This window comes from Streptomyces sp. NPDC104202 (assembly GCF_055584185.1).
This window is the reverse complement of record NZ_JBVJMN010000021.1, coordinates 1-56,804: the sequence shown is the minus strand read 5'-3', so window position 1 is coordinate 56,804 and position 56,804 is coordinate 1. Positions and strand designations below refer to the sequence as shown.

Genomic DNA, 56,804 nt, shown 5'->3' with positions numbered 1-56,804 from the left:
TCTGACTGTCCGTCAGATTCAGGACCGCTGTCAAGCACGGCGGCGCGCGAACAGCCCGACGGCCCGCACGCCGGTACCGAAGTACCGCCGCGCGGGCCGTCGTTCACACCGCGGTCACGCCCCCCGTCGGGCCGGCTGCCGTGCCGGACTCACCACCACGGGTGGAAGTTGACCACCGCGTTGGCCTGGTTGATGTGGGTGAGGGCGGAGCCGTTCACGCTCGCGGTGTTGTTCTGGTTGGAGGCACCGGAACCGGTCGCCACCTGCTGCGTCGTGGTCGAGTTGCCGTGGTTGTCGCCACCGACGCCGCTGCCGATGATCGTGGCGACGCTCGTGTTCGATCCGTCGTCCGCGAATCCTCCGTTGTCGGCCTGGGCCACTCCGCCGAAGAGCGCGGCGGCGAGGGGCAGGGCGGCGGCAGCGGCGAGGACGCGGGCGGTGCGGATGCTTGCCATGATGTGTTCCTCCGGGAACTGAAATCTGGTGCTGTGCACGGAACCGCTCAGAAGCGGTCGGAAATGCTGTGAAGTACGGTCATGTCCAAGGCAGTCGGCCTGCCGCCCCGGTCGTTTTCTGCTCGACGTCGCGACTCCAGAGTTGCCCAGCACATCCCGGCGAACCACCCCGGAGCTGCCTATTCCCCCGCAAGCGTGAGGACAAGCAGATAAACCCCGGCACTCCGAGGAAAGCCGCAGCTCATCGGGGTACGGCGGAACCCACGTCGGCACGACCGGTGCGCCGCAAGAGAGGAAGCGTTCCGGCAGCCCCGACGCCGGACCCGCTCCCGGACCGTTCGCTCCGGCGCGTCTCCCGTGCGGGGAATTCGAGCACGCTCACCGAAAGGAAGCGGATGTTCGGTGACAGGCCCTAGCGGTCTCCCAGCGCCGTCTCGAAAGCCGCGTACGCGTGCGCGTCGAAGAGCACGAAACGCACCTCCTCCACCTCGGTACGGGCCGCCCGCACCGTCTCCACGGCGATCCGGGCACCGTCCTCCATCGGCCAGCCGTAGACGCCGGTGGAGATCGCCGGGAACGCGACCGTGCGGTCCCCCAGTTCGTCCGCCGCCCGCAGCGACGCGCGGTAGCACGAGGCCAGCAGCTCCGAGCGGTCCTCGTCCCGCGACCAGACCGGCCCCACCGTGTGGATCACGTGCCGCGCCGGCAGCCGGCCCGCCGTGGTCGCCACCGCCCGACCGGTCGGCAGCCCCTTGCCGTAGTGCGAGCGCCGCAGGTCCTGGCAGGCGGCGAGGATCTCCGGGCCGCCCTTGCGGTGGATGGCCCCGTCGACTCCGCCACCGCCGAGCAGCGAGGAGTTGGCGGCGTTCACCACCGCGTCCACCGCCTCCGCCGTGATGTCCCCCCGCACGAGCACGATGCGCACCACGCCCGACCCCTTCCTCCGCCCGCTTCCCGCCGCATTCAACAACGCCGGGCCCTCGCCCGCCGGCGGATTACCGCGCGGGACGGCGAGAGGGGCGCCCCGGACCGTCCCGGGGCGCCCCTTCGGCATCACCGGCCCGCGTCGGCGGGCACGGCGCGGTCCTACTGCTGGGGAGGGGACTCCGGACCCTGGCCCGTGCCTCCCAGCTGCTCCTTGAGCTTGTCCTGGGCGGTGTCGACCTGACTGCTGTACTTGCCCTGGGTCTTCCCGTCGACGGCGTCGCCGGCCTTGTCGATGCCCTTCGAGGCCTGGTCCTCGTGGCCCTTCAGCATCCCCTTGAGCTTGTCCAACACAGACATCCTGGTCCTCCTAGCGCGATAACCAGCCCCTCCAGCATCCCGGCACCCCGCACGCACCGCATCTCGGAGAGCCCGGGGGACGGCCGGGCCGGAGTCCCGGTCAGAACTCCAGCACCTCGCGGTCGAGCGGGTACCGCGCGCGGTGCGGGCCGTCGTAGGGCGAGGGCGTGATCGGCAGGACGCCGGTGGGCTGCAGGCCCAGGTTGTCGTCCCAGATCCGGGGGACGACGTGGCCGACGACGCGGAACTGCCGGAAGGTGAACGGCGGGCTGTCGGTCGGGAAGAACTCGGGCGTCGTGGTCACCTGGAAGTGCAGGTGCGGCGTGGTGGAGTTCCCGCTGTTGCCGATCCGCCCGAGGATCCGGCCGCTCTCGACCCGGTCGCCCTCCCGGACCCTGAGCGAACCCGCCTTCAGGTGGGCGTAGAGCAGATAGCGGCCCGGCGCGACCTCCAGCGTGACGTGGTTGCCGACGGTGTCCTCGATCGGCGGGACCGGCGGCGCGTGCGGAGGCTGCTGGTCCGGGAGCCCGTCCTGGACCTCCACCACCCGGCCGCCGGCGGAGGCGACGACGGGCTGGAGGTAGCTCAGGTAGCTGGTGAGCCGCGCGGGATCGCCCTCCCAGGTCTGTCCCCGCGCGCCGACCCGGTACCAGTCGATCGCGAACCGCTGCGGCACGTCGAAGCGGCCGTTGATCGGAGCGAGGCCGCGCCGGTGGTGGGTGTTGCCGCAGCACGACTCACTGGAGTACCAGGTGCCGGGCCGGACCGGCGGGCGCAGGTTCAGCGGCGGGGTGTCGTCGGTCCGGGTCGTCTGCACCGTCTCCTCGAAGGGCGAGGCGCCGGCGGGGGTCAGGACCGCTCCCGAGAGATGGTGTTCGAGCACCTCGGGCGCCCGCCGACCGCGGTCGAGGACCAGGTCGAGCCAGACGACCCACTGCTGTGACCCCTGGATGACGGTCGGCGTCGGCGCCGGGGGCGGCGGGGTGTACCCGTCCGCGCCCGGCAGGGGGTCCCCCACCGGATTCGCGGCCCGGGCCAGGGCCTGCCCGGTCAGGGAGCCGACGACCCGGTGCGTGCGGGCGTCCCGGACGTCGACGCGGTCGAGCCGCACCGGCGTGGAGCCGGACAGCGCGCTCGTGGCGAGCAGTTCGTACGAGAGGTGCGTCCTGCCGTCCGTGGCGACGAACGGCGTCGGCTCCGTCATCACGGCCGCCGTCAACGGCGTGAACTGCGCACGGGGCGCCGGCGCGGGGCCGCCGGTCCCGTATCCGGGGGCCGCCGCGGTCACCAGCATGCCGGCCACGAGCACGGCGGCGGCGAGCCCACGACGTAGGGGGTGGCGGCCGGTCCGGTGGCGAGGGTCGCGCTCTGCCATGGGGCTCTTTCGTTCGTCGGACCCGGGCCCCGGGGGGCGCCGGCACGCCCCGCGCAGAGGCGCAGGCCCATGTAATCCGCCGGAACGCCCCACCGGACGGAGGGCGCCGGAGGCGGGCGCCGAACTCCACCCGTCCAGCCGCGCCGGCCACCGCTGCCTCGTCCTCGGGCAGACCCGGGCGCCCGGGACACCTCCGGACCCCACCGGGCCGGACGCACGCGCCGGACCGGGTGCACGGCGAAGGGCGGACCCCGGAATCCGGGGCCCGCCCTCTGACCTGCTACTTCTCTGACCTGCAAGCGGTGGGTGTGGGATTTGAACCCACGGTGACTCGCGCCACGACGGTTTTCAAGACCGTTCCCTTAGGCCGCTCGGGCAACCCACCCTCGCTCCGGCCCACCCGGGGAGGAGCGGGCTACAGCGTACCGGCTGAGGAGGTGCCGCGGTGAGGGCTGGTGGCGCGGGCGGGGTCGCACGGAGGGCGAAGTCCCCTTCGCCCGCCCGTGATCGTCCCGGGTCAGCTGTCGCCGGTGCGCTCGCCGAGGGTGACGGTGGCCGTGGCCGTCCTGCCGTCGCGCTCGTAGGTCACCTTCACGGCGTCCCCGGGCTTGTGGGTCCAGATCTCGCTGATGAGGGTGGGGCCGCTGTCGATCTGGTGGCCGTCGAAGCCGGTGATGACGTCGCCCGCCTTCAGACCCGCCTTGGCCGCGGGGCCGTCGGGGGTGACGGGGGCGGTGCCGCCGGCGCCCTGGGAGGCGATGGTGGCGCCGGTGCCCTTGCCGTTCATGTTCACGGTGGCACCGATCACCGGGTAGACCGGCTTGCCGGTCCTGATCAGCTGCTGGGCCACGTTCTTGGCCTGGTTGACCGGGATCGCGAAGCCGAGGCCGATCGAGCCCGCCTGGGACTGGCCGAAGCCGCTTCCGGTCGACTGGATGGCCGAGTTGATGCCGATCACGGCGCCGCTCGCGTCGAGCAGGGGGCCGCCGGAGTTGCCGGGGTTGATCGAGGCGTCGGTCTGCAGGGCGCTCATGTACGAGTTGCCGCCGCCGGCGCCGTCGCCCGAGGCGACCGGGCGGTTCTTGGCGCTGATGATGCCCGTGGTCACCGTGTTCGACAGGCCGAAGGGCGCGCCGATCGCGATCGTCGAGTCGCCCACGGCGACCTTGTCGGAGTCGCCCAGCGGCAGCGGCGTCAGTCCCTTGGGGGCGTCCTTCAGCTTGAGGACGGCCACGTCGTAGCCCTCGGCCCGGCCGACGACCTCCGCGTCGTAGGACTTGCCGTCGGAGAAGGTCACGGACAGCGTGCCGCCGTCCGCCGCCGACGCCACCACGTGGTTGTTGGTGACGATGTGGCCTTCCTGGTCGTAGACGAAGCCGGTGCCGGTGCCGCCCTCGCCCTCGGCGCCGCCGGACTTCGCCTGGATGGTGACGACGCTCGGCAGCGCCTTCGCCGCCACCGCGGCGACGGTGCCGGGCTCGCGCTTGAAGGAGGCCGGGGCCTCGCCCGAGGAGACCGTGGTGGAGCCGAAGGCGTGGTCGTCGCCGCGCTCGGCGGCCCAGTAGCCGATGCCGCCGCCGATGCCGCCGGCGACGAGCGCCGCCACCAGGACGGCCGCCACGACGCCACCGGTCCGCTTGCGGCCCGAGGGGGCGGCGGGCGGGGGCGGGGCGCCCCAGGCGGGGACGGCGGGCGGGGGAGGCGGCCAGCCACCGGCGCCCGCCGCCGCGGGGGCGGGGGCGGGGGTGTGGGCCTGGGCGTGGGCGTGCGCCTCGGGGTGTGCGGGGGCGTGCGTCGGGTCGGAGGCGTACGCCGGGGTCGGCTCGGGGGCGTGCGCCGGTGCCGCGCCCGGGGCCGGGGTGTGCGGCAGCGTCTGCGTCGGGGCCGGCTCGGACTCCGCGGGGGCAGGAGACGGGGCCGGAGCCGGTGCGGGAGTGCCGGCGGCAGCCGTCTCGGGCGTCGCCGGCGGGGTCGTCGGAGGTACGGGAGGCGTGGGAGGGGCGGACGGGGCAGCCGGGTCCGCCGGAACCGCCGTGCCCTCGTTCTCGGTGCTCACAGCTCGCTCTCCTCGTTCACTGCGCGGGGATGGTCCTACGGGTCACTACTGGTCACTACGGGTTCCAGGGTGCTGCACCAGCTTTTCCCACCGGACGTCAGGCCACGGTAAGGCGGAGCTGTGCATTCACCCCCCTTCCTTTATATAGGGCAGAACGGACATGCTCCGGTGTGCCCCGGGCCATCCGCCAATGGCACCATGACGCGGTGACTCACGCACGGCAGCACCCGAACAGCGTCCCCCTCCAGGTCGTCGCCCACCGTGGAGCATCCGAGGACGCACCGGAACACACCCTGGCCGCCTATGTGAAGGCCATCGAGGACGGCGCCGACGCCCTGGAGTGCGACGTCCGGCTCACGGCCGACGGCCATCTCGTCTGCGTCCACGACCGCCGCGTCGACCGCACCTCCAACGGCCGGGGCGCGGTGTCCGCGCTGGAGCTGGCCGATCTCGCGGCCCTGGACTTCGGCACCTGGAAGGGACGGGAGGAGTCCCGCGAGAGCCCCGACACGAGCGATCCCGGCTCCACGTCCGTCCTCACCCTGGAACGCCTCCTGGAGCTGGTCTCCGACGCCGGGCGCCGGGTCGAGCTGGCCATCGAGACCAAGCACCCGACCCGCTGGGCGGGCCAGGTCGAGGAGCGCCTGCTCCAGCTCCTGAAGCGGTTCGGCCTGGACGAGCCGGCCTCCCCGGAGGAGTCCCCGGTGCGGATCATGAGCTTCTCGGCCCGTTCGCTGCACCGGATCGCCGCGGCCTCGCCGACGCTGCCCACGGTCTCGCTCGCCCAGTTCGTCACGCCCCGCCTGCGCGACGGGCGCCTCCCCGCGGGCGCGCGCATCGCCGGTCCGTCGATCCGGATCGTCCGCCACCACCCGGCGGTCATCCTCCGGCTCCAGAAGGCCGGCCACCGGGTCCACGTCTGGACGGTGGACGAGGCGGAGGACGTCGAGCTCTGCGAGCGGCTGGGCGTGGACGCGATCATCACCAACCGCCCCAAGCAGGTGCTGGCACAGCTGGGCCGCGACTGACGCGGGACACCGCCGCCTACACCGGCCGTCCCGCCGGCCACCAGCCCCGCGCCGCCCGGGTGGCGACATCGGGGACGCCGGGTGACGACCTTCGGGGCGACATGGGTCACGTGGCCTTCACGGTGTGACCGTGGCGATGTCCGTACTTCTCCCCGTTCGTTCTCCTGAACTTTCCCACCCGTCACAGGACACACCAGGACGTACGGGGAGTGCACCGGCGCGTTCCGTGTGTACGCGATCGTCACGAGTGCCTCATCGAACGCGGATTGGCCGGTTTCCGGTCCAGGCCATTGGGGCATCCACACGGTGGCGTGGGGCAAAGGAGGTCTCGGGGGTGGCGTTGGTGGTGGCACAAGAGGTGCCCACTTCGTCGAGCATGGCCGTTCCCCATGGCCCTGCCGGCGTAGGTGAGGCACGACACCGGATGAGGGCCGAGCTGTACCGCAGCGGGGTGTCCGACTCGGTCGTCGACGACGCGGTGCTGATCCTGTCCGAGCTGCTCAGCAACGCCTGCCGGTACGGCAGGCCGCTGGGATGCGCGGAGCGGGGCGAGGGCGACGTGCGGGCGGCCTGGCGGGTCGACCCGGCGGGCGGGCTCAGGGTCGAGGTCACGGACGGCGGTGGTCCCACACGCCCCGTCCCATCGACGCCCTCGGTCACCGCACGCGGCGGCCGCGGGCTGAACATCATCGGCGCGCTGGCCCAGGACTGGGGCGTGCGCGACAGCGCGTCCGGCGAGGTCACCGTCTGGGTGGTCGTCACCGAGGGACACCGCCGCGAGGACTTCGCGACGCGGGTCGGCGGCGGCTCCGGCCTCGACTTCCTCGACGCGTACGACGATCTGGACTGATCCCGCGGCGGGGTCGCGGCCCGGGACCGGCGCCGGGCCGGGACCGGCGTGATCCCCGGGCCGGCAGCGCCCCGCCTGAGGGGCACCCGCGCCCGGTGCGGCTAGGCTCGCGCCCGATACAGCACGCACAGAGCGCACACAGCGCACAGCACGCCGCGATCGGGAGAAAGCCACACCATGGCCAAGAAGCGCCCCCAGACGAAGGCCGGCAAGACCGGTCAGGCACAGGTCACGAGCGGGGAGATCCCGGTCGTCGGTGCCCGCGAGCCGTGTCCGTGCGGTTCGGGCCGCCGCTACAAGGCGTGCCACGGCCGGGCGGCCGCGCACGCCGTGACCGAGCTCGTCCAGCGCCCCTTCGAGGGACTGACCGGCGAGTGCGACTGGGTCGCGCTGCGCGAGCTGGTGCCCGCCGCCACCGTGCCGCTCACGCTGAAGGGCGGACTGCCCGAGGGCGTGCCCTCCGTGACGCTGGCGACCGTGCTGCCGATGGCGTGGCCGGCGCTCCGCCGCGACGACGGCTCGGTCCTGCTGGCCCTGCAGAACGACTCCACCTCCGGCGACCTCGCGCGCGACCTCGCCGACACCCTCCAGCGCGCGCTGGAGGCCGAGCCGGGCACCCCGGTCCCCGCGCGCCGCGTGCCGGCCGAGGGCCCGCGCCTCCAGGACCTGCTCGACGCGGACGCCGCGTTCGCGCCCGAGGTCCACACCGGCTTCGAGTTCTGGATCCCGCAGTCCGCGGACGGCGCCGACCCGGAGGTCGCCGCCTCCCTGGAGCGGGCGAACGCCGCCGCGATCCCGACCGTCAAGCTGACGAGCGTGGACTCGGCCTACTGGTGCGAGACCCCGGACAAGAACCACCTCCGCTGGGTCATGCCGTACCCGGAGGAGAAGCTCCTCGACGCGCTCGCCCGCCTCCAGGCCGGCGAGGGCACCTCGCTCGGCCAGGACACCCGGCTCGTCGGCTCGTTCCGCGCGCACGGCCTGATGGTGCCGGTGTGGGACCTGCCGACGTCGATGACCGCCGAGCAGTGCGAGAAGCCCGCCGCCGAGTTCGCCGAGCGACTGTCGGCGGCGCTCGCCTCGGACGCCCCGCTCACGGCGGAGGAGCGCCGGGCGCGCGGTGGCCTCACGAACCGTCAGGTCACTCTCAGCTGATACCCCAGGTGGTATCGGTGACTGACAGACCGACCAGTCGGTGACTTCCGCCACAAGCGGGTCCGCGGACAGGTAAATCCCTGTCCGAATAACCGAGATCGAATTTGCGAACAGCAGATCTCTTGTTACCGTTCTGGAAGCCCGGTCGCTGGTGCATCCCCCGTCGCCAGCGATCGGGCCTTTCCATGTCCGCTCCCGGCAGGGCCGGAGCGTCGACTCTCAACTTCCTTCGGCATCCGCCGTGTTGCTGCCCGACCGCAGCAGCAGTGGAGTGCTGCCCCCTTCGCCGGCACCCGCGAATTCCGCCACCGCCGTATGCTCCGCGGCCGCTCCCCGGCCGCGCTCCCGGGGCGTTTCACAGGTCCCCGGTTCGTCCTGCGCGGGAACGGCGCAGCGCACTTGAACGGTCCGCCCGCCGGGGGCCATGAGGGTCAGAAACGCGTCGAGTTCCTGCCCCGCGGCGTTCCGGTAGTACGTACGCGCCCACACGTCCGGCCCTTCGGACAGGACACAGGTCTGCGCCTCGACCCCGTCGGGGGAGGCGAGTTCCGGGCCGCACCGCGTGAGGCGCCTGTCGGCCGCCGCCGCGGCCGCTCCGGCCGCGGCGGTCCGCGGGCCGGCGGCGGACGGGGGAGCGGCGGCGTCCCCGGCGGGAGGGGTGCGGGGGCGGGAGCCCAGACCGAGGTCCCTCAGCAGCTCCCCCGGCTTCGCGTCGGCCGGACGCGCGGGCTCCCCGGTCGGTCCCGCCACGGCGACGAGCGGCAGCAGGACGGCCACCGTGACGGCGGCACCGAGTCCGACCACCCGGAGGTTCACCCGACCCATGGAACCCACCTGCTCCTGCTCGGCTGGAGATCTTGAACGGTGGGGCGAACATAGCGGCGGCCGACGGGGCCCGGTCCGCCGCGCGCGCGTTTCCCCTGGAAGTCGGCCCAGGACACACCCGTTCGGGTGAAGGGCCGAACGCCGCCGCGGCCCCGCACCCGGTCCGGCCCCGCGCCCCGGCCCCGAAGCCGCCCGGTCCGGCCCCGCGCCAGGCCGCCCGGCGCGGGCCCGGCCTCAGTAGGTGAGCCGGCTGCCGCCGCCGGGGGTGCTGGTGCTCGCCTCGACGAGGGCGTCGACGACCGCCTCGACGTCGGGCAGCCACGGGCGGGCCGAGCCCGCGAGCGGCGCCCGCTCCCACCGCACCGGGCCGCTGCCGGTGACGGAGGGCGGCAGCAGGAGGTAGCCGCCCTCGCCGTGGAACCGGAGGGAGCTGGGCACGCTGTCCTTCGCGTACAGCAGCTCGCCCAGCCGTTCGAGGCCGTACGGGGCGACGAGGATCGACCACCGCGTCGGGGTCGCCACGACCGGGCCGAGCCGCATGCCCGACGCGTCGAGCGCCGCCAGGGCCCGCGCGCCCGCCACCGCGGGCAGGCTGACGGCGCAGGGCGCGCCCCCTCCGGTCGCCAGCACCACCGGGGCGTCCGGGCGCCTGGCCCACCACCAGCGGACCATGCGCTCGTCCGTGGTGGCCGCGAGCAGTCCGGGGTCGTACGGGTGCGCCCCGGGCACCGCGCAGTCGGGGTCGGGGCAGGCGCAGGCGGTGCCCGCGGCCGTGCGGGTCGTCGTTCTCAGGCCCGCTCCCGGCAGGACGGGCCAGCCCCACTCGACGGCGAAGGTGACCGCCGCGTCGAGCCGGGCGGCCCTCGCCTTGCGCCGGGACCTGAGCCTGCGTCGCCTTCCGAGGATCTCGCGCATGAGCGCTCGTTCCTTTCCGTTGAACGCCGAATCCACATGACAACCTGTGCAGAACACTTCACCGTGCGTATCAGCGCGTACCGGGTCGGCGGGACCGCGCGCCCCGCGTCCGGGCGGGGCGTGTCCGGGCCGGGACCAGGGGGAACCGGGTCGGAACCAGGTGGGACCGGGTGGAACCAGGTGGAGCCAGGTCAGAACCAGAGGGAGCCGGGTGGTCTCCGGGGCGTCGGAACACGTTCCCCGCCACGCGGGGAGGGGGTGCGGCCTGCGGCATGAAAGACGCCGGGGTCCCGCGTCACGTTCCAGGGCAGCTCCAACTGCCCCTGCCTGTCACCGATTACGTACCCAGCACGCTCGGAATGACGCGCCTTCAAACGACGCCAGTCGACCGCAAAAGGTGCACACCGGGGACAATTTTCGGCCAACTTCCCGCGCACTTCAACCCTCTCGCGCGACCTCTCGGGACACCACAAGTCCCGTGGGGACAATGCTGGACATCGTTCCTCTGGTGCGTGTACATGTGGAGACATCGAGCGGCTCTGAATGACATGGGGGTTTGCGATGCCATGGCGTCAAACGCACCGGTCGGAAAGCCGACTGACATGAGTGCCCCGCACCTGCCGAAAGTGGCTGGAATCGATGCCACGACTCCCGGGCCCCCGCACACTACGGCGCCCCTCACGGGAGTCCCCTCGGCGGCGTCACCCTCCGACGCGGTCCCGCCACCCGGAGCGCTGATCCAGGACCGGCTGGCCGCCTGGGTCTCCGACCTCACCACCCTCCACGAACTCACCGAGCGCCTCATCCGGACGTCCTCCCTCGACGAGGCCCTCCGCGAGGTGCTCCGCGCGGGCGCCGCCCTCGTCGGCGCCGGCCGCGGCATGGCCGTGCTCGAACCGGCCGACGGCCTCGGCCCCGCCCAGACCATCGGCCTGGGCCTCGCCCACGCCGACCTCGGCACCATCGAGACCGTCCCGCGCGGCTCCGGAAGCTACCGCCGCCTCCTCGACGGCCTCCCCGACCCGGTCCACCCCGAGCGCGTCCCCGACCCCATCGCCATCCGCGACGTGCGCACCGAGGAGGGCCTCGACCCCCGCCACCGCGAGGTCGCCGCCCGCCTCGGCTACGCCGCCAGCTACGCCCTCCCCCTCGCCACCGAGGAGGCCGGCCGGCTCGGCGCGGCCGTCTGGCTCTACGACGAGCCCGCCGAACCCTCCGCCCGCCAGCGCCACCTCATCGGGCTCTACGGCCGCTTCGCCACCGAACACCTCGCCCGCCTCCTCCAGGTCGAGCGCGCCCGCGTCCAGGTCGCCACCGTCGCCGAGGAGCTGCTCCCCAGCCGCCTCCCCCGCGTCCCCGGCGTCCAGCTCGCCGCCCGCCACCGCACCGGCCCCCTGGGCGGCGGCGACTGGTACGACGCGCTGCCGCTGCCCGACGGCGCCCTGGGACTCGCCGTCGGCTCCGTCTCCGGGACCGGGCCGAGCGCCCTGGCCGCGATGGGCCGGCTGCGCGCCTCCCTGCGGGCGTACGCCGTGATGGAGGGCGAGGACCCGGTCGCCGTCCTCTCCGACCTGGAGCTGCTGCTCCGGGTGACCGAGCCGGCCCGCTCGGCGACGGCCCTCTTCGCCTACGCCGAGCCCGCGCAGCGCCGCCTCGTCCTCGCCGGCGCGGGACACGCCCCGCCGCTGGTCGTCGGCGACCGGCGGACCGAGTTCGTCGAGACCTCGCTGTCGGCCCCGCTCGGGATGCTCTCCTGCTGGGAGGCGCCGAGCGTGGAGCTGTCCCCCGCACCCGGAGAAACGGTGCTTCTCTACACCGACGGGCTGCTCCGCCGAACCGGCGACACCATGGACCGCGCCTTCGCCCGGCTCCACGCCGCCGCGTCGAGCGTGCCGAGGGCGGACCGGGACGACCCGGGCGCCGTCGCCGACCACGTGCTGCGGACCCTGCTGCCCGAGGGCCTCGACCCGGCCGTGGACGGGGCGGACGTGGTCCTGCTCGCCGCGCGCTTCGCGTGAGATTCCCGTGCGATCCGTGTAAGCGGAACGTGACTCTTCGGTAATGGGCCTTCCGGCCCTGGGCCCCCTTCCGCACGACCGTACGATGGTGGGGGTTCAGTGTCGTACCAAGAGGAGGCAGACCCGTGGCCGAGGAGCTCACGCCGGAGACCCCGGAAGAGTCGACCGAAGAGCAGGCGATCAAGCAGCGGAAGAACGGCCTCTACCCGGGCGTCTCCGACGAGCTGGCCGAGAGCATGAAGTCCGGCTGGGCCGACACCGAGCTGCACGACCTGGCGCCGATCGCCCAGGCCGAGCACACCGCCGCACGCCGCGCCGCGGTCTCCGCCCGCTTCCCGGGCGAGCGCCTGGTGATCCCCGCCGGAAACCTGAAGACCCGGTCGAACGACACCGAGTACGCCTTCCGCGCCTCCACCGAGTACGCGTACCTCACCGGTGACCAGACGCAGGACGGCGTCCTCGTCCTGGAGCCGACGAAGGACGGCCACGAGGCCACGATCTACCTGCTGCCGCGCTCCGACCGCGAGAACGGCGAGTTCTGGCTCGACGGCCAGGGCGAGCTGTGGGTCGGCCGCCGCCACTCCCTCGCCGAGGCCGAGCAGCTCCTCGGCATCCCCGCGAAGGACGTCCGCGAGCTCGCCGGCGCCCTCCGCGAGGCCACCGGCCCCGTCCGCGCCGTACGCGGCCACGACGCCGGCATCGAGGCCGCCCTGACCGACAAGGTCACCGCCGAGCGCGACGAGGAACTCCGCGTCCACCTCTCCGAGGCCCGCCTGGTCAAGGACGCCTTCGAGGTCTCCGAGCTGGAGAAGGCCTGCGCCTCCACCGCCCGCGGCTTCGAGGACGTCGTCAAGGTCCTCGACAAGGCCGAGGCCACCAGCGAGCGCTACATCGAGGGCACGTTCTTCCTGCGCGCCCGCGTCGAGGGCAACGACATCGGCTACGGCTCGATCTGCGCCGCCGGCCCCCACGCCACCACCCTGCACTGGGTCCGCAACGACGGCGACGTCCGCTCCGGCGACCTGCTGCTGCTCGACGCCGGCGTGGAGACCACCGAGCTCTACACCGCGGACATCACCCGCACCCTGCCGATCAACGGTCGGTACACCGACCTCCAGCGCAAGATCTACGACGCCGTGTACGAGGCGCAGGAGGCCGGCATCGCCGCGGTGAAGCCCGGCGCCGCCTACCGCGACTTCCATGACGCGGCCCAGCGGGTCCTCGCCGAGAAGCTCGTCGAGTGGGGCCTCGTCGAGGGCCCGGTCGAGCGCGTCCTGGAGCTCGGCCTCCAGCGCCGCTGGACCCTCCACGGCACCGGCCACATGCTCGGCATGGACGTCCACGACTGCGCCGCCGCGCGCACCGAGGCCTACGTCGACACCACCCTCGCGCCGGGCATGTGCCTGACCGTCGAGCCCGGGCTGTACTTCCAGGCCGACGACCTGACCGTGCCGGAGGAGTACCGCGGCATCGGCGTCCGGATCGAGGACGACATCCTCGTCACCGAGGACGGCAACCGGAACCTGTCGGACGCGCTGCCGCGCCGCTCCGACGAGGTCGAGGCGTGGATGGCCGCGCTGAAGGGCTGACCTCCGCGTAGTTTGGTACCGAAGGGCCCCCGCCGACCGACCGGCGGGGGCCCTTCCCCGTGCTCCCGGTGCGACCGGTGCCCGCCGCGGCGCTCAGGCCAGCAGGAGGGACGGGCTGTCCCGCCACTTCAGGATCTTGTCGAAGCTGACGACCGCACCGCCCCGGCCCGAGCGGTTGCCGAACTGGACGTGGTCGGCCAGCTCCTCGATCAGCCGCAGCCCCCGGCCGTTCTCCGCGTCGTCCGACGGCGTCCGCGGCACCCCGGTGCCCGGGAAGCCCGGCCCCGCGTCGGCCACCTCGATGCGGCAGGTCTCGCCGTCCAGGTACGCCGTCACCCGGTACGCCCCCGAGTGCGCCCCGCCCGGCGTGCCGCTCCCGGCGCCGCCGCCGTGCTCCACCGCGTTCGCGCACGCCTCGGTCAGGGCCACGGACAGGTCGTAGGACACGTCCGGATCGACTCCCGCCGTCTCCATCGTGCCCAGCAGGAGCCGCCTCGCCAGCGGCACGCTCGCAGCCTCGCGCCGCAGATGCAGTGACCACCAGATGCTCATGCTCCAGCCTCCCGGCAGCGGCTCGACATACCGATACCTATTGCCGGACGGGACGCTTCGTAAGCGCGGGAACGCGCCAAGAGCGCTCGTTCGGCGGATGCGACCGGCCGGTGCGCCGGTGTATGCCCGGCCCCCGAGCGCCCCGCGTCACCCCGAAGTGGCTCCATGTCACCCCGAAGACCCTCAAGAACGACCTTCCGGACCTGCCTCATGGCGGCCCGGTCCCTGGTGCGATGATGGGGCCGCCATGACTGCCCCCGCGCTCGCTCCACGGCTGCTGAGGGCCGCGGTGTTCACCGCGGTCTGCGTCGTGCTGTCCGCGCTGGGCCACGCCCTCGCCGCCTGCGCGGGGATCGCCCCGTGGACCCTCCTCGCCGGATTCCTCGGCGTCTTCGGGATCACCGTCCTCTTCACCGGACGCGAGCGCTCCCTCGGCTTCGTCGTCGGCGCGCTCGCCGGCGGGCAGCTCGGCCTGCACGTCCTCTTCGGCCTCGGACAGCGCCGGCTCACGCTGGGCCCCGAGGCCGACGACGCCCTCGTACGGATGGCCGCCCGCCTGGTCTGCGGCGCCGGCAGCGGGGCGATCGCCCCCGCCGACGCCGCCCGGATCGTCCGCGACGCCGGCATCGACCCGGCGACGGCCCACGCCCACGGCGGACACACCGTCGCCGCGGCCGCCTCCGCCGAGCTGCTGCCCGGCCTGCCCATGCTCCTCGGCCACCTGCTCGCCGCGCTCGCCACGGGGTGGCTGCTGCGACGCGGCGACCGCGCCCTGAGCCGGCTCGTCGACCTCTCCGGGCCGGGCGCCACGGAACTGGCCGAGGCCGCGCTCGTCCGCTCGCTGCGGGCCGCGCTCCGCCTCGTACGGGCCCTGCTCGCCGGACTGCCGACGGACCCGCGCACGGGCCCCCGTCCGGCCGTCCGCACCGCGGGCGACTCCTCGCTGCCCCCCGCGGCCGAGGCCCTCAGGAACACGGTGATCAGGCGCGGCCCGCCGGCCGTCGACTGCGTTCTCGCAGCCTGACGCGGACCCCTCACCAGGAGCGGGGCCGCGCCCGTCCGCACGCCTGCGCGGGGCCCCGCCCCGCCGTGCCGGACTTCCCCGTCCTCCTCCGAGCTGGAGTGTCCACCGCCATGACCGTTTCCCGTCTCTCCGCCGCCACCCGTGTCGCCCTCGCCGGCGGCGTCGCCCTCTCCTCCGTGGTCCTCCTCGCGGGCACGGCCTCCGCGCACGTCAGCGTGCAGCCGCAGGGCGAGGCCGCCAAGGGCGGCTACGCGACCGTCAACATCAAGGTCCCCAACGAGCGCGACAACGCCTCCACCGTGAAGGTCGAGGTCAACTTCCCGCTGGACCACCCGCTGGCCTCGGTCATGCCGCAGCCCCTCCCCGGCTGGAAGGCCGAGGTGACCAAGAGCAAGCTGAGCAAGCCGCTGGAGCTGCACGGCAAGAAGATCAACGAGGCCGTCTCCAAGGTGACCTGGACCGCCGACGGCTCGAAGATCGGCCCCGGCCAGTTCCAGCAGTTCCCGCTCTCGCTCGGCCAGCTGCCCGAGGACACCGACCAGCTCGTCCTCAAGGCGATCCAGACGTACGACAACAAGGAGGTCGTGCGCTGGATCGAGGAGTCGAAGGAGGGCGCGGACGAGCCGCAGAACCCGGCTCCCGTCCTGAAGCTCTCCGCCGCCTCCGCCGACCACCACGGCGGCTCCGCCCCGTCGGCCTCGGCCTCCGCGCCGTCCGACGAGAAGGCCGGCCACGACGACAAGGCCGGCGGGCACGAGGAGACCGCCGCGGCCACGTCCACCGACACGACCGCCCGTGTCCTCGGCGTCATCGGCATCCTCGTCGGCGTCGCCGGCGTCGCCTTCGGCGTCCTCGCCGGCCGCCGCCGCTCGGCCTGACGGCCGCACGCCCCCCCAGAACCGGAAAGAACCACCATGTCTGAAGAGAAGACGCCCGCGGCGGGCACCCCCCGCCCCGGGCGCCGGGCGCCGCTGGTCATCGCCGCGGTCGCCATCGCGGCGGCGATCGGCCTCACCGCGGCCGTCGGCCTCGGCGGAAAGGACGACAAGCCCTCCGGGTCCGTCGCCGAGGTCTCCGGCGGCAGCGACTCCACCCGGGCCGCCACCGTCCTCGACCGCCCCTTCGCCAAGCCCTCGCTCGTCCTCACCGACACCAAGGGCCAGAAGTACGACCTGCGGGAGCGCACCAAGGGCAAGCCGACCCTCGTCTACTTCGGCTACACCCACTGCCCCGACGTCTGCCCCCTGACGATGAGCAACATCGCCATCGCCAGGAAGCAGCTGCCCAAGGCCGACCAGGACAAGCTCCAGGTCGTCTTCGTCACCACCGACCCCCAGCGGGACACCGCCGCCGAGCTGGCCAAGTGGCTGCCCGCCGCCGGCGACCCCTCCTTCACCGGCCTCACCGGCGACTTCGCCGCCATCCAGGCCGGCGCCAAGTCGATGGGCATCGGCATCGACCCGCCGAAGGTGGAGGACGGCAAGGTCGTCTCCATGCACGGAGCCCAGGTGATCGCCTTCTCGCCCGCCACCGACCAGGGCTACGTCCTGTACGGCGAGGACACCTCCGTCGACGACTACGCCAAGGACCTGCCGAAGATCATCAAGGGGGAGAACCCGTGAACCGCCGCACCACCGCCCTGTCCGCCGCCGTGGCCCTGGCCGCCTCGCTCGCGCTGACCGGGTGCTCGTCCTCGTCCGGAGACGGCAAGCCCGAGCTCCGGGTCAGCGGCGCGTTCATGCCGCAGCCGGTGATGGACATGGCCGGCGGCTTCCTCACCATCGCCAACGGCGGGGACACGGCGGACAAGCTCACCTCCGTCACGAGCCCGCTCTCGGACGACATCACGATGCACGAGACGAAGGACCAGAAGATGCGGGAGGTGACGTCGTTCGACATCCCCGCGAACGGCGAGCTCTCCCTCTCCCGTGGTGGCAACCACATCATGTTCATGGAGCTGAAGCAGAAGCCCAAGCAGGGCGAGAAGGTCAGCATCGAGCTCCACTTCGAGAAGTCCGGCCCCATCGAGGTCGAGCTTCCCGTCGAGGCCGCCAACCACAACCCGCAGCAGCACTGAGCGCGTTGACGGATCAACCCTGAGTTGACGGAGTGACCCAGCGATGACAACCACCGCCCCGCGCCTCGGTACCGCCCTGGCCCGGCTGCTCATACTCGCGGCCGCGCTGCTCGGCACGCTCCTCGCCGGCGCCGCACCCGCCTCCGCGCACGCGGCGCTGACCGGAAGCGATCCCAAGGACGGGGCGGTGGTCGCCACCGCCCCCAAGGAGGTCAACCTCACCTTCTCCGAACAGGTGGCCATGAGCGCCGACTCCATCCGGGTCCTCGACCCGGCGGGACGGCGGGCCGACACCGGGGAGATCCGGGACCTGTGCAGCGGATCCGTCGTCCGCTACGGGGTGGCCCTCCGCGCCGGACTGCCCGACGGCACCTACACCGTCGCCTGGCAGACCGTCTCGGCCGACAGCCACCCCATCGCCGGCGCCTTCACCTTCTCCATCGGCGCCCCCTCCACCACGTCCGTCGCCCTGCCCGACCAGGCACCCGGCGGCGGTCTCGTCGGCACCCTCTACGGGGTCGCGCGCTACCTCTCCTACGGCGGCTTCGCCGTCCTCGTCGGCGGCGGCGCCTTCGTCCTGGTCTGCTGGCCGCGCGGCGCGAGCGTCCGCCCCGTCCAGCAGACCGTCGTCCGCGGCTGGCTCACCCTCACCGGCGCCACCCTGGCCCTGCTGCTCCTCCGCAACCCGTACACCGGTTCCGGCGAGCTCTCCGACGCCTTCGACCTCGCCGGCCTGAAGGCCGTCCTGGAGACCAAGACCGGCGCCGCGCTCACCTCCCGGCTGCTGCTGCTCGGCGCCGCCGCGCTCTTCGTGGCCGTCCTCTTCGGCGCGTACGCCCGGCGCACCGACCCGAAGGAGAAGAAGGACCTCGCCTTCGGCCTCGGTCTCGGCGGCACCGTCATCGCCGCCGGCATCGCCGGTACGTGGGCCCTCGCCGAGCACGCCTCGACCGGCATCCAGCCCGGCATCGCCATGCCCGTCGACATCCTCCACCTCCTCGCCGTCGCCGCCTGGCTCGGCGGACTCACCGTGCTGCTCGTCGCCCTCTACCGGGCGCCGTCCGTCGACCGCGACGCCGTCCGGCGCTTCTCCACGGTGGCCCTCGGCTCCGTGAGCGTCCTCGCCGCCACCGGGCTCTACCAGGCCTGGCGCCAGGTCGGCTCCTGGTCGGCGCTCACCGGCACCCGCTACGGCCAGCTCCTCCTCGTCAAGATCGGCCTCCTCGCCGTACTCGTCGGCATCGCCTGGATCTCCCGCCGCTGGACCCAGCGCCTCGCGGACCCGTCCTCCGCCGCGGTCGGGAGCCCGGCGGAGGACGGGGGCTCCACCTCCGGCGGGTCCGCCGCGTCCGCCGCCTCCGCGGACGGCCCGGACCCGGACCCGGACTCGGACTCGGACTCGGACCCGGATGAGGACGCCGAGAAGGACGACGAGGAGGAGGCGGAGGACGAGGACACGGCCTCCGGCGGGGCCCCCGCGTCCGACGAGACCGCCGTCGACCCCGAGCGGGCGGCTCAGCTGGAGCGGCAGCGGGCGGCCGTCGCCACCGCGCGGCGGAAGCGGGAACGGGACGCCGACCCCGAGCGGGCCGGTCTGCGCCGCTCGGTGCTGACCGAGGCCGCCGTCGCGGTCGTGCTGCTCGCCGTCACCACGATCCTCACCTCGACCGAGCCCGGTCGTACCGAGGAGGAGGCGGGGCGCGCGGGCGTGACCTCCGGTCCGGCCGCCGTGCCCGACCGGCCCGTGGACATCCGGATGCCCTTCGACACCGGCGGCGTCGACGGCAAGGGCGTCGTCCGGCTGAGCCTCGACCCCGGCCGCACCGGGGCCAACGGACTCCACATCTTCGTCGAGCGTCCCAACGGGAAGCCGCTGGACGTCCCGGAGGTCAAGGTGGCCCTCACCCTGGAGGCCAAGGACGTCGGCCCGCTGCCCGTCGCTCCCGACCGCATCCAGACCGGACACTGGAGCGCGAGCGGCGTCCAGATCCCGATGCCGGGCGAGTGGAAGATCCAGGTCACCGTCCGTACCTCCGACATCGACCAGACCACCATCGACAAGAACGTGAAGATCGGCTGAGCCACGTGACCGACAGCGACAACCTCGAGATCTCCCGGCGGCGGCTGCTGGGCACCGTCGGCGCGGCCGGCGCGGCCGGGCTCGTCATCGGCGCCGCCGGTGGCGTCGGCGTCTCCACCGCCGTCTCCGGCGACGGCGGCACCGGGAACTCCGGGTCCGGCGGCTCTCCCGCCCTCACCTCGGTCGGCGCGACCGAGGTGATGTTTCACGGGAAACATCAGGCCGGCATCACCACCCCCCTCCAGTCGCGCGGCCACCTGGTCGCCTTCGACCTCGCTCCGGGCGCCGGCCGCAAGGAGGCCGCCGCCCTGCTGCGGCGCTGGTCGGTCACGGCGAAGGCGCTGATGGCCGGTAAGGCGCCGGCCGGGGACACGGGGATCGCGCTCGACGCGGGCCCCTCCTCCCTGTCGGTCACCTTCGGTTTCGGCCGCACCTTCTTCGACCGGACCGGGCTCACCGCGCGCCGCCCCTCGGCGCTCGACCCGCTGCCCGCCTTCTCGTCCGACACGCTGGACCCGAAGCGCTCGGAGGGCGATCTCTGGGTGCAGATCGGGGCCGACGACGCCCTCGTCGCCTTCCATGCCCTGCGCGCCCTCCAGAAGGACGCGGGTGACGCGGCCCGGGTCCGCTGGCAGATGAACGGCTTCAACCGCTCGGCCGGCGCCACCGCGAAGCCGATGACGGCCCGCAACCTCATGGGGCAGGTCGACGGCACCGGGAACCCGCGGCCCACCGACCCGGACTTCGACCGGCGGATCTTCGTCCCGGCCGGGGCCTCCGGCGCCGAGGCGTGGATGGCCGGTGGCTCGTACGCGGTGGTCCGCCGGATCCGGATGCTGCTCGACGACTGGGAGAAGCTGTCCCTGGACGGGCAGGAGAAGGTGATCGGGCGCCGGAAGTCCGACGGCGCCCCGCTGAGCGGCGGCACCGAGACCACCGAGCCCGACCTGGACAAGCGCGGTCCGGACGGGAAGACGGTGATCCCCGACAACGCCCACTCCCGGATCTCCGCCCCCGAACAGAACGGCGGGGCCGCGATGCTGCGCAGGCCCTTCTCCTTCCACGACGGGATCGGCCCCGACGGGACGCCGGACGCCGGGCTCCTCTTCGTCTGCTGGCAGGCGGACCCGCTCCGGGGCTTCGTCCCGGTACAGCGCAAGCTCGACCGGGGGGACGCGCTGTCGGAGTTCGTCCGGCACGAGGCGAGCGGTCTCTTCGCGGTGCCGGGCGGCCCCGCCGAGGGCGAGTACGTGGGACAGCGGCTGCTGGAGGCCTGACCGCCGGGACCGGCGGGACGACTCCGCCCGGGCGGGCCTCCCCGGCCTCCGGCGACCATTAGGGTGACGGTATGTCCGCCACCCGGTTCACGTATCTCGGCCCCGAGGGCACCTTCACGGAGGCCGCGCTCCGCACGCTGCCCGAGGCGGCGACGCGGGAGCTCGTCCCGATGGTCTCCGTCCCGGCCGCGCTCGACGCCGTACGGAACGGGGAGGCCGCCGCCGCGCTCGTCCCGATCGAGAACTCGGTCGAGGGCGGGGTGACCGCGACCCTGGACGAGCTGGCCTCGGGCGAGCCGCTGATGATCTACCGCGAGGTGCTCCTCCCGATCGCCTTCGCGCTGCTCGTCCGGCCGGGGACCAGCCTCTCGGAGATCAAGACGGTCACCGGTCACCCGGTGGCCCAGCCCCAGGTCAGGAACTGGCTGCGGGCGCACCTGCCCGAGGCCGTGTGGGAGTCGGCCGCGTCCAACGCGGACGGCGCCCGGCTGGTGCAGGAGGGCCGCTTCGACGCCGCCTTCGCGGGGGAGTTCGCGGCGGCGACCTACGGCCTTGAGGCTCTGGTCACCGAGATCCACGACGCCGAGAACGCCGAGACCCGGTTCGTGCTCGTGGGCCGGCCGGCCCGTCCGGCCGCTCCGACCGGCGCGGACAAGACGTCGGTGGTCCTGTGGCTGGGTGACGATCATCCGGGTGCCCTTCTCGAACTCCTCCAGGAGTTCGCGGTGCGCGGGGTGAACCTGATGCTGATCCAGTCCCGCCCCACGGGGGCCGGGATCGGGAACTACTGCTTCGCCGTGGACGCCGAGGGCCATATCTCGGACCGCCGGGTGGGCGAGGCGCTGATGGGGCTCAAGCGGATCTGCCCCCAGGTGCGCTTCCTCGGCTCGTACCCGAGGGCGGGCGTCTCGGTCGAGGACGTGCTGCCGCTGCGGCGCGGGACTTCGGACCAGGCGTTCACTGCTGCCTCCGACTGGCTGGCGAGGGCCCAGGACGGTCGGGCCTGACCCGATACTGACCGAGCGCTCCCACCGGCGGGGGCGGTCGTCCACAGGTGCGAATCAATACTCCTACCTGCATATTTTTGAGTTACCCACAGAGGTTATCCACAGGCTTCGTGCCCAGCCTGGGGACAAGTCGACACCGCACTCCGGCAAGGTCGACAAATCGCCCTGACGACTCCCACCGTGCCGCTCGCCTGTCCACAGCGCCCGGATGACGCCCACGTCAGCGCTTCTCGCCGGATCAACTCTTTGGAGCGAGCAATTCCCACCCTAATGAGTGGGCACATGGTGTTTGATCACGGAATTCTCAGGTCCGCGGAGAGAAATCCCCGAAGTGCTCTCCTTGGTCCACAGATCTTCCGCACAGCCTGTGGATAAGTGCCCCGCAGGGCTCTGACCCGGCATTCCTCCGGGTCTCAATTCGGGCGAAACAACACGCGCACGGTTATCCGGTGGGGTCACGTGAACGCGCACCGGTAGCCTGGTGGGGTGATTGACCTTCGCCTGCTCCGTGAGGACCCCGACCGTGTTCGCGCCTCCCAGCGCGCCCGTGGAGAGGACGTCGCACTCGTCGACGCCCTGCTCTCCGCCGATGAGCGGCGCAGGTCGTCCGGCGTCCGCTTCGACGAGCTCCGCTCCGAGCAGAAGGCGCTCGGCAAGCTGATCCCCAAGGCCACCCCCGAGGAGCGCGCCGAGCTCCTCCAGAAGGCCGAACAGCTCAAGACCGACGTCAAGGCCGCCGAGGCCGAGCAGAACGACGCCGACGAGACCGCCAAGCGGCTCCTGCTCCAGCTCGGGAACATCGTCCACACGGACGTCCCGGTCGGCGGCGAGGAGGACTTCGTCGTCCTGGAGACGCACGGCACCATCCGCGACTTCGCGGCCGAGGGCTTCGAGCCCAAGGACCACCTCGAACTCGGCGAGGCGCTCGGCGCCATCGACGTCGAGCGGGGCGCCAAGGTCTCCGGCTCGCGCTTCTACTACCTGACCGGCGTCGGCGCCCTCCTGGAGCTCGCCCTGGTCAACGCGGCGATCGCCCAGGCCACCGAGGCCGGCTTCATCCCGATGCTGACCCCCGCGCTGGTCCGTCCGCGCGCCATGGAGGGCACCGGCTTCCTCGGCCAGGCCGCGGAGAACGTGTACCACCTGGAGAAGGACGACTACTACCTCGTCGGCACCTCCGAGGTCCCCCTCGCCGCGTACCACATGGACGAGATCATCGACGCCGACAAGCTGCCGCTGCGGTACGCGGGCTTCTCGCCCTGCTTCCGCCGCGAGGCCGGCACGTACGGCAAGGACACCCGGGGCATCTTCCGCGTCCACCAGTTCGACAAGGTCGAGATGTTCTCGTACGTCGCGCCCGAGGACGCGGAGAACGAGCACAAGCGGCTCCTGGAGTGGGAGAAGCAGTGGCTGACCAGCCTCGAACTGCCCTTCCAGGTCATCGACGTCGCCACCGGCGACCTCGGCTCCTCGGCCTCCCGCAAGTTCGACTGCGAGGCGTGGATCCCCACCCAGGGCAAGTACCGCGAGCTGACCTCGGCCTCCAACTGCGACGGCTTCCAGGCCCGCCGCCTCTCCGTCCGCATGCGCGACGAGCAGAACGGCAAGAAGACCGTGCAGCCGCTGGCCACCCTGAACGGCACGCTCTGCGCCGTCCCGCGGACCATCGTGGCGATCCTGGAGAACCACCAGCTCGCCGACGGCTCGGTGCGGGTGCCCGAGGCGCTGCGCCCGTACCTCGGCGGACGTGAGGTCCTGGAGCCGATCGCCAAGTGAGCCCCTTCCCCTACCGCCTGGTCGCGACGGACCTCGACGGCACGCTGCTGCGGTCCGACGAGTCGGTCTCGGACCGCACGCGGGACGCGCTCGCCGCCGTGGTCGCGGCGGGCGCGGCGCACATCGTGGTCACCGGCCGGGCCGTGCCCTGGACCCGCCACATCCTCGACGACCTCGGCTACGAGGGGATCGCGGTGTGCGGGCAGGGCGCGCAGGTCTATCACGCGGGCGAGCACCGGCTGCTCACCTCGCTGACCCTGGACCGGCAGCTCGCGGGGCTCGCCCTGTCCAAGATCGAGGCGGAGGTGGGCCCGCTGGCCCTGGCCGCCAGCCGTGACGGCCTGGACGGCGAGGTCCTCATGGGACCCGGCTACCGGGCTCAGGAAGGGCCCCTGCCGTACGTGGCGTACGAGGACCCGGCCGAGCTGTGGTCGGCGCCGCTGACCAAGCTGTACATCCAGCATCCGCGGCTCACCGACGACGAGCTGACCCGGGCCGCCCGGGAGACGGTCGGCGGTCTGGTCGACGTCGTCATGGCGGGGCCCGGGATCGTGGAGATCCTCCCGCTCGGGCTCAGCAAGGCGACCGGCCTCTCGCTGGCGGCCCGGCGGCTGGGCGTGAAGGCGGCGGAGACGATCGCCTTCGGCGACATGCCGAACGACATCCCGATGTTCGGCTGGGCCGCGCACGGCGTGGCCATGGGCAACGCCCACGAGGAACTCCGCGCGGTGGCCGACGAGGTGACGGCCTCCCACGAGGAGGACGGCATCGCGGTCGTCCTGGAACGGCTGCTGTCGGCCTGACCCCCGACGCCACGAAGGCCACCCCTCGGGGTGGCCTTCGTCGTACCCGGCGGAGGATGCGCGGATCGAACGCGCGCGGGGTCTCCCCCGACCACGGCTTAGCAAGCCGCTGCCTTACCACTCGGCCAATCCTCCGGGAGGGAGCGGCCCGCGCGGACGCATCCGCGCGCTCGAAGCGGCCGCTCCCTTCGGGAGATCCCCCGTGTCCCCCGTACAACTAGTCTGCGCCGGGCCCCTGTTCGGGTGCGACCGATTTTTCTCCCCGGGTGAGCGGGTAGCAGGCGAGTCCGATCGCCAGCGAGATGGCGTGGCCGAGGTCGGTGTACGTCCGGTCGGTGACGAGCGGGACGACGAAGAAGGCGACCACGCCGGCGAGGTAGAGCCAGCGCCAGGGGCGCGGCAGCCGGTAGGTCAGGATGCCGGCCGAGGCGGCGAGGCCGTAGCTGACGCCGATGTCGACGACGTGCGCCATGCTGCGCGGCACGTCGTGGAGCCGGATGGCCACCAGGACGACCTGCTGGCTGATCAGGGTCGCGGCGATGTGGGCGGTGGCGACGGTGAAGAGCCACTTGGCGGTGCCGAGCCAGCGTTCCACGGGGGCGTGCAGGACCTCGAAGAGCACCGCGTACAGCAGCAGGTCGGCGGGGTCCGCGATCCAGAAGGCGCTGCCGAGCAGGGCGCGTACCGGGTGGTGCGCGAGCTGGTGGAGGTTGCTGCTGTTGCGGTGGAGGAGGTAGTTCTCCAGTCCGTCCGGGGAGAGCGCGATGACGAGGCTGGTGAGCGCGATGACCGCCAGCCACAGATGCGTACCGGGTGACGAACGCACCCACGACCTGATCGGCCGGGACGGTTCGCCACCCGGTGAGGTTCTGCTCGGCACCTTTCAGTGCCTATCACCCCGAGCTGGGTGAAACCTCAGAAATTGATCATGTGTCCCGCAATACCGTGGATCGCTTCCTTCACGGCCTCGCCCAGCGTCGGGTGGGCGTGGACGTTGCGGGCGACCTCGTGGACGGTGAGGTCCCACTGCTGGGCCAGGGTCAGCTCGGGCAGCAGCTCGGTGACGTCGGGGCCGATCAGGTGGGCGCCGATGATCTCGCCGTGGGTGCCGTCGGCGATGATCTTGACGAAGCCGGTGGCGTCGCCGAGACCGTGCGCCTTGCCGTTCGCGACGAACGGGAACTTGGCGACCTTGACGTCGAAGCCCTTCTCGCGGGCCTGCGCCTCGGTCCAGCCGAAGCTGGCGATCTGCGGCTGGCAGTAGGTCGCGCGCGGGATCATCGGGTAGTCGAGCTCCATCGTCTCGGCGTCCCCGATGGTCTCGGCCGCGATGACGCCCATGGCCTCGGCGGTGTGCGCCAGCATCAGCTTGGCGGTGACGTCGCCGATGGCGTAGATGTGCGGCACGGAGGTGCGGCAGCGGCCGTCGACGTCGATCGCGCCGCGCTCGGTGAGGGCGACGCCGGTGGCCTCCAGGCCGTAGCCGGTGACGTTCGGGGCGAAGCCGATGGCCTGGAGGACCTTGTCGGCCTCCAGCACCTTCTGGGCGCCGTCCTTGCCGGTGACGGTGACGCGGACCTGCGGGCCGGACTCGTCGATGGCCTCGACGCGGGTCGAGGTGAGGACGTCGATGCCGAGCTTGCGGTACTGCTTCGCCAGCTCCTTCGACACCTCCTCGTCCTCCAGCGGGGCGACCCGGTCGAGGAACTCGACGATCGTGACCTTGGTGCCGTAGTTGTTGAGGACGTACGCGAACTCGATGCCGATGGCGCCGGCGCCGGCGATGACGATCGACTTCGGGGCGTCCTCGGCGAGGATCTGCTGCTCGTACGAGACGACGCGGTCGCTGAGGGCGGTGCCCGGGAGCAGACGCGGGGTGGCGCCGGTGGCGATGATGCAGTTGTCGAATCGGATCGTCTCCGTGGTGCCGTCGGACTTCGCCACCTGGAGGGTGTTCGCGTCGAGGAAGGTGCCCCGGCCGTCGAACTCCGTGATCTTGTTCTTCTTCATGAGGAAGTGGACGCCCTTGACGCGGCCGTCCGCGACGGAGCGGCTGCGGCGGAACGCCTCGGTGTAGTCGAAGGAGACGGTGCCGTCGACCTTGATGCCGAAGGTCTTGGCCTCGTGGTGGAAGATGTGGGCCAGTTCCGCGTTGCGCAGCAGCGCCTTGGTGGGGATGCAGCCGACGTTCAGGCAGACACCGCCCCAGTACTTCTCCTCGACGACCGCGACCCGCTTGCCCAGCTGGGCGGCGCGGATGGCGGCGACGTAGCCGCCGGGGCCAGCTCCGAGTACGACGACGTCGAAGCGGTCTGACATGACTGACTCCCGAGGGTGGTGAGGGTGTTCGGTCCACGTACGGGCCCACAGTAGTCCGGTGTCTCCGGGACGGTCAGTTGTAGGATGACTGGGCAACCGGGCAAATAGAGAGGTCGGAACGGCATGGCACTGAGAACGGCGGGACGGACCTCGCTGGTGGACACCGTCGTGGAACAGCTGCGCGGGCAGCTCACCGAGGGCGCATGGGCGGTCGGCGACCGCATCCCGACCGAGCACGAGCTCGCCCAGCAGCTCGGCGTCGGCCGCAACACCGTCCGCGAGGCCGTACGGGTGCTCGTCCACGCCGGCCTCCTGGAGTCCCGCCAGGGCAACGGCACCTTCGTCCGGTCGACCGCCGACCCGGCCGCCGTCCTGCGCGGCGTGCGCCACGCGGCCGCCTCCGACGTCCTCGAACTGCGGGTCGCGCTGGAGGCCGAGGCGGCCCGCCTCGCGGCCGAACGCCGCGACACCCACGACCTCCTCCGGCTGCGGGCCACCCTGACCGGCCTGCGCGAGGAGGGCGACCGGGACGCGGACGCCGACCTCGCCTTCCACCTGGCCGTCGTCGAGGCCACCCACAACACCGCCTTCGCCGAGGTCTACCGCTTCTTCTCCACCCAGGTCCACGAGGTGCTCGTCGAGGCCCTCGGCGACCGCGAGATGCCGCCGGTCGACATCGACGCCCACGAGGCGCTGGTCACCGCCATCGAGACGGGCGACCCGGACGCGGCGGAGCGGCAGGCCCGCGAACTGCTGCGGGCCCCCCGGGAGGCCGTCGCGGCGCTGACGGAGCGGAACCGGTGACCGCCGGCACCCCCGCCCCGCCGACCCCCGAAGCCCCCTCGTCCCACTCGGCCCCCTCGGCCGTCGACGGGGCCCGCGCCCACGGTCCGGTACGCGTCCTCGTCGACCCCGCCGCCGGGACCCGGACGCCGGCGGCGGGGGCCGCAGCCCGGCGCGCCCTGCTCGCCCATCCGGCACTGCTCCTCACCGGCATCGTGCTGGCCTCGCTGAACATGCGGGTCGCGCTGGCGAGCGTGGCTCCCCTCGTCGGCGAGATGTCCGAGACCTTCGGCCTCTCCGCGACGGCGAGCTCGCTCGTCACGTCGGTCCCGGTGCTCTTCCTCGGCCTGGGCGCCCTGGTGGCCCCCTGGCTGGGCCGCCGCCTCGGCTCCGAACGCGTGCTGTTCGCGGCGCTGCTCCTGCTCGGCGTCGGCATCCTCGCCCGTCTCCTGCCGTCCGTGTACGCGCTCTACGGCGGCGGCGTCCTCGTCGGCACCGCCATCGCCCTCCTCAACGTCCTGATGCCCGGCCTGATCAAGCGGGACTTCCCCGACCGGGCCGCGGCGATGACCTCGGTCTACACCGGCGCGATGATCGCCGGCGCGACCGTCGCGGCCGCCGCCGCGGTGCCGCTGGAGAAGGCGCTGGGCGGCGGCTGGCAGGCCTCGCTCGGCTTCTGGTCACTGCTCGCCGCGCTCGCCGCCCTCGCCTGGCTGCCGCAGGTGCTGATCGCCCGCGGCCGCACGGGCCACGCGGTGCGGGCCGTCCCTGCCCCCGGCGCCCGTCCGGTCCGGGTCTGGCGCTCGGCGCTCGCCTGGCAGGTCACGCTCTTCATGGGCCTGCAGTCGCTGTGGTCGTACGTCCTGATCGCCTGGATGCCGACGATGTTCACCGACCACGGGATGAGCCGCTCCACCGCCGGGGTGATCTTCGCCTTCAACAACCTGATCCAGGTCGCCGGCGCCTTCGCGGTGCCGCTGCTCGCCGGCCGGATGCGGAGCCAGCGGCCGCTGATCGTCCTGGTCACGACCCTGGTCGCGGCCGGTTACGCCGGCCTGATGGTGGCGCCGGTCCAGGGCGCCTGGCTCTGGTCGGCGGTGCTCGGCGTGGGCCAGGGCGGCGCCGTCGGCCTCGCCCTGACGCTGATCGTCCTGCGCTCCGGGGACGCCGTGACCGCGGCCCGGCTCTCCGGCATGGCCCAGACGGTCGGCTATCTGCTGGCCGCGGCCGGCCCGCTGGCGGCCGGCGCCCTCCACGAGGCCACCGGCTCGTGGACCCTGCCGATCTGCGGGGTCCTCGGCGTCTGCGCGGCGGCCCTGGCCGTGGGCCTCCTCGCCGCCCGGGACAGGACGGTCTGAGGACGGCCGGCCGCCCGCCGGCCCCCACGGGGGCCGGTGCGACGGCCGGGACGCGGCCCGGCACGGGGGCCGGGCCGGGTCTCCTACTCCTCGCCCGCCAGCTTCAGCGTGCGCAGCTTGTGCCCGGCGAACCAGGTGGCCACGACGGTGACGCCGACGAGGAGGACGGTCGCCGTCGGGAGCGCGACCTCGGAGGAGACCAGACCGTCGCCGGTGACCTTCTCCGCGAGGGCCAGCGCCCACTGCTGGACGCTCAGGGTCTTCGCGCCGGAGATCAGCGAGCCGAAGAGCGCCTCCCAGACCAGGGCGTAGACGAGACCGATCACCACGGCGTGCCGGCTGACCGTGCCGAGCAGCAGGAACAGGGCGCTGTACGCGATGGAGGCCACCAGGGCCGCGACCGTGTACGCCACGGCCACCTGCTGGCCGTTGCCGTTGAGGATGAATCCGGCGATCAGCGTCGGCACCGCCGAGAAGACCATGGTCACCGCGATCGCCACGATCAGCTTGGTGAAGATGATCGTGGGCCGCTTCACCGGCTTGGACAGCAGGTAGACGATCGAACCGTCGTCGATCTCGGGCCCGATGGCGCCCGTGCCGGCGATCACGCCGATCAGCGGGACCATCGTGGCCAGGGCGAAGCCCCCGAGGACGTCGGCGGTGACCTGGTCGTCGGCGCCGTTGAAGCCGCGGACCGCCGCCGAGATGACCAGCAGCATGGCGGGCAGCAGGAAGAGGATCAGCGCCCTGCGGCGGCCGAGGAGGGCCCGGTAGGTGAGCCGGGCGACTGTGGGGTTGTACATCGGTCAGGCTCCTTTCAGGCCGCGACGAGGTACGAGAAGACCGATTCGAGGGACTCGTCCGAGGGCGAGACCGTCAGCAGGCGGATGCCGCGCTCCCGGGCGACCTTCGGCAGGAGCTCCGTGAACCGGCCGAAGTCCACGGCCTGCACGCGCAGCCCGCCCTCCGCGTGGTCGACCTCGATACCGGCCGTCGACGGGTCGGCGATCAGGGCCGCGGCGAGCGCCCGGTCGTCGCTGGAACGGACCAGGTAGCGGTGCGGGCGGTCCGTCATCAGGCGGCGGATCTTGCGGAAGTCCCCGGAGGCCGCGTGGCGCCCGGCCACGATCACCTCGATGTGGGAGGCGAGCTGCTCGACCTCCTCCAGGATGTGCGAGGAGAACAGGACGGTGCGGCCGTCCGCGCCCATCCGCCGCAGCAGGTCCATCAGCTGCATGCGCTGGCGCGGGTCCATGCCGTTGAACGGCTCGTCCAGGAGCAGCACCGACGGCTCGTGGACGAGGGCCGAGGCCATCTTCACGCGCTGCCGCATGCCCTTGCTGTACGTGGAGATCTTGCGGTCCTGGGCGTACTCCATCTCGACCGTGGCCAGGGCCCGCTGGGCCTCCGCGCCGCCGAGTCCGTGCAGCTCCGCGTTGGCCTGGACGAACTCGCGGCCGGTGAGGAAGTCGTACATCGCCTCCCGCTCGGGGACGACGCCGATCTCGCGGTAGACGGACTCGTTCCCCCAGATCCTGGTGCCGTCGAGGGTGACGGAGCCGGTGGAGGGGTCGAGGAAGCCGCCCATCATGTTGATCAGGGTGGACTTCCCGGCGCCGTTGGGCCCGAGGAGTCCGGTGACGCCCGGTCCGACCGTCATCGTGACGTCGTTGACGGCCACGACGTTGCCGAACCAGCGGGAGACGTGGTCGATGGAGAGGATGGTCATGGGCGCGGCCCGTTCCTTAGAGGGGTGGCGGCAGGCGACGGGGAGGCGGTCACAGCCCGACCTTCCGGTAGCGGCGCATCAGGATGCCGTACGAGCCGGCGATCAGCGCGAGGACGACGAGCAGGTAGACCGCGCCGACACCGGCGCCCGGGCCGCCGCCGTCGGGGAACGCCGTGGGCGCGCCCAGGAAGGCGGTCTGCACGCCGTCGATCAGGGTGATCGGCGAGAACAGGCCGAGCCACTCGATGGCGTCCACGTTGTCCGTGGCGTAGGCGATGCCCATCAGGGTGGAGACCGCGCCGTAGGAGATGGTCAGGACGGCGATCACGGCGGCCACGCCGAAGCCGCGGCGCGGGGTGAGGGCCGCCATGACCAGCCCGATGCCGCCGAAGAGCAGCGACAGCAGCGCCACGGAGACCAGGCCCTGGCCGAACATCTTGGTCTGCTCGGCGAAGTCCATCTTGGCCAGCAGCGATCCGACCCAGAGGATGAGCAGCGGGACGGCGGTCAGCACGAACAGCGCGGAGGCCATCGCCCCGAACTTGGCGAGCACGTAGTCCACGCGCTCGATCGGCCGGCAGAAGTAGAGCGGCACGGTCCTGAACCTGAGGTCGCGCGAGACCGACTGGGGCGCCTGGGCGGCCAGGTAGATGCCGATGACGACCTGGAGGAAGATCGCGTACTGCGTGTACTCGATCGACAGCTTGCTCTGCTTGGTGACGACCGCGACCGCGACGATGATCAGCGCCGGGACGCACATCACGCCGAAGAGCAGCATCGGCAGCACTTTGGACTTGGCGCTGCGGCCCAGTCCGTAGGCGCCGCGCAGCGACTGCGAGAACAGCGACCGGCGGGCGTACGCACGGCCGAGTCGCTGGCCGTCGTAGGACCGATAGCCGATGTTGTGGATGCGGGTCGTGTCGGGAGCGGCCTGGGAGGGCTGCGGGGTCTGGGTGCTCATCGGGCCGGCACCTCCTCGTGCTGCGGGGACGCCTCGGCGGCCTCCGGGCGGAAGACCTCGGCGATGTGGTGACGGCGCTGCTCCATGCGGACGAGGCCGAGTCCGAGGCCGGCGACGGTGTCGCGCACGAGGTCGTACGTCTCCTCGCCGGCCGCCTCCAGGAGGAGGATGTGGCCGGCGCCGGGCAGGCCGTCCTCCACGCCCGCGTGGATCGTGACGCCCGCCTCGCCGAGGGCCGCGCGGAGCGCCGCCGTGCCGTCGGGGTGGGTGTCGGAGTCGGTGACCTCGACCGCGAGCGTGGTGGTCGTCCGGGTGAAGTCGCTGGTGGAGCTGGACCGGAGGAGCCGTCCGCCGTCGATGACGACGACGTGGTCGCAGGTGCGCTCCAGCTCGCCGAGGAGGTGCGAGGTGACGAGGACGGAGATGCCGAAGTCGGTCCAGACCCGGCGGATCAGTCCGAGCATCTCGTCGCGGCCGACCGGGTCGAGGCCGTTGGTCGGCTCGTCGAGCAGGACCAGCTTCGGGTCGTGGACGAGGGCCTGGGCGAGTTTGACCCGCTGCTTCATGCCGGTCGAGTAGCCGCCCATGGGGCGGTAACGCTCCTCGTACAGACCGACGTGGCGCAGGGTGTCGGCGGTCCGCTCGCGGGCGGCGGTCGGCGGCAGTCCGGACATCCGCGCCATGTGGACGACGAACTCGGTGGCCGAGACGTCCGGCGGGAGGCAGTCGTGCTCCGGCATGTACCCGACGCGCTCGCGGATCTCCGCGCCGGAGGTGCGGACGTCGAGTCCGAGGACCTCGGCGCGGCCCTCCGTGGCGGGGGAGAGGCCGAGCAGGATCTTGATCATGGTGGACTTGCCGGCTCCGTTGGCACCCACGAGTCCGGTCACACCGGGCCCGATGTCCAGGGAGAGCCGGTCAAGCGCGGTCACCCGGGGGAACCGCTTGCTGAGGCTTTCGGTCGCGATCACAGTCACGGTTCGAAGGTAGTGGCGTGCACCACAGGAGTCGTCAGCCCAACGGCTCGATCCGTGTCCGACTACAGGAGTACAAGCCGGTGGGGGCGCTCGCGACGAAAGTCTTTCTCTCCGGGCCGTCGGTCGGTGTTTTCCACAGGCTCGCGCCGGACCCCTTGACGCAGCCGCCAAGCATTGTCACATTCATCGGTGTCACGTTACGGACGCGTAGGGCGACCGGACGCTCACACGGGACGGCGGGTGGCATGGCCTCAGCAGTGACAGGGGAACTCTCCGCGGAGCTGCGGGGGTTCAGGGAAGTCCAGCGACTCTCCTACGCCTGCGCGGAAGCCGTCGCGGCGCAGCTCAAGCCCGGGGTCACCGAGCGCGAGGCGGCCCGGATGCAGCGCGAGTGGCTGTACGAGCGGGGGGTGCGGGACTGGTTCCACCGGCCGTTCGCCTGGTTCGGGGACCGCACCGCCTTCGTCGACTTCAGGATCCCCCTGCAGTTCTTCCCGACGAACCGGCGGCTGGAGCCGGGGATGCCGTTCATCCTCGACATGGCGCCGGTCTACCGGGGCCACACGGCCGACGTCGGATACAGCGGCTGCCTGGGCCTCAACCCCCTGCACGACAAGCTCCTCGCGGACCTCGCCGACCACCGGGAGCTGATCCTGCGCGAGGTGCGCGAGCGCCGCACCCTGCGCGAGATCTACGAGGACGTGGACCGGCTCATGGTCCGCCAGGGGTACGCGAACCGGCACCGCGCCTATCCTTTCGGGGTCATCGCCCACAAGATCGACCGGGTGAAGGAGCGCAGCTGGTCGCCGACGCTCTTCGGCTTCGGCACCCAGGCGCTGAAGGGGCTCGCGAGCGACGCCCTGCACGGCCACCGGGACGGCTGGTCGCCGCTCTGGTCGCCGTACACGTTCTCCGACCACCCGCCCAGGCCCGGCCTGTGGGCGGTCGAGCCGCACCTCGGATTCCGGGGGACGGGCGCGAAGTTCGAGGAGATCCTGGTCGTCACCGACTCCAGGGACCCCGAGCAGAGCGCGTTCTGGCTGGACGACGACCTGCCGCACGTGCGGCGCTGGAACGAGGGAGCGGTCTGATGGCGGCAATCGCCGGGCTGAACACGGCGCGGGAGCGCTGGGTCCGTACGGGCGGGATCGAACTGTGCGTCGCCGAGCTCGGCGACGCGGACCGGCCGACCGTCCTGCTCGTGCACGGGTACCCGGACTCCAAGGAGGTCTGGTCGGAGGTCGCGGCCCGACTGGCCGAGGAGTTCCACGTGGTGCTGTACGACGTCCGGGGGCACGGCCGGTCGACGGCGCCGGCGCCGCTGCGGGGCGGCTTCACCCTGGAGAAGCTGACGGACGACTTCCTCGCGGTCGCCGACGCCGTCAGCCCGGACCGTCCGGTCCACCTCGTCGGCCACGACTGGGGTTCGGTGCAGTCCTGGGAGTTCGCCACCGTCCCGCGCACCGAGGGCCGGATCGCCTCCTTCACCTCGATGTCGGGGCCCTCCCTCGACCACTTCGGGCACTGGATCAAGCGGCGGATGGCCCGCCCCACCCCGCGGCGGGTCGGCCAGCTCCTCGGACAGGGCGCCAAGTCCTGGTACGTGTACATGCTGCATACGCCCGTACTGCCCGAGCTCGCCTGGCGCGGTCCCCTCGGCAAGCGCTGGCCCAAGCTCCTGGAGCGGGTGGAGAAGCTCCCGGCCGGGGACTACCCGACGCCCTCCCTGCCCGACGACGCGGCGCACGGCGCCTGGCTCTACCGGGACAACGTCCGTGCCCGGCTCGGCCGGCCGCGGCCCGACGCCTTCGCGCACGCGCCCGTGCAGCTGATCACGCCGACCGGTGACTCCTTCCTCTCCGAGCGGCTCTACGACGACCTGGCGGACTGGGTTCCGGACCTGACCCGGCGCACCCTGCCCGCCAAGCACTGGGTGCCGCGCACCCGCCCCGACCAGCTGTCCGCCTGGATCTCCGAGTTCGTCCGGGCCAACGAGGAGCCCGCCGGGAAGGCGCCGAAGCCGGTCGCGGCGACCGCGGCGAAGAGCGCCGTGAAGCCGGAGTACACGGAGCGGTTCGGCGGCCAGCTCGTCCTGGTGACCGGCGCGGCCAGCGGCATCGGCCGCGCCACCGCGTTCGCGTTCGCGGAGGCGGGCGCCCGGGTCGTGGCCGTGGACCGGGACGGCGAAGGGGCCGTCCGCACCGCCGAGATGGCCCGGCTGATCGGCGCCCCGGCGGCCTGGGGGGAGACCGCCGACGTCGCCGACGAGGCGGCGATGGAGAAGCTGGCCGCCAAGGTGGCCGGCGAGTACGGCGTCGTCGACGTCCTCGTCAACAACGCGGGCATCGGCCTCACCGGCTCCTTCTTCGAGACCACGAGCGAGGAGTGGAAGCGGGTCCTGGACGTCAACCTGTGGGGCGTGATCCACGGCTGCCGGATATTCGGCGCGCAGATGACCGCGCGCGGCCAGGGCGGGCACATCGTGAACACCGCCTCCGCGGCGGCCTTCCAGCCGTCGCGCGCCCTCCCGGCGTACAGCACGTCGAAGGCGGCGGTGCTGATGCTCAGCGAGTGCCTGCGCGCCGAACTGGCCGGCCAGGGCATCGGGGTGTCCGCGATCTGCCCCGGCATCGTCAACACCAACATCACGGCAACGACCCGGTTCGCCGGGGTCACGGACGGCGCCGAGGAGAAGCGGCGGCAGAAGAAGGCGTCCCGGCTGTACGGCCTGCGGAACTATCCGCCGGAGAAGGTCGCGGACGCGATCCTGGGGGCGGTCCTGCACGACCGCGCGGTCGTCCCGGTGACGCCCGAGGCCCGGGGCGCCCACTTCCTGTCCCGGCTCAGCCCGGGCGCGCTGCGGGCCCTGGCCCGCTGGCAGCCGCCCGCGTAGGCGGCGGGGTGCGGGAGGGACCTGCGGTCGTACGATCCCTCCCAGCAAGGCCCCGCGGCGGCGGGGTGCGGGAAGCGGTCGGCGGGAGCGGTTTTGTCCGAGCAGTCAGCACAGCCGGAGTACCGGATCGAGGACCTCGCCCATCACAGCGGGGCCACGGTCCGGACGATCCGCGCCTACCAGGACCGCGGTCTGCTGCCCCGTCCCGAGCGACGGGGCAGGTCGAACGTGTACGGGGACGCGCACCTCGCGCGGCTCCGGCAGATCGCCGACCTCCTCGACCGGGGCTACACGCTCGCCTCGATCAAGGAGCTCCTGGAGGCGTGGGACACCGGCCGGGGGCTCGGCGGGGTGCTCGGCCTCGTCGCGGAGGTCCACGGGCCGTGGACCGACGAGGAGGCCGCCCGCATCTCCCGCGCCGAACTGGACGCCCGCTTCGGCGGCACACCGGACGAGGAAGCGATCCGGGAGGCGGTCGAGCTCGGCGTGCTGGAGCCGCTGCCGGACCGGGGGAACGAGGAGTATCTCGTCCCCAGTCCACAAGAGCTGGCGGTGGCGGCCGAGTTGTACGCAGCCGGGGTGCCGCTCTCCGCAATCACCGGCCATCTGAGGGAACTTCGCGACCAGGTCGAGCACATCGCCTCACGCTTCCTGGAGTTCACCACCGAGCACGTCTTCGCCCGCTATCTGGAGCACCGTCCCCCCACGGACTCCGACGCGGCCGAGGCGGCGACGATGGTGCGGCGCCTGCGCCCGCTCGCCCAGCAGACGGTGGACGCCGAACTGGCGCGGGCCATGCAGCTGTTGGCCACCCAGCACCTCCAGCTCCATCTGTCGTCGGACGGGCCTCCCGCGAGGGACGACGAGCCGCGCGCGGTCGCGCTGCCGACCGCGACGATCAAGGCCGTTCAGGATCTCGTCGGCAGCGAGGGGGTCGACGCGTTCATCGCCGCGGCCGCGGAACGGGAGGTCCATAAAAGGACATTGGACTCCCTTGCCTCAAACAAGAGCAAAAATACATAACTTGCCCAATTAGGCAGCTTTGGAGCGTCAGTTGTCCACAGAATTGCCAACTGGCCTGTGGACAAGTTGCTTTGGCTGTGGATCAAACATGTCCGCTTCAAATCATTGGTCCGGAGATCCGGGCTCCGGCATCCTGACGGCATGACCCCACGACCACGGGACGAACGCCGCACGGTGAAGGTGTCGAAGTACCTCGCCAAGCACCTCCGCCACCAGCCCGAACGCATCGGCCTCGTCCTCGACGAGCACGGCTGGACCGAGATCGACGCGCTGCTCCGGGCGACGGCCGCGCACGACTTCCCGATCACCCGCGACGAGCTCGACCACGTCGTCGCCACCAACGACAAGAAGCGCTTCGCGATCGAGGGCACCCGGATCCGCGCCAGCCAGGGACACACCATCGAGGTCGACCTGGACCTGCCGGCCGCCGAACCGCCCGCGTACCTCTTCCACGGTACGGTCGCCGACCGGCTCCCCGCGATCCGGACGGAGGGGCTGCGCCCCATGGCCCGCCACCACGTGCACCTCTCCCCCGACCGCGAGACCGCGACCCGGGTCGGCGCGCGCCGCGGCCGGCCCGTGGTGCTGAGCGTCGACGCCGGTGCCATGCACCGCGCCGGACACGTCTTCCGCGTCAGCGCGAACGGGGTCTGGCTGGCCGACGCCGTCCCGCCGGAGTTCCTCCGCTTCGCGGAGTGACGGAACCGGGTGGGGCGAGCGCCGGCGCGGCCTCGACCGGGGCGGGCGACCGGGGTCCGTGACGGCGACGGCTCCGCGGGGGCCCGGACAGCAGGCATGATCGTTCCCATGGCACACCCGCATCTGCCCAGCACCGAAGCCGCCGTCACCGCGATCCGCGCGATCGCCGAGGAGTTCGGCCTGGGGATGACCGTGACCGACGACATCGGCGCGGATCAGACCTCCCGGCGCACCTCGTCCGACGCGTTCGCCGTCCTGGACCCCGACGGTTCCCTTCCGCACGAGGCGTACGTCGAACTGGGCGGCTCCCCCGCGATCACCGTCCAGGTCTTCCCCGAGGACGACGCCACGGTCACCGTGGACGGGATCGACTTCGCCGATGTGCCCCGCGACGCCGTCCCGGCCTTCCTGCGCTCGGTCCTCGGCGGCCTCGCCCACGTGAAGGGACGGTTCTTCCCGCCCGGCTGGTGGCTGATCGTCCCCCTCCCCGGCGACGAGACGTACAAGGAACTGGTCCCCGGCGCCCTCCTCACCCCCTGGATGAACAGGAACGTCCGCTGACCCGCCGGTGAGCCGAGTGCCGCGGGCCCCCGGGCCGGGCACGTCGACGGGCCCGGGACCGCCGTAGGCTCGGGGACATGAGCCTGCGCCTGAGCACCGTCATCCTGCCCGTCGACCGCTGGCACGAAGGGGGCCGCCGGAAGTGGCGGCACGCCGAGGAACTCGGCTTCCACGCCGCGTACACCTACGACCACCTGTCCTGGCGGGCCTTCCGCGACGGCCCCTGGTTCGGCGCCCTGCCCACGCTCACCGCGGCGGCGGCGGCCACCGAGCGGATCCGCCTGGGCACGCTCGTGACCTCGCCGAACTTCCGCCACCCGGTGACGCTCGCCAAAGAGCTGATCTCGCTGGACGACGTCTCCGGAGGCCGGGTCACGCTGGGCATCGGAGCGGGCGGCAACGGCTTCGACGCCACCGCGCTCGGCCAGGAGCCGTGGAGCCCGAAGGAGCGGGCGGACCGGTTCGGCGAGTTCGTGGCCCTGCTCGACCGCCTCCTCACCGAGGGCGCGGTGACGGAACGGGGCACGTTCTACTCCGCGGACGAGGCCCGGAACATCCCCGGCTGCGTCCAGAGCCCCCGCCTGCCGTTCGCCGTGGCGGCGACCGGCCCGCGCGGGCTGAGGCTCGCCGCGCGGTACGGGCAGGCGTGGGTGACGACCGGCGACCCGAAGCTGTACGAGGCGGGAACCCCCGAGCAGTCGGTGGCGGCCCTGCGCGGCCAGATCGAGAAGCTGGGCAAGGCGTGCGCCGAATCCGGACGGGACGTGGCCGGGCTCGACAAGATCCTGCTCACCGGCTTCACGCCGGACCGGAGCCGCCCGCTGGAGTCCGTGGACGCCTTCGTCGACTTCGCCGGCCGCCACCGCGAGCTCGGCTTCACCGAGATCGTGGTCCACTGGCCCATCCCCGACTCCGACTTCGCCGCCGACCAGGCCGTCTTCGAGCGCATCGCCACCGACGCCCTGGCTCAGCTGGGCTGATGCTCCGCCGCGCGGTGCCGGGCCCCGGTCGGGTCAGGCACCGCGCCGGGCGTGACCGCGCCACAGCGCGAGGAGGACGGGGGCGTCGACCGGTGCCGGCCGGGCGGGACAGACGTCGAAGTGGCTGATCCGGCAGGTGTCGGAAGGCGCCGCGGGCCCGAGCTCGACCGCCGTGCCGTCGCCCGCGATCCGCCACCGCCGGCCCGCGGGGACGCCCCGGCACGCCAGCGCCCCCGGCTCGATCATGATCCAGCGCCCCCGCACCGTACGGTGCCACTCGGCGCCGGCCCCGCACCCCTCGCAGGTCGTGGCCCTGGGCCTCCGCACGTCGGGTACGGCCCTGCCGGAGCGGGCCGCGGACGACACGGCGGCGGTCACGCCGGCCAGCAGCTCTCCCACCAGCACCGGCTCCCGCACGGGATGGCGCGAGCCGGCCCGCTCGCACTCCCCGCACAGGGCCATGCCGAGGCTCGCGACCCTCCGGCCGTACGGCGCGCCGCATGCCTCGCACTCGTCGGACCACCGGCCCGAGACCATGACCCACCCCCTTGAGACGCCTTCGGCTCCCCTGCCTCCTGAGGGTCTTCCCCGAAGCCACCGCGGACGAACGGGGGTTTACGGCCACGTCCGCGCCCTGACGGGCGGCTGAACCGGTACGGGTGCCGCCGCGGGCGAGGGCCGGGTACGTCCTGCCCGCCGCGGGCGAGGGCCTTCAGCCTCGCCCCGGGCGCTTCCCGAGGGTGCGGTAGCCCGGGTGGACGCCCGGAGTGAGGCCCTGCTGGTCGGCGATCCGCCCGAGCAGGGCCGTCAGGAGACCCCGTTCCTCGGGGTCGAGCGCCGTGAACAGGTCGTCCTCGTGCACGGCGGCCACCTCACGGACCCGCTCCAGGACCCGGCCGCCCTCCTCGGAGACGTACAGCTCGTGGTGGCGGCGGTCCTCGGCGCTGCGCCGGCGCTCCACGAAGCCCTTCCGCTCCAGGTTGTCGATGAGCGTGACGACCCGGCTGGGCACGACGCCGAGGTCGGCGGCGAGGGAGCGCTGACTGCGCCCGGGATCCATGGCGATCATCCGCAACAGGCCCACGTCCGGGGGCGCGAGGCCCAGTTCGCCGACCCGTTCGCCGAAGCGCGCCGCCGCGTGCGCCCCGAGCTGTGCGAGCAGGAAGGCGCCGAAGCGCGGGGCCGCGGCGGCGGCCGCTCCGGGTTCTTCGACTGGTTGCCGGTCGGTACTCACAGGGTTATGGTACGAGACAAGAATGATTCTCTCTAGTGAACTATTCTCCTAAGAGAACGGACAGGGTTCATGTCTGCCGAGATCCGGACCGACCCCCGCCATCCGACCGAGGCCCCCCGGGAGCGCCGGGAAGCCCAGGGAGGGCCGCCGCCGGGCGTGCTCGCCGTGGTGTTCACGGCGCTGTTCCTGGCCGGACTCGTCCTCGGCACCGTGCTCGCCGGCGGCGCCGTCTTCCCCTCGCCCTTCGGCGAGACCGGCGAGACCGTGGCGTACTTCCGCACCCACCCCGATGCCGTCCAGGTCGCCGGCGCCCTCCAGTTCGCGGCCGCCATCCCGCTGGCCGTCTACGCCGCCACCGTCTCGGCCCGGCTCCACCGGCTGGGCGTCCGCGCCCCCGGCGCGACCATCGCCCTCGCCGGCGGGCTCCTCGCGGCCGGCTTCCTCGCCTGCTGCGGACTGCTGAGCTGGACCCTCTCCCGTACCGATGTCCTCGAACTGCCCCCGCTCGTCAGGGCGCTGCAGTATCTGGCGTTCGCCACCGGCGGCCCCGGACACGTCGTCACGCTCGGGCTGCTCGTCGCCGGCATCGCCGTCCCCGGACTCCTCGCCGGACTGCTGCACCGCGCGCTGGCCGTCACCGGCCTGGTCCTCGCGACCGTGGCCGAACTGGCCGCCCTCACCCTGCTCCTGGACGGCGCCGCGCTCCTGCTGCCACTGGCCCGCTTCACCTGCATGGGCTGGCTGATCGCCGCCGGATTCCTCCTGCCCCGCCGCCGCACCCGCAAGGAGCGCTGACATGCCCGCGCACACCGAGAAGCTCGTCCGCTTCCAGCAGCCCGAGAAGACCCTCCGCTACCTGGGGGAGCTGTCCGAGACCCGGCTGGCCGACCTCTTCGGCCTGGCGCCCGAGGACTACCGCGCGCTGCTGCGGGACTTCGACGACCAGGCGCGGTCGACCGCCGCCGACCTGCTGAAGGACCCCGGCTTCGCCGGCCGGGCCGACCGGCTCCCGTTCCGCCCCGGGCAGCGGATCGTGGCCCTGGGCGAGAGCACCACCGCCGACCGGCTGTCGTGGTTCTCGATCCTGCGCCACCTCCTCCCGGACGACGTCGAGCTCGTCAACCTCGCCGTCTCCGGCCTCACCACCACCCAGGCCCTCACCCAGCTGTCCCAGCTGTCCTTCCTGCGGCCCGACTGGGTGCTGTGCATGCTCGGCGCGAACGACACCCAGCGGATCGGCGGCGGCGCCGGGACGGCGGGCACGCGGCTGGTCGGCGAGGCCGAGACCACGCGCAACCTCCGCGCCCTCCGGGAACTCGGCGGACGGGCGCTCCCCCACCCGAGCCGCTGGATCTGGCTCACCCCCGGCTCCGTGGACCAGGAGCGGGCCGACGCCTACCCGCACTTCCGCCACGCCGGGATCGGCTGGTCGGACGAGGACGTCGCCGGGGTCGCCGCCTTCCTCCTCGGCCGGCCGGAACGCACCGTCGACACCCGCCGGGTCACCGCCGGACTGCACCTCGACGACGGGATCCACCTCACGCTCGCCGGCCAGCGCGCCGTCACCGCGGCCCTCGTCGACACCCTGGCGGCCCCGGAACCGGCGTCGGAGGGGCGGACGTCATGAGGATCCTGCTCTTCGGCGTCACCGGCGGCACGGGAGCACGACTCCTCGACCAGGCCGTCGGCGCGGGACACCAGATGACCGTCGTCGTCCGCGACCCCGCGCGGGTGCCGGTGACGGACCCCGGGGCGCGGCTGACCGTCGTCCCCGGGGACGTCCTGGAACCGGAGGGGTGGCGGGACGCCGTGGCCGGGCACGACGCAGTCGTCTCCTGCCTCGGCAGCACCGACCGCAGGCACCCCACGACGGTCTACTCGCAAGGCACCGGAAACATCGCGGAGGCCATGCGGGCCGCCGGCGTCGGCCGGCTGCTCTGCCTCTCCTCGGCCGGCCTGGAGATCAGCCCCGGCGTACCGCGGGCGCAACGCCTGGTCACCCGGCACGTCATCCAGCGGCTCCACCGCCACGGGTACGCCGACATGGCCCGGATGGAGGCCCTCCTGACCTCGGCGTCCGCCGGGGACACGGCCTGGACGGTGGTCCGGCCCCCGATGCTCACCGACGGCCCGCTGACCGGCCGCTACCGCACGGCGGAGAACGGCCACCTGCGGCGCCCCACGTCCCTGTCCCGCGCCGATCTGGCGCACTACCTGCTCACCGGAATCGGCGACCCGCGCGCCCACCGGGCCGTCGTGGAGGTCGCGTACTGAGCCCCCGGCTGTCCGCGGAACGCCGGAGGAAAGCCGCGAGGGAGCGGAAAAGGGCCCGAGTGGAGAGAATCCAGGCCACTCATATGTGCGGCTCCCCGCACGCACGTGCGTCCGGTGCGGAAGAATGGTGCGGTGACCACTCCTCGATCCCCGCGCACCTCCGCCCCGGCGCCCCGGCTGATCGCCACCGACCTGGACGGCACGCTGCTGCGCGACGACAAGTCCGTATCCGAGCGCACGGTCGCCGCACTCTCCGCGGCCGAGCAGGCCGGGATCGAGGTCTTCTTCGTCACCGGCCGCCCGGCCCGCTGGATGGACGTCGTCAGCGACCACGTCCACGGCCACGGCATGGCGATCTGCGCCAACGGCGCGGCCGTCGTCGACCTCCACGCGGGCAACACCTTCCTGGAGGTGCGTCCGCTGGAGCGGCCGGTCGCCCTCGACGTCGTCCGGGCCCTGCGCGCCGCCGCACCGGGCACCTCCTTCGCCGTCGAGCTCACCACCGGCATCCACTACGAGCCGCTGTACCCGCCGTTCTTCCTCGACCCCGGCGCGACCGTCGCCACCGCCGAGAAGCTGCTGTTCGAGGAGGCACCGGGAGCGGCGGCCCCCGTCCTCAAGCTGCTCGCCCAGCACCCCGAGCTGGACCCCGACGTCTTCCTCGCGGTGGCCAGGGAGGCCGCCGGCGACCGGGCGTCGTTCACCCGGTCCAGCCCCACCGCGCTCATCGAGATCAGCGGGCTCGGCGTCTCCAAGGCGTCCACCCTCGCGCTGTGCTGCGCCGAGCGCGGCGTCACGGCGGACGAGGTCGTCGCCTTCGGCGACATGCCCAACGACATCGAGATGCTGAGCTGGGCCGGCCGCTCGTACGCCATGGGCAACGCCCACCCGGACGTGCTCGCCGCCGCCTCCGGCCGCACGGTCGGCAACAACGAGGACGGCGTGGCGGTCGTCATCGAGCAGCTGGTGGCCGAGGCGCTGAGCGCCGCGGGCGGGGCCGCCGCACAGGGCTGAGGAGCCGCGGCGGACCGGCATCGCGGTGCCGAGGGCCGCTACAGCGGCGCCTCCCACACGACCGTCGTCCCGCCGCCGTCCTCGCCGAGGCCCGGCCCGCACCAGCTGGCGCCGCCCAGGGCCTCGGCCCGCCGGGCCAGGTTGCGCAGGCCGCTGCGGCGGCCGCCGGCGGGGATGCCGATGCCGTCGTCGGCGACGGAGAGCCGGACGCCCGCGGCGCCGTCGGGGAGCGTGGCGGTGGCGTCGACGACGACCTCGATCCGCTCCGCCTCCGCGTGCCGGAAGGCGTTGGAGAGCGCCTCGCGCAGGGCGGCGATGAGGTTCTTGCCGGTGAGCTCGCCGACCGTCGCGTCGATCGCGCCGAGGAAGCGGTGGGCGGGCTTGAAGCCGAGCGGCACGGCCGCCATGTTGATCTCCCGCAGCACGCGGGTGCGCAGCCCCGACGGGGCCTCGGCAGGTCCCTGCTGCAGGGCGAAGATCGCCGTACGGATCTCCTGGATGGTCACGTCCAGTTCGTCCACGGCCTTGCCGACGCCCTCGCGCACGGCCGGCACGATCGACCTGCGCTGGGCGCTCTCCAGCATCATGCCGGTGGCGAAGAGCCGCTGGATGACCAGATCGTGCAGGTCGCGGGCGATCCTGTCGCGGTCCTCGTAGACGGCGAGGCGCTCACGGTCCCGCTGCGCCTCGGCCATCATCAGGGCGAGGGCGGCCTGCGAGGCGAACTGGGTGGCGAGGGTCCGCTCCGCCTCCGTGAACGGGCGGGCGCCACGGGTCCGGGGCATGGCGAGCGCACCGAGCACCCGCCCCCCGCTCTGCAGCGGCAGCATCATGCTCGGCCCGTACGCGGCGGTCAGCCGGCTGATCATGCGCGGGTCGGTGGAGGCGTCGGCGACGAACACGGCCTCGCCGTCCAGGAGCTCCTTGACCACGGCGCTCTCCTGCGGGATCACCATGCCGAGGGACCGGGTCGGCCGGGGCGACGACACGGCGACGATCTCCAGGCCGCCCTCCTCGGCGGGCAGGAGCACGATCCCGGCGTCCGCGTCGGCGAGACGGCGGGCCTGCTCGGCGACGACGGACAGGGCGTCGTCCGCGTCGCCGCCGGAGAGCAGCGCGGTGGTGACGGCGACCGAGCCGTCGATCCACCGCTCGCGCTGGCGTGCCGCCTCGTACAGGCGGGCGTTGCCGATGGCGATGCCCGCCTCGGTCGCGAGCACCCGGACCATGTGCACGTCGTAGTCGTTGAAGTCGCCGCCCCCGTGCTTCTCGGCGAGGTAGAGGTTGCCGAAGATCTCGCCCTGGACCCGGATGGGGACGCCGAGGAAGCTCCGCATCGGCGGGTGCCCCGGCGGGAAGCCGGCCGCGCGCGGATCGGTGGAGAGATCGGCGAGGTGGATGGTCTGCGGATCGCGGATCAGCGCGCCGAGGAGACCCGCATGACCGTCGGGACGGCGGCCGATCCGGCGCGCGGTGGCCTCGTCGACGCCGAAGGTGACGAAGTCCGACAGGCCCTCGCCCTCGTCGTCGACCACGCCGATCGCGGCGTACCGGGCGTCGGCCAGCTCGGCGGCCGTCTCGCAGATGCGGTCCAGGGTGGAGTGGAGTTCCAGCCCGGTGCCGACCGAGCGCATGGCCTCGAGGAGCTGCGGCACGCGGGCGGTGAGCTCCGTGGACAGCCCCTGGAGACTGCGGGTGGCCCGGGTGGCTGCTTCCAGGGGGTCCGGGACGTCGGACTCGGCGGCGGTCATGGGCTTGAGCCTAGTTAGTCCGATTTGGCGAGAAAAGTCGGCCGGTCATCGAGATCGACACGGCCCGGGCGGCCCTCGCCCCTTCGACCGCCCGGCGGACACGGCCCGGGGCCGGTGCCGGGCTCCCGCCTCCTGGCCCCGGCCGCCTACGCCTCGCTTCCCGCCCCCCGCGCCCCCACGGCCAGCAGGTCGGTCGCGCGCTCCTGCTCCAGCATCCGGCGCAGGGGGCCGTCCGTGGCGGCGAGTTCCCCGTACGGGCCCCGCTGCACGGTCCGGCCCCCGTCGAGGACGACGACCTCGTCGACGGCGTCCAGGCCGTGCAGCCGGTGGGTGATGAGGACGGTCGTCCGTCCTTCGGTGGCGCGCAGCAGGTCGTCGGTCAGGGCGTCGGAGGTGGCCAGGTCGAGGTGCTCGGCCGGCTCGTCGAGCACGAGGACGGGGAAGTCGGCCAGCAGGGCCCGGGCGAGCGCGAGGCGCTGGCGCTGGCCGCCGGAGAGCCGGGAGCCGTGCTCGCCCACGAGGGTGTCGAGCCCGTCGGGCAGTCCGTCGACCCAGTCGAGGAGCCGCGCGCGGCGGAGCGCCTCCCGCAGCTCCTCGTCGCCCGCGCCGGTGCGGGCGAGCCGCAGGTTCTCCCGCACGGAGCTGTCGAAGAGATGGGCGTCCTGGGCGCAGAGGCCGACGAGACGGCGGACCGCGTCGCCGTCGAGCTCCCAGGCGGGCACTCCGCCGAGCCGGTACATGCCGTGCTCGACGTCGAGGAAGCGCAGCAGCACCTGGGCGAGCGTGGTCTTGCCGGAGCCGGAGGCACCGACGACGGCGACCCGGCGCCCGGCCTCCAGGGTGAGCCGGAAGTCGGCGAGCGCCGGCCGGTCCTGCCCGGCGTACCGGGCCGAGAGCCCGTCCAGCTCCAGCGGGAACGGCGTGGCCGGGGGAGCGTCGGGCCGGGCCGGCTCATGGACGGGCACGGGGGCGTCCAGGACCTCGAAGACGCGCTCGGCGCTGTGCCTGACGCGCTGGCGGTACTGCACGGCGAGCGGCAGCCCGGTGACGGCCTCGAAGGCGGCGAGCGGGGTCAGGACGACCACGGCGAGGGCCACCCCGTCGAGCCGTCCGTCCCGCACGCCCTGGACCCCGACGAGCGCGGCGGCCACCACCGTCAGCCCGCAGACCACGGCGGAGAGCCCGGCGCCGAGCGCGGTGGCCGCGGCCTGCCGGGAGGCGATGCCGGTGAGGACGCGATCGGCCTCGCGGGTCCGCTCGATCCGGCCCCGCAGCGCGCCGGCCACCGTCAGCTCGGCGCAGCCGCGCAGCAGGTCGCCCACGGCGGTCGCCAGGGTGCCGCGGGCGGGGGAGAGCCGACGCTCGGCCCGGCGGGCCAGGGCCCCGCCGGCCGCGGGCACGGCGACGCCCGCGACGAGCAGGCCGACGGCGAGGACGGCACCGGCCTCGGGCAGCAGCCAGGCGGTGAACCCGGCGGAGGCGACGCCCACGACGAGCGCCGCGCCCACCGGGAGCAGCCAGCGCAGCCAGTAGTCCTGGAGGGCGTCGACATCGTGGACGAGCCGGGCGAGCAGGTCTCCGCGCCGGGTGCGGCGCAGCCCTGCCGGGGCGATCCGCTCCAGCCGGGCGTAGACGGAGACCCGCAGCTCGGCGAGCATCCGCAGCACGGCGTCGTGCGAGACGAGCCGCTCGGCGTACCGGAAGACGGCCCGGCCGATGCCGAAGGCGCGCGTGGCGGTGACGGCGACCATCAGATGGAGCACGGGGGGCTGTTCCGAGGCGCGGGAGATGAGCCAGCCGGAGACGGCCATGAGGCCGACGGCGGAGCCGAGGGCGAGGCTGCCGAGCAGCAGGGCGAGCGCCATGCGTCCCTTCAGCTCCCCCGCCATGTCCCGGACGCGCGCGAGCACCCGGCGGCGGGCGGACGGCGTCTCCTCCGCCGCCCCGGCCGCGGGCGTCGCGTGCGCCACGCCGTCTTCGGGGCGCGTGTCCGCCACCGCCGGAAGCGCGGGGCGGGGTCCGACGTCGGTCCCGCCGCCGTTCGCCGCGGCCCCGGCCTCGGTCGCCCCGGCGTCCTCGGCACCGGCGCCGACCGCCACCACCCGGTCCGCGACCGCGAGCAGCGCGGGCCGGTGCACGACGAGCAGTACGGTCCGTCCCGCCGCGAGCCGGCGGACCGCGTCCACCACTGCGGCCTCCGTCTCGCCGTCCAGTGCGGCCGTCGGCTCGTCGAGCAGCAGCAGGGGACGGTCCGCTAGGAACGCACGGGCGAGCGCGAGGCGTTGCCGCTGGCCGGCCGAGAGGCCCGTGCCGTCCTCGCCGAGGACGGTGTCGAGGCCCTGCGGAAGCCCCGCGACGAACCCGTCCGCGCCGGCGTCCCGCAGGGCCTCGCGCACCGCCGCGTCGGAGGCGTCCGGGCGTGCCAGCCGCACGTTCTCGGCCACCGTTCCCGCGAACAGACAGGGACGCTGGGGGACCCAGGCGATCCGCGACCGCCAGGCCTCCAGGTCGAGCGAGGCGAGGTCCTCGCCGCCGACGCGTACGGAACCGCCCTCTTCGGGCGCCGCGAACCCCAGCACCACGTCGAGCAGCGTGGACTTCCCCACGCCGCTCGGACCGACCAGGGCCACCGTCTCGCCCGGCTCGACCGTCAGCGTCGTCGCGTCCAGCGAGGGGTCGGCGCGGCCCTCGTGGCGTACCGTCACGCGGTCGAGCTCCAGCCGCAGGGACGCCGGCACCGGCGCCGTGCCGCCGCCGCGCACCGGCTGCTCCAGGACGTCGAAGATCTCCGCGGCCGCCGCGAGCCCCTCCGCCGCCGCGTGGAACTGCGCACCCACCTGCCGGAGCGGGAGGTACGCCTCGGGAGCCAGGATCAGGATGACGAGCCCGGTGAAGAGGTCGAGGTCGCCGTGGACCAGCCGCATGCCGATGCTCACGGCGACGAGCGCGACCGACAGCGTCGCGAGGAGCTCCAGGGCGAAGGAGGAGAGGAAGGCGATCCGCAGGGTCCGCATCGTCGCCTGGCGATACTCCGAGGTGATCGTGCGGATCGACTCGGCCTGGGCCTTCGCCCGGCCGAAGATCTTCAGGGTGGGAAGGCCGGCCACCACGTCCAGGAAGTGCCCGGAGAGCCGGGAGAGCAGCTTCCACTGCCGGTCCATCCGGGCCTGGGTGTACCAGCCGATGAGGATCATGAAGAGCGGGATCAGCGGCAGGGTGACGACGATGATCGCCGCCGAAACCCAGTCCTCCGTGACGATCCGGGCCAGCACCGCCACCGGCACCACCACCGCGAGTCCCAGCTGCGGCAGATAGCGGGCGAAGTAGTCGTCGAGCGCGTCCACGCCCCGCGTCGCGAGCGCGATCAGCGAGCCCGTCCGCTGGCCGCTCAGCCACCCGGGGCCGAGCGCGGCGGCCCGTTCGAGGAGCCGTCCGCGGAGTTCGGACTTGACCGCCGCGCTCGCCCGGTGGGCCGCGAGTTCGGTCAGCCAGGAGACGAGCCCCCGCGCCACCGCGACGCCCGCGAGCAGCAGCAGCGGGGTGGTCAGACCGGAAACCGACTGGGCCTTCTGGAAGGCCCCCACCACGATCTCGGCGATGAGCATCGCCTGGGCGACGACCAGCGCCGCCCCGACGAGGCCGAGGACGACCACCGCGATCAGGAAGAAGCGGGTGGCCCGGGCGTACCGGAGCAGGCGCGGATCGATCGGTTTCACGTGAAACATGCCCCTCTAGTGAGCGTCGGCGATGTGCTGCGTACCGATGCGCTTACGGAACACCCAGTAGGTCCAGCTCTGGTAGAGCAGCACCAGCGGGGTCGCGATCGCCGCGCACCAGGTCATGATCTTGAGCGTGTACGGGCTCGACGACGCGTTGGTCACCGTAAGGCTCCAGGCCGGGTCGAGCGAAGACGGCATGACGTTCGGGAAGAGCGCGAGGAAGAGCATCGCCACGGCGGCGGCGATCGTCACGCCCGAGAGCGCGAAGGACCAGCCCTCGCGTCCCGCCTTGATCGCTCCGATCGCGCCCACCAGCGAGACCACCGCGAGCAGCATCGCCGCGAGGCTCCACCCGTCGCCGGTGTCGACCTGGGTCCAGATCAGGAACCCCAGCGCGGCCACCGCCGTCACCAGTCCCAGCTTGAGGGCGAGCGCCCTCGCCCGGCCCCGGATGTCCCCCACCGTCTTCAGCGCGACGAAGACCGCGCCGTGGAAGGTGAAGAGGGTGAGCGTGACCAGACCGCCCAGCAGCGCGTACGGGTTGAGCAGGTCCCAGAAGCTGCCGACGTACTCCATCTCCGCGTCGATCTTCACGCCCCGGACGATGTTCCCGAAGGCCACGCCCCAGAGGATCGCGGGGATCAGCGAGGTCCAGAAGATGGCCTGCTCCCAGTTGCGCTGCCAGCTCTCCTCGGGCCGCTTCACCCGGTACTCGAAGGCGACGCCCCGGATGATCAGGCAGACCAGGATGATCAGCAGCGGCAGGTAGAAGCCGGAGAACAGCGTCGCGTACCACTCGGGGAACGCGGCGAAGGTGGCACCGCCGGCGGTGAGCAGCCACACTTCGTTGCCGTCCCAGACGGGTCCGATGGTGTTGATGAGGACCCGCTTCTCGGGCCGGTCCCGAGCGAGCAGCTTGGTCAGGATGCCGACCCCGAAGTCGAAGCCTTCGAGGAAGAAGTAGCCGGTCCAGAGGACCGCGATGAGTACGAACCAGACGTCGTGGAGTTCCATGCCTCGATCTCCTGAGCCTCAGTACGAGAAGGCCATGGGGCGGTCGGGGTCACGAGAGTCCCCGCCGATCCTGGTGGGCGGGTTGAGGTCGTCCTCGGTGAGCTCAGGCGGGCCCGCCTTGACGTACTTCACGAGGAGCTTGACCTCGATCACGGCGAGAACGGCGTAGAGCGTGGTGAAGACGATCATCGAGGTGAGCACCTCGCCCTGGGAGACACCGGGGGAGACCGCGTCCCGGGTGCGCAGCACGCCGTAGACGACCCAGGGCTGACGGCCCATCTCGGTGAAGATCCAGCCCCAGGAGTTGGCGATGAGCGGGAACGCCATGGTCCAGAGGGCCAGGACCCAGTACCACTTCCCCAGCCGGGGGCTGAGGGCCTTGCGCTTGAACAGGACCAGGTTCGGCACCTCGTCCTCACCGGTCCTCAGTCCCGGCGCCAGCATGAACTTCTTCCGGGTCAGCCAGAGACCGAGCATGCCGAGGGTCAGCGAGGCCATGCCGAAACCGATCATCCAGCGGAAGCCCCAGTAGGCGACCGGGATGTTGGGCCGGTAGTCGCCGGGTCCGTACTTCTCCTGCTCGGCCTTGTTGACGTCGTTGATGCCGGGGACGTACGAGCTGAAGTCGTCGTTCGCGAGGAAGGACAGCAGGCCGGGGATCTCTATGGCCACCGTGTTGTGGCCCTTCTCGACGTCGCCGTAGGCGAAGACCGAGAAGGGGGCGGGCGCCTCGCCGTCCCAGAGCGCCTCGGCGGCGGCCATCTTCATGGGCTGCTGCTTGAACATGACCTTGCCGAGCAGGTCACCGCTGATGGCGGTGCCGAGGCCGGCGATGATCAGGGTGATCAGGCCGAGCCGCAGCGAGGTGCGCATCACCGGGATGTGCTTCTTCCGCGCCAGGTGGAAGGCGGAGATGCCCACCATGAACGCGCCGCCGACGAGGAAGGCCGCCGTGATGGTGTGGAAGAACTGGGTGACGGCGGTGTTCTGGGTGAGCACCAGCCAGAAGTCGGTGAGCTCCGCCCGGCCGCGCTCGGCGTTGATGCGGTAGCCCACGGGGTGCTGCATCCAGGAGTTGGCCGCCAGGATGAAGTACGCCGAGAGGATCGTGCCGATCGACACCATCCAGATGCAGGCGAGGTGGATCTTCTTCGGCAGCTTGTCCCAGCCGAAGATCCACAGGCCGATGAAGGTCGATTCGAAGAAGAAGGCGATGAGCGCCTCGAAGGCGAGCGGGGCACCGAAGATGTCGCCGACGAAGCGCGAGTAGTCGGACCAGTTCATGCCGAACTGGAACTCCTGCACGATGCCGGTGACGACTCCCATGGCGATGTTGATCAGGAAGAGCTTGCCCCAGAACTTCGTCGCCCGGAGGTACTTCTCGTTCTCGGTCCGCACCCACGCGGTCTGGAGACCGGCGGTGAGGGCGGCGAGCGAGATCGTCAGGGGGACGAAGAGGAAGTGGTAGACGGTGGTGATGCCGAACTGCCAGCGCGCCAGTGTCTCTGGCGCAAGAGCGAGGTCCACGTCGTTTTCTCCTTACATCGCCGTGGTCACATCGGCAGTCTGCCCGGGTAATCCCACCCATGACGGGATGAACCAGGACACGCTTGTGAACGCGTTCACATTCACAAGCATTATTGCTCATACGACATCCGTACCTTCAGTCGGGGGTCCCTCCATCGAAGGCCACCTCTTCCCAGGGCCTTCAACATATTGTTGAATCCCTGGCATGACCCTTCGGATACGCATCGTCTGGCCGGCCGGACACACCACGGCCACCCTGGAGGAGACCCCCACGAGCAGCGCGCTCGCGGAAGCCCTCCCGATCTCCTCCACCGCCCGCACCTGGGGCGAGGAGGTCTACTTCGACACACCGGTCTCCGCCACCGTCGACGGCGGGGCACGCCAGGTCGTCGACCCCGGCACCGTGGCCTTCTGGACCGAGGGCGACGCCCTCGCCCTCCCCTACGGCCCCACCCCGGTCTCCCGGGGTGACGAGTGCCGGCTCGCGAGCCCCTGCAACCTGCTGGGCTCGCTCGACGGCGATCCGCGGATCCTGGCCACCGTCAGGGACGGTGACCCGATCCGCGTGGAGCGCGTCGCGGACTGATCCGCTCCGGCCCGCTCAGCCCTCCTTGCGGAAGCCCTCCGCCACCTTCAGGAACAGGTCGTTCGCCTCGGTCTCACCGATCGTGACGCGCACGCCCTCGCCCGCGAACGGCCGCACCACCACACCGTGCCGCTCGCACTCCGCCGCGAAGTCCACCGTGCGCTCGCCGAGCCGCAGCCAGACGAAGTTCGCCTGGGTGTCCGGCACGGTCCAGCCCTGGGCCACGAGCCCCGCGTGGACCCGCTCGCGCTCGGCCACCAGCGAGCCGACCCGCCCGAGCAGCTCGTCCTCGGCCCGCAGCGAGGCCACCGCCGCGTCCTGCGCCAGCTGGCTCACGCCGAACGGCACCGCCGTCTTGCGCAGCGCGGCCGCCACCGGCTCGTGCGCGACCGCGAAGCCCACCCGCAGCCCCGCCAAGCCGTACGCCTTCGAGAAGGTGCGCAGCACGGCGACGTTGGGACGGTCGCGGTAGAGCTCGATGCCGTCGGGGATGTCGGCGTCGCGGACGAACTCCCGGTACGCCTCGTCGATCACCACGAGGATGTCGGAGGGCACCCGGTCGAGGAAGCGCTCCAGCTCCTCCCGGCGGACCGCGGTGCCCGTGGGGTTGTTCGGGTTGCAGACGAAGATCAGCCGGGTGCGCTCGGTGATCGCCTCCGCCATCGCGTCGAGGTCGTGCACCTCGCCGTCGGTCAACGGCACCTGCACCGAGGTGGCCCCGCTGATCTGCGTGATGATCGGGTACGCCTCGAAGGAGCGCCAGGCGTAGATGACCTCGTCGCCGGGGCCGGAGGTGGCCTGAAGGAGCGACTGCGCGACGCCGACCGAGCCGGTGCCGGTGGCCAGGTGCGAGAGGGGCACGCCGAAGCGGTCGGCCAGCTCCTGCATCAGGCCCGTGCAGGCCATGTCCGGGTAGCGGTTGAAGTTCGCGGCGGCCGCCAGCGTGCTCTCCATGACCCCCGGCAGCGGCGGGTAGGGGTTCTCGTTGGAGGACAGCTTGAAGGCCACCGGACCGCCCGCGGCGGCCGGCTTGCCCGGCTTGTAGGTGGGGACGCCGTCCAGCTCGGCGCGCAGCCTCGGGCTGCCCGTACTCGTCCCGCTGGTCTCGCTCACTGTGTGGCCTCCTCGACCGTCCGTACCGCCAATACTCCTCACCTTAAGAGGATTCGCGCCCGCTGCGAATGGGCTGTGGACAACAGGAGGGACACGCTGTGGAAACGCCCCGGCGAGGGGGGAGCGCGCAGCAGGGTGGCGCGCGCCGGTGGCGGGCGCCGTGGCGCGCATCCCCCGTAGAGGTGAGTTGAGACCTCTTCGAGACCTCGCCCCCTCACCAGGCGTACGCCGTTCAACAACCACAGGTCTCATGGTGATCACCACAACTACCTTTGATTTCACGACTCTTGGCCATTGTTGATCATGCAGAAACGTGCCTGTCAATGCCTGCATATGCGACCGGCCCCACCGACCCTCATCGCCCTACTATCGGCTCGCCATGACAGCAGCAGGGAAGCACCAGGTGAGCCGGGCACAGACCCGAGGAAGCCGGCAGGGCCGGGCGGGCATCCGGGACGTGGCCGCCGCCGCCGGGGTCTCCATCACGACTGTCTCCGACGCGCTCAACGGCAAGGGCCGGCTCCCGGACGCCACCCGCCGGCACGTGCGCGAGGTCGCCGACCGCCTGGGCTACCGCCCGTCCGCGGCGGCCCGCACGCTCCGTACGGGCAAGTCGGGACTCATCGGCCTGACCGTGACGACGTACGGGGATGAACCTTTCACCTTCACCGAATTCGCGTACTTCGCGGAGATGGCCAGGGCCGCCACGTCGGCGGCGCTCGCCCGGGGCTACGCCCTGGTCATCCTCCCCGCCACCTCCCGCCATGACGTCTGGTCGAACGTCGCCCTCGACGGCACCGTCGTCATCGACCCCTCCGACCACGACCCGGTCGTCACCGAACTGGTCCGCCAGGGCCTGCCCGTCGTCTCCGACGGACGCCCCGCCGGCACCCTTCCGGTCACCGCCTGGGTCGACAACGACCACGAAGCCGCCGTCCTCGACCTGCTCGACCACCTCGCCGACGCCGGCGCCCGCCGCATCGGGCTCCTGACCGGCACCACCACCGACACGTACACCCGCCTGTCCACCACCGCGTACCTGAACTGGTGCGAGCGGGTCGGCCAGGACCCCGTCTACGAGGCCTACCCGGCGCACGACCCGTGCGCGGGCGCCGTCGCGGCCGACCGGCTGCTCGCCCGCCCGGACCGGCCCGACGCCGTGTACGGCCTGTTCGACCCCAACGGAACCGACCTCCTCGCGGCCGCGCGCCGCTACGGACTGCGCGTACCCGACGACCTGCTGCTGGTGTGCTGCAGCGAGTCGACCGTCTACGCCACCACCGAGCCGCCCATCACCACGCTCTCGCTCAAGCCGCGCCGCATCGGCACGGCCGTCGTCCAGCTCCTCATCGACGCCATCGAGGGGACCGACACCGACGGCCCGGTCGAACAGGTGATACCGACCGAACTCATCATCCGCACGTCCTCGCAGCGCCGTTCGCCGCGCACGACCGTCAGCCCGCCGCGCTCACCCGCGAAGGACTGACACCCGTCCGGCACCTTCCGAAGCCGTCGCTCCTCGCCCCTGCCCGTGGGCGAGGACGACGAAACCGGACCGCCCACCGGCCTCGACCCTGGACTGGACCTTCTCAATTCGGGCGAAACAACCGGTGAACCCGGAGTGGACCCGGATTCACCACCCCTGGTGCGTCACACAGGCGGACCCTCATTCCTATGATGGGCGCACGACATCGCGGACCACCACGACCAGGCCGGCTCGCGATGTGCAGGGCATCGCGACGGTGGTGGAGGGGTCGATGACTCAGGGGGCCGGGCAGGAGCCCGTGTCGCGCACGGCGACATTGCGTGACTTCCGCGTACCGCCGTACGCCCGGGTGCCCGTACAGGGCCATGCCGCCGAGCCGCCGGCCGCGGACCCCCAGCAGGTGCCCGCGCCGCCCGAGGCGCCGCCCGCCGAGCCCGCCGCGGACCACCGGGCCCCCGCCGCGCACACCGATCCGGCCGAGCGCATCGCGGTCGCCGAGCACCCGGCGCAGACCCTGCGGGTCCCGCACGCCGCGCACCCGGTCTCCGTGACGCCCGCCCCGCCCGTACCGGTCGTGGTGCCGATCGAAGCCGTCCCGATCGCCCCCGCCACCCCGGCCGCCGCACCCGCGCCCACCGCGCCGATGCCCGCCGCGCCGACGCTCCAGCTGGGCCGCCGCCTCGCCCCCGCGTACCCCGAGCCGACCGGCTCCTCCATCGTCTCCGTCGCCACCGGACACCCCGGCAACGCCTTCCCCGAGGGCGAGGCGCCGGAGGGCTACACCCCGACCGAGCGCGACCTGCCCGTCATCAACCGCGGCGACACCCTCCAGGTCCCCGTCGCCCCCGAGGCCGCCCCGGCCGCCGAACCCGCGTCCGGCGACGGCCCCGGCCCGCTCTTCGTCGTGGGCGACGTCCACGGCTACCTCGACGAACTCGTCGCCGCCCTGCGGGAGCAGCGCCTCATCGACGAGAACGGCAGCTGGGCCGCGGGCAACGCCCGCCTCTGGTTCCTCGGCGACTTCACCGACCGCGGACCCGACGGCATCGGCGTGATCGACCTCGTCATGCGGCTCTCCGCGGAGGCCGCCGCCGCCGGCGGATACTGCAAGGCCCTCATGGGCAACCACGAACTGCTCCTCATCGGCGCCAAGCGCTTCGGCGACACGCCGGTCAACTCCGGTGCCGGCACCGCCACCTTCCAGGCCGCCTGGCTGCTCAACGGCGGCCAGAAGCACGACATGGACCGGCTCCAGGACGTCCACCTCCAGTGGATGTCCCGCCTCGACGCCGTGGTGCGGGAGGACGACCACCTCCTCCTGCACTCCGACACCACCGCGTACCTCGAGTACGGCACGACGATCGAGGACGTCAACGACACCGTCCACGAGATCCTCACCCGCAACGACGCCGACGAAGTCTGGGACGTCTTCCGGAAGTTCACCAAGCGCTTCGCCTTCCGCGACGAGGGCGGCCCCCAGGCCGTCCAGGAGCTGCTCGCCACCTACGGCGGCCGCCGGATCGTCCACGGCCACAGCCCCATCCCCTACCTCCTCGGCCAGGTCGGCACGGAGGAGGGCGAGGGAAGCGGAGGCCCCGTCGTCGACGGACCGCACGTCTACGCGGACGGACTCGCGATCGCCATGGACGGTGGCGTGACCATGGCCGGAAAGCTACTGGTCGTCCAACTCCCGCTGAACGGCTGACGCATCACCCTGCGCATCCGGGGACGGCGAATTCCGGAAACACCCTGTCAGGGCGCGGCGTCGCCGCAATACCATCGGGGCATCCGAAGCAGGCTCTCCTCCGTTTCCCCCCAGCCGACCGCTTCACCCGGCTGAGGCGGGCGACGGGGCATCGGGGGATGCACATGAACGTGGCTCCGCACCTGCTGACCGAGGACCGCGCCGAGTACGAGCGGGTCCTCGACGACGCACTGAGCACCGCCCACGCACGTCCGGATCTCGTCGGCGTCGGCACCCGGCTCACGGTCACGCAACTGCGCGCCATGACGCTGAACGCGACGACCCTGGTGACCAGCGCGGCGGCCGAGGAGTACGACCACTTCGTCAAGGTGCGCGAACAGAACCGCACCGCACTCGGGAGCCGGCCCCCGGCACCGACCGCCGACCGGCCCGGCCCCGGCGCGGGCGTCGTCGCCATCTTCACCGTCATGGTGCCGGTCCTCGCCGGCGCGGCCTCCGTCATCTTCCTGCTGGTCGGCGCCGTCCTCCACGCCCTCGCGCCCGGCGTGGTGTTCGGCGCGACCCTGCTCACCGCCGGACTGGTCTTCGGCGTGCTCGCCGCGGCCGGCCTGCTCTGCGCCGCCGCCGGACTCCTCATGACCGCCCTGCGCAACAGCCCGGTCGAGGTCAGCGCCGCGGGCCCGCCCGACGACGAGCTCTCCCGCGCCCGCGACGCCTGGCGCCGCGCCCTGCTGGAACGCGGCATCCTTCCGTTCCTCCGCGACGCCCTCGCCGCCACCCCGCCCACCGGCTCCCCGGCCCCGCCCCACCCCTGACACACCACCGGCCCGGGGGGGGGCCCCGGGGGGGGGGGGGGGGGGGGGGGGGGGGGGGGGGGGGGGGGCGGCCGGGGGGGGGGGGGGGGGGGGGAGAGGGGAAGCAAGTGGGCCGCTGTTAGCTGGCGTGGCTGCCC

51 protein-coding genes and 2 tRNA genes are annotated in these 56,804 nt (G+C 72.7%); 30 read left to right on the top strand and 23 right to left on the bottom strand.

Annotated elements, in window-relative coordinates; genetic code table 11:
• Positions 1–149 precede the first annotated feature (149 nt).
• The 6 genes from ACZ60W_RS16225 to ACZ60W_RS16200 form a co-directional block, all read right to left on the bottom strand.
• Positions 150–455 carry a hypothetical protein gene (locus ACZ60W_RS16225; RefSeq protein WP_469755962.1) on the bottom strand — a complete coding sequence of 102 codons (306 nt, stop codon included), beginning with the start codon at positions 453–455 and terminating at the stop codon, positions 150–152.
• 412 nt (positions 456–867) lie between these two features.
• The gene (locus ACZ60W_RS16220) at positions 868–1,383 is read right to left on the bottom strand and encodes an O-acetyl-ADP-ribose deacetylase (protein ID WP_469755961.1); all 516 of its coding nucleotides are present in this window, start codon (positions 1,381–1,383) and stop codon (positions 868–870) included.
• Between the two features lie 158 nt (positions 1,384–1,541).
• Positions 1,542–1,739, bottom strand: a complete 198-nt coding sequence (locus ACZ60W_RS16215; protein ID WP_469755960.1) for an antitoxin — start codon at positions 1,737–1,739, stop codon at positions 1,542–1,544.
• A gap of 100 nt (positions 1,740–1,839) precedes the next feature.
• Positions 1,840–3,114: a M23 family metallopeptidase gene (locus tag ACZ60W_RS16210; protein ID WP_469755959.1), complete on the bottom strand. Its 1,275-nt coding sequence runs from the start codon at positions 3,112–3,114 to the stop codon at positions 1,840–1,842.
• A 300-nt stretch (positions 3,115–3,414) separates the two neighbouring features.
• Positions 3,415–3,499, bottom strand: a tRNA-Ser gene (locus tag ACZ60W_RS16205).
• Between the two features lie 132 nt (positions 3,500–3,631).
• Positions 3,632–5,170, bottom strand: a complete 1,539-nt coding sequence (locus ACZ60W_RS16200) for a S1C family serine protease (protein ID WP_469755958.1) — start codon at positions 5,168–5,170, stop codon at positions 3,632–3,634.
• Between the two features lie 206 nt (positions 5,171–5,376).
• Between ACZ60W_RS16200 and ACZ60W_RS16195 the strand changes: the two genes are divergently transcribed.
• From ACZ60W_RS16195 to ACZ60W_RS16185, 3 genes are all read left to right on the top strand, one after another.
• Positions 5,377–6,198, top strand: coding sequence for a glycerophosphodiester phosphodiesterase (locus tag ACZ60W_RS16195; protein ID WP_469755957.1), 822 nt, complete (start codon positions 5,377–5,379; stop codon positions 6,196–6,198).
• Between the two features lie 247 nt (positions 6,199–6,445).
• Entirely contained in the window at positions 6,446–7,048 is a 603-nt protein-coding gene (locus tag ACZ60W_RS16190) for an ATP-binding protein (protein WP_469755956.1), read from the top strand.
• Between the two features lie 177 nt (positions 7,049–7,225).
• The gene (locus ACZ60W_RS16185) at positions 7,226–8,203 is read left to right on the top strand and encodes a DUF5926 family protein (protein WP_469755955.1); all 978 of its coding nucleotides are present in this window, start codon (positions 7,226–7,228) and stop codon (positions 8,201–8,203) included.
• A gap of 219 nt (positions 8,204–8,422) precedes the next feature.
• Here ACZ60W_RS16185 and ACZ60W_RS16180 read toward each other — a convergent pair whose 3' ends face one another.
• Together ACZ60W_RS16180 and ACZ60W_RS16175 are read right to left on the bottom strand one after the other, a co-directional pair.
• Positions 8,423–9,028, bottom strand: a complete 606-nt coding sequence (locus ACZ60W_RS16180; protein ID WP_469755954.1) for a hypothetical protein — start codon at positions 9,026–9,028, stop codon at positions 8,423–8,425.
• A gap of 234 nt (positions 9,029–9,262) precedes the next feature.
• Positions 9,263–9,943 carry a bifunctional DNA primase/polymerase gene (locus tag ACZ60W_RS16175; protein WP_469755953.1) on the bottom strand — a complete coding sequence of 227 codons (681 nt, stop codon included), beginning with the start codon at positions 9,941–9,943 and terminating at the stop codon, positions 9,263–9,265.
• A gap of 566 nt (positions 9,944–10,509) precedes the next feature.
• Between ACZ60W_RS16175 and ACZ60W_RS16170 the strand changes: the two genes are divergently transcribed.
• Complete coding sequence (locus tag ACZ60W_RS16170) at positions 10,510–11,961, top strand: PP2C family protein-serine/threonine phosphatase (protein ID WP_469755952.1); 1,452 nt, start codon at positions 10,510–10,512, stop codon at positions 11,959–11,961.
• A gap of 125 nt (positions 11,962–12,086) precedes the next feature.
• Positions 12,087–13,550, top strand: a complete 1,464-nt coding sequence (locus ACZ60W_RS16165; protein WP_469755951.1) for an aminopeptidase P family protein — start codon at positions 12,087–12,089, stop codon at positions 13,548–13,550.
• A gap of 93 nt (positions 13,551–13,643) precedes the next feature.
• On the opposite strand, the gene ACZ60W_RS16160 is transcribed toward ACZ60W_RS16165, so the two are convergent.
• Positions 13,644–14,102, bottom strand: a complete 459-nt coding sequence (locus ACZ60W_RS16160) for an ATP-binding protein (protein WP_469755950.1) — start codon at positions 14,100–14,102, stop codon at positions 13,644–13,646.
• A 247-nt stretch (positions 14,103–14,349) separates the two neighbouring features.
• Between ACZ60W_RS16160 and ACZ60W_RS16155 the strand changes: the two genes are divergently transcribed.
• From ACZ60W_RS16155 to ACZ60W_RS16115, 9 genes are all read left to right on the top strand, one after another.
• Positions 14,350–15,126: a hypothetical protein gene (locus ACZ60W_RS16155; RefSeq protein WP_469755949.1), complete on the top strand. Its 777-nt coding sequence runs from the start codon at positions 14,350–14,352 to the stop codon at positions 15,124–15,126.
• 110 nt (positions 15,127–15,236) lie between these two features.
• Entirely contained in the window at positions 15,237–16,004 is a 768-nt protein-coding gene (locus tag ACZ60W_RS16150) for a YcnI family copper-binding membrane protein (RefSeq protein WP_469755948.1), read from the top strand.
• Positions 16,005–16,040: 36 nt separating this feature from the next.
• Positions 16,041–16,748: an SCO family protein gene (locus ACZ60W_RS16145; RefSeq protein ID WP_469755947.1), complete on the top strand. Its 708-nt coding sequence runs from the start codon at positions 16,041–16,043 to the stop codon at positions 16,746–16,748.
• Positions 16,745–17,203 (top strand): copper chaperone PCu(A)C, encoded by a 459-nt coding sequence (locus ACZ60W_RS16140; protein WP_469755946.1) that lies wholly within the window; start codon positions 16,745–16,747, stop codon positions 17,201–17,203. Before ACZ60W_RS16145 ends, ACZ60W_RS16140 begins: the two co-directional genes overlap by 4 nt.
• 43 nt (positions 17,204–17,246) lie before the next feature.
• Positions 17,247–19,283, top strand: a complete 2,037-nt coding sequence (locus ACZ60W_RS16135) for a copper resistance CopC/CopD family protein (RefSeq protein ID WP_469755945.1) — start codon at positions 17,247–17,249, stop codon at positions 19,281–19,283.
• 5 nt (positions 19,284–19,288) lie between these two features.
• A complete protein-coding gene (efeB, locus tag ACZ60W_RS16130) occupies positions 19,289–20,560 on the top strand; it encodes an iron uptake transporter deferrochelatase/peroxidase subunit (protein WP_469755944.1) in 1,272 nt (423 codons plus the stop codon).
• 71 nt (positions 20,561–20,631) lie between these two features.
• Positions 20,632–21,567, top strand: coding sequence for a prephenate dehydratase (pheA, locus tag ACZ60W_RS16125; RefSeq protein WP_469755943.1), 936 nt, complete (start codon positions 20,632–20,634; stop codon positions 21,565–21,567).
• 486 nt (positions 21,568–22,053) lie between these two features.
• The gene (gene serS, locus ACZ60W_RS16120; protein WP_469755942.1) at positions 22,054–23,343 is read left to right on the top strand and encodes a serine--tRNA ligase; all 1,290 of its coding nucleotides are present in this window, start codon (positions 22,054–22,056) and stop codon (positions 23,341–23,343) included.
• Entirely contained in the window at positions 23,340–24,146 is an 807-nt protein-coding gene (locus ACZ60W_RS16115; protein WP_469755941.1) for an HAD family hydrolase, read from the top strand. Before serS ends, ACZ60W_RS16115 begins: the two co-directional genes overlap by 4 nt.
• 50 nt (positions 24,147–24,196) lie before the next feature.
• On the opposite strand, the gene ACZ60W_RS16110 is transcribed toward ACZ60W_RS16115, so the two are convergent.
• From ACZ60W_RS16110 to lpdA, 3 genes are all read right to left on the bottom strand, one after another.
• Positions 24,197–24,281 (bottom strand) — tRNA-Ser (locus tag ACZ60W_RS16110).
• An 82-nt stretch (positions 24,282–24,363) separates the two neighbouring features.
• Complete coding sequence (locus ACZ60W_RS16105) at positions 24,364–25,026, bottom strand: rhomboid-like protein (protein ID WP_469755940.1); 663 nt, start codon at positions 25,024–25,026, stop codon at positions 24,364–24,366.
• Between the two features lie 35 nt (positions 25,027–25,061).
• Entirely contained in the window at positions 25,062–26,465 is a 1,404-nt protein-coding gene (gene lpdA / locus ACZ60W_RS16100; protein WP_469755939.1) for a dihydrolipoyl dehydrogenase, read from the bottom strand.
• Between the two features lie 123 nt (positions 26,466–26,588).
• Here lpdA and ACZ60W_RS16095 point away from each other — a divergent pair, with 123 nt between their 5' ends.
• On the top strand, positions 26,589–27,269 hold the full coding sequence (locus tag ACZ60W_RS16095; RefSeq protein ID WP_469755938.1) for a FadR/GntR family transcriptional regulator: 681 nt from the start codon (positions 26,589–26,591) through the stop codon (positions 27,267–27,269).
• Positions 27,266–28,606 (top strand): CynX/NimT family MFS transporter, encoded by a 1,341-nt coding sequence (locus ACZ60W_RS16090; protein WP_469755937.1) that lies wholly within the window; start codon positions 27,266–27,268, stop codon positions 28,604–28,606. Before ACZ60W_RS16095 ends, ACZ60W_RS16090 begins: the two co-directional genes overlap by 4 nt.
• Before the next feature lie 83 nt (positions 28,607–28,689).
• Here the strand turns inward: ACZ60W_RS16090 and ACZ60W_RS16085 are convergent, their stop codons facing one another.
• Genes ACZ60W_RS16085 through ACZ60W_RS16070 form a run of 4 tightly spaced genes read right to left on the bottom strand, consistent with a single transcriptional unit; the run spans position 28,690 to position 32,267 of the window.
• Entirely contained in the window at positions 28,690–29,409 is a 720-nt protein-coding gene (locus tag ACZ60W_RS16085; protein ID WP_469755936.1) for an ABC transporter permease, read from the bottom strand.
• A 14-nt stretch (positions 29,410–29,423) separates the two neighbouring features.
• Complete coding sequence (locus ACZ60W_RS16080; protein ID WP_469755935.1) at positions 29,424–30,335, bottom strand: ABC transporter ATP-binding protein; 912 nt, start codon at positions 30,333–30,335, stop codon at positions 29,424–29,426.
• Between the two features lie 49 nt (positions 30,336–30,384).
• Positions 30,385–31,296 (bottom strand): ABC transporter permease, encoded by a 912-nt coding sequence (locus tag ACZ60W_RS16075; RefSeq protein WP_469755934.1) that lies wholly within the window; start codon positions 31,294–31,296, stop codon positions 30,385–30,387.
• Entirely contained in the window at positions 31,293–32,267 is a 975-nt protein-coding gene (locus ACZ60W_RS16070; RefSeq protein WP_469756006.1) for an ABC transporter ATP-binding protein, read from the bottom strand. Before ACZ60W_RS16070 ends, ACZ60W_RS16075 begins: the two co-directional genes overlap by 4 nt.
• Before the next feature lie 251 nt (positions 32,268–32,518).
• On the opposite strand from ACZ60W_RS16070, the gene ACZ60W_RS16065 reads away from it, so the two are divergent.
• From ACZ60W_RS16065 to ACZ60W_RS16040, 6 genes are all read left to right on the top strand, one after another.
• Positions 32,519–33,364 carry a M24 family metallopeptidase gene (locus tag ACZ60W_RS16065; protein WP_469755933.1) on the top strand — a complete coding sequence of 282 codons (846 nt, stop codon included), beginning with the start codon at positions 32,519–32,521 and terminating at the stop codon, positions 33,362–33,364.
• On the top strand, positions 33,364–35,166 hold the full coding sequence (locus ACZ60W_RS16060; protein WP_469755932.1) for an SDR family oxidoreductase: 1,803 nt from the start codon (positions 33,364–33,366) through the stop codon (positions 35,164–35,166). Before ACZ60W_RS16065 ends, ACZ60W_RS16060 begins: the two co-directional genes overlap by 1 nt.
• Positions 35,167–35,259: 93 nt before the next feature.
• On the top strand, positions 35,260–36,189 hold the full coding sequence (locus tag ACZ60W_RS16055) for a MerR family transcriptional regulator (protein WP_469755931.1): 930 nt from the start codon (positions 35,260–35,262) through the stop codon (positions 36,187–36,189).
• A gap of 141 nt (positions 36,190–36,330) precedes the next feature.
• A complete protein-coding gene (locus tag ACZ60W_RS16050; protein ID WP_469755930.1) occupies positions 36,331–36,888 on the top strand; it encodes an RNA 2'-phosphotransferase in 558 nt (185 codons plus the stop codon).
• 108 nt (positions 36,889–36,996) lie between these two features.
• The gene (locus tag ACZ60W_RS16045; protein ID WP_469755929.1) at positions 36,997–37,449 is read left to right on the top strand and encodes a hypothetical protein; all 453 of its coding nucleotides are present in this window, start codon (positions 36,997–36,999) and stop codon (positions 37,447–37,449) included.
• Between the two features lie 77 nt (positions 37,450–37,526).
• Positions 37,527–38,429: an LLM class flavin-dependent oxidoreductase gene (locus tag ACZ60W_RS16040; RefSeq protein WP_469755928.1), complete on the top strand. Its 903-nt coding sequence runs from the start codon at positions 37,527–37,529 to the stop codon at positions 38,427–38,429.
• 33 nt (positions 38,430–38,462) lie between these two features.
• Here the strand turns inward: ACZ60W_RS16040 and ACZ60W_RS16035 are convergent, their stop codons facing one another.
• Positions 38,463–38,966 carry a DUF6083 domain-containing protein gene (locus ACZ60W_RS16035; RefSeq protein ID WP_469755927.1) on the bottom strand — a complete coding sequence of 168 codons (504 nt, stop codon included), beginning with the start codon at positions 38,964–38,966 and terminating at the stop codon, positions 38,463–38,465.
• A 175-nt stretch (positions 38,967–39,141) separates the two neighbouring features.
• Complete coding sequence (locus ACZ60W_RS16030; RefSeq protein WP_469755926.1) at positions 39,142–39,663, bottom strand: MarR family winged helix-turn-helix transcriptional regulator; 522 nt, start codon at positions 39,661–39,663, stop codon at positions 39,142–39,144.
• 69 nt (positions 39,664–39,732) lie between these two features.
• On the opposite strand from ACZ60W_RS16030, the gene ACZ60W_RS16025 reads away from it, so the two are divergent.
• The 4 genes from ACZ60W_RS16025 to ACZ60W_RS16010 all read left to right on the top strand — a co-directional run bounded on the left by ACZ60W_RS16025 (position 39,733) and on the right by ACZ60W_RS16010 (position 42,951).
• Complete coding sequence (locus tag ACZ60W_RS16025) at positions 39,733–40,458, top strand: hypothetical protein (protein WP_469755925.1); 726 nt, start codon at positions 39,733–39,735, stop codon at positions 40,456–40,458.
• Position 40,459: 1 nt separating this feature from the next.
• Positions 40,460–41,290, top strand: coding sequence for an SGNH/GDSL hydrolase family protein (locus ACZ60W_RS16020; protein WP_469755924.1), 831 nt, complete (start codon positions 40,460–40,462; stop codon positions 41,288–41,290).
• Positions 41,287–41,937 (top strand): NAD(P)-dependent oxidoreductase, encoded by a 651-nt coding sequence (locus tag ACZ60W_RS16015; RefSeq protein WP_469755923.1) that lies wholly within the window; start codon positions 41,287–41,289, stop codon positions 41,935–41,937. The genes ACZ60W_RS16020 and ACZ60W_RS16015 overlap by 4 nt, the downstream gene beginning before the upstream one ends.
• Positions 41,938–42,069: 132 nt before the next feature.
• Positions 42,070–42,951: a Cof-type HAD-IIB family hydrolase gene (locus tag ACZ60W_RS16010; protein WP_469755922.1), complete on the top strand. Its 882-nt coding sequence runs from the start codon at positions 42,070–42,072 to the stop codon at positions 42,949–42,951.
• Between the two features lie 38 nt (positions 42,952–42,989).
• Here the strand turns inward: ACZ60W_RS16010 and ACZ60W_RS16005 are convergent, their stop codons facing one another.
• The 4 genes from ACZ60W_RS16005 to ACZ60W_RS15990 all read right to left on the bottom strand — a co-directional run bounded on the left by ACZ60W_RS16005 (position 42,990) and on the right by ACZ60W_RS15990 (position 50,962).
• On the bottom strand, positions 42,990–44,702 hold the full coding sequence (locus ACZ60W_RS16005) for a sensor histidine kinase (protein WP_469755921.1): 1,713 nt from the start codon (positions 44,700–44,702) through the stop codon (positions 42,990–42,992).
• A 146-nt stretch (positions 44,703–44,848) separates the two neighbouring features.
• Positions 44,849–48,418 (bottom strand): thiol reductant ABC exporter subunit CydD, encoded by a 3,570-nt coding sequence (cydD, locus tag ACZ60W_RS16000; RefSeq protein WP_469755920.1) that lies wholly within the window; start codon positions 48,416–48,418, stop codon positions 44,849–44,851.
• Positions 48,419–48,433: 15 nt separating this feature from the next.
• Positions 48,434–49,435, bottom strand: a complete 1,002-nt coding sequence (gene cydB / locus ACZ60W_RS15995) for a cytochrome d ubiquinol oxidase subunit II (protein ID WP_469755919.1) — start codon at positions 49,433–49,435, stop codon at positions 48,434–48,436.
• A gap of 18 nt (positions 49,436–49,453) precedes the next feature.
• Positions 49,454–50,962, bottom strand: coding sequence for a cytochrome ubiquinol oxidase subunit I (locus tag ACZ60W_RS15990; RefSeq protein ID WP_469755918.1), 1,509 nt, complete (start codon positions 50,960–50,962; stop codon positions 49,454–49,456).
• Between the two features lie 205 nt (positions 50,963–51,167).
• Here ACZ60W_RS15990 and ACZ60W_RS15985 point away from each other — a divergent pair, with 205 nt between their 5' ends.
• Positions 51,168–51,548, top strand: a complete 381-nt coding sequence (locus ACZ60W_RS15985; RefSeq protein ID WP_469755917.1) for a cyclophilin-like fold protein — start codon at positions 51,168–51,170, stop codon at positions 51,546–51,548.
• Positions 51,549–51,563: 15 nt separating this feature from the next.
• On the opposite strand, the gene hisC is transcribed toward ACZ60W_RS15985, so the two are convergent.
• Entirely contained in the window at positions 51,564–52,661 is a 1,098-nt protein-coding gene (hisC, locus tag ACZ60W_RS15980; RefSeq protein ID WP_469755916.1) for a histidinol-phosphate transaminase, read from the bottom strand.
• A gap of 379 nt (positions 52,662–53,040) precedes the next feature.
• On the opposite strand from hisC, the gene ACZ60W_RS15975 reads away from it, so the two are divergent.
• The 3 genes from ACZ60W_RS15975 (at position 53,041) to ACZ60W_RS15965 (ending at position 56,667) form a co-directional block, all read left to right on the top strand.
• The gene (locus tag ACZ60W_RS15975; protein ID WP_469755915.1) at positions 53,041–54,147 is read left to right on the top strand and encodes a LacI family DNA-binding transcriptional regulator; all 1,107 of its coding nucleotides are present in this window, start codon (positions 53,041–53,043) and stop codon (positions 54,145–54,147) included.
• Positions 54,148–54,418: 271 nt separating this feature from the next.
• Positions 54,419–55,852, top strand: coding sequence for a metallophosphoesterase (locus ACZ60W_RS15970; protein ID WP_469755914.1), 1,434 nt, complete (start codon positions 54,419–54,421; stop codon positions 55,850–55,852).
• Between the two features lie 164 nt (positions 55,853–56,016).
• A complete protein-coding gene (locus ACZ60W_RS15965) occupies positions 56,017–56,667 on the top strand; it encodes a hypothetical protein (protein WP_469755913.1) in 651 nt (216 codons plus the stop codon).
• Positions 56,668–56,804 lie beyond the last annotated feature (137 nt).

Coding starts and splice junctions, on each gene's coding strand:
- ACZ60W_RS16225 (WP_469755962.1), bottom strand. CDS start 455: ATGGCAAGCATCCGCACCGCCCGCGTCCTCGCCGCTGCCGCCGCCCTG.
- ACZ60W_RS16215 (WP_469755960.1), bottom strand. CDS start 1,739: ATGTCTGTGTTGGACAAGCTCAAGGGGATGCTGAAGGGCCACGAGGAC.
- ACZ60W_RS16210 (WP_469755959.1), bottom strand. CDS start 3,114: ATGGCAGAGCGCGACCCTCGCCACCGGACCGGCCGCCACCCCCTACGT.
- ACZ60W_RS16185 (WP_469755955.1), top strand. CDS start 7,226: ATGGCCAAGAAGCGCCCCCAGACGAAGGCCGGCAAGACCGGTCAGGCA.
- ACZ60W_RS16180 (WP_469755954.1), bottom strand. CDS start 9,028: ATGGGTCGGGTGAACCTCCGGGTGGTCGGACTCGGTGCCGCCGTCACG.
- ACZ60W_RS16175 (WP_469755953.1), bottom strand. CDS start 9,943: ATGCGCGAGATCCTCGGAAGGCGACGCAGGCTCAGGTCCCGGCGCAAG.
- ACZ60W_RS16170 (WP_469755952.1), top strand. CDS start 10,510: ATGGCGTCAAACGCACCGGTCGGAAAGCCGACTGACATGAGTGCCCCG.
- ACZ60W_RS16160 (WP_469755950.1), bottom strand. CDS start 14,102: ATGAGCATCTGGTGGTCACTGCATCTGCGGCGCGAGGCTGCGAGCGTG.
- ACZ60W_RS16155 (WP_469755949.1), top strand. CDS start 14,350: ATGACTGCCCCCGCGCTCGCTCCACGGCTGCTGAGGGCCGCGGTGTTC.
- ACZ60W_RS16150 (WP_469755948.1), top strand. CDS start 15,237: ATGACCGTTTCCCGTCTCTCCGCCGCCACCCGTGTCGCCCTCGCCGGC.
- ACZ60W_RS16145 (WP_469755947.1), top strand. CDS start 16,041: ATGTCTGAAGAGAAGACGCCCGCGGCGGGCACCCCCCGCCCCGGGCGC.
- ACZ60W_RS16135 (WP_469755945.1), top strand. CDS start 17,247: ATGACAACCACCGCCCCGCGCCTCGGTACCGCCCTGGCCCGGCTGCTC.
- pheA (WP_469755943.1), top strand. CDS start 20,632: ATGTCCGCCACCCGGTTCACGTATCTCGGCCCCGAGGGCACCTTCACG.
- lpdA (WP_469755939.1), bottom strand. CDS start 26,465: ATGTCAGACCGCTTCGACGTCGTCGTACTCGGAGCTGGCCCCGGCGGC.
- ACZ60W_RS16095 (WP_469755938.1), top strand. CDS start 26,589: ATGGCACTGAGAACGGCGGGACGGACCTCGCTGGTGGACACCGTCGTG.
- ACZ60W_RS16085 (WP_469755936.1), bottom strand. CDS start 29,409: ATGTACAACCCCACAGTCGCCCGGCTCACCTACCGGGCCCTCCTCGGC.
- ACZ60W_RS16080 (WP_469755935.1), bottom strand. CDS start 30,335: ATGACCATCCTCTCCATCGACCACGTCTCCCGCTGGTTCGGCAACGTC.
- ACZ60W_RS16075 (WP_469755934.1), bottom strand. CDS start 31,296: ATGAGCACCCAGACCCCGCAGCCCTCCCAGGCCGCTCCCGACACGACC.
- ACZ60W_RS16065 (WP_469755933.1), top strand. CDS start 32,519: ATGGCCTCAGCAGTGACAGGGGAACTCTCCGCGGAGCTGCGGGGGTTC.
- ACZ60W_RS16060 (WP_469755932.1), top strand. CDS start 33,364: ATGGCGGCAATCGCCGGGCTGAACACGGCGCGGGAGCGCTGGGTCCGT.
- ACZ60W_RS16050 (WP_469755930.1), top strand. CDS start 36,331: ATGACCCCACGACCACGGGACGAACGCCGCACGGTGAAGGTGTCGAAG.
- ACZ60W_RS16045 (WP_469755929.1), top strand. CDS start 36,997: ATGGCACACCCGCATCTGCCCAGCACCGAAGCCGCCGTCACCGCGATC.
- ACZ60W_RS16040 (WP_469755928.1), top strand. CDS start 37,527: ATGAGCCTGCGCCTGAGCACCGTCATCCTGCCCGTCGACCGCTGGCAC.
- ACZ60W_RS16035 (WP_469755927.1), bottom strand. CDS start 38,966: ATGGTCTCGGGCCGGTGGTCCGACGAGTGCGAGGCATGCGGCGCGCCG.
- ACZ60W_RS16025 (WP_469755925.1), top strand. CDS start 39,733: ATGTCTGCCGAGATCCGGACCGACCCCCGCCATCCGACCGAGGCCCCC.
- ACZ60W_RS16020 (WP_469755924.1), top strand. CDS start 40,460: ATGCCCGCGCACACCGAGAAGCTCGTCCGCTTCCAGCAGCCCGAGAAG.
- ACZ60W_RS16015 (WP_469755923.1), top strand. CDS start 41,287: ATGAGGATCCTGCTCTTCGGCGTCACCGGCGGCACGGGAGCACGACTC.
- ACZ60W_RS16005 (WP_469755921.1), bottom strand. CDS start 44,702: ATGACCGCCGCCGAGTCCGACGTCCCGGACCCCCTGGAAGCAGCCACC.
- cydB (WP_469755919.1), bottom strand. CDS start 49,435: ATGGAACTCCACGACGTCTGGTTCGTACTCATCGCGGTCCTCTGGACC.
- ACZ60W_RS15985 (WP_469755917.1), top strand. CDS start 51,168: ATGACCCTTCGGATACGCATCGTCTGGCCGGCCGGACACACCACGGCC.
- ACZ60W_RS15975 (WP_469755915.1), top strand. CDS start 53,041: ATGACAGCAGCAGGGAAGCACCAGGTGAGCCGGGCACAGACCCGAGGA.
- ACZ60W_RS15970 (WP_469755914.1), top strand. CDS start 54,419: ATGACTCAGGGGGCCGGGCAGGAGCCCGTGTCGCGCACGGCGACATTG.
- ACZ60W_RS15965 (WP_469755913.1), top strand. CDS start 56,017: ATGAACGTGGCTCCGCACCTGCTGACCGAGGACCGCGCCGAGTACGAG.